This window comes from Leisingera sp. (genome assembly GCF_982940295.1).
The window spans coordinates 1-55808 of record NZ_CEYXRG010000001.1 but is presented as its reverse complement, the minus strand read 5'-3'; the positions used below and the strand labels follow the sequence as shown (position 1 = coordinate 55808).

The 55808-nt window shown below is 62.3% G+C and carries 51 protein-coding genes and 2 tRNA genes (1 of these 53 running past the window's edge); 23 read left to right on the top strand and 30 right to left on the bottom strand.

The features are described from left to right. On the bottom strand, positions 1-919 hold the 5' portion of the coding sequence (gene lpxD, locus AC4HIX_RS00265; RefSeq protein ID WP_490397406.1) for a UDP-3-O-(3-hydroxymyristoyl)glucosamine N-acyltransferase. 155 nt of this gene lie to the left of the window's left edge; 919 of the gene's 1074 nt are visible here — the first part of the coding sequence; the start codon lies at positions 917-919; its stop codon lies beyond the left edge, outside the window. A gap of 39 nt (positions 920-958) precedes the next feature. Next, complete coding sequence (locus AC4HIX_RS00260; protein ID WP_490397405.1) at positions 959-2587, bottom strand: L,D-transpeptidase family protein; 1629 nt, start codon at positions 2585-2587, stop codon at positions 959-961. A gap of 348 nt (positions 2588-2935) precedes the next feature. On the opposite strand from AC4HIX_RS00260, the gene mepK reads away from it, so the two are divergent. The 3 genes from mepK (at position 2936) to AC4HIX_RS00245 (ending at position 4184) form a co-directional block, all read left to right on the top strand. Beyond that, positions 2936-3505 (top strand): peptidoglycan L,D-endopeptidase MepK, encoded by a 570-nt coding sequence (mepK, locus tag AC4HIX_RS00255; RefSeq protein WP_475052158.1) that lies wholly within the window; start codon positions 2936-2938, stop codon positions 3503-3505. 166 nt (positions 3506-3671) lie between these two features. Next, positions 3672-3748 (top strand) — tRNA-Arg (locus AC4HIX_RS00250). Between the two features lie 103 nt (positions 3749-3851). Then, positions 3852-4184 (top strand): PilZ domain-containing protein, encoded by a 333-nt coding sequence (locus tag AC4HIX_RS00245; RefSeq protein WP_475052160.1) that lies wholly within the window; start codon positions 3852-3854, stop codon positions 4182-4184. Between the two features lie 34 nt (positions 4185-4218). Here AC4HIX_RS00245 and AC4HIX_RS00240 read toward each other — a convergent pair whose 3' ends face one another. Beyond that, the gene (locus AC4HIX_RS00240; RefSeq protein ID WP_490397404.1) at positions 4219-5088 is read right to left on the bottom strand and encodes a LysR family transcriptional regulator; all 870 of its coding nucleotides are present in this window, start codon (positions 5086-5088) and stop codon (positions 4219-4221) included. Positions 5089-5186: 98 nt separating this feature from the next. Between AC4HIX_RS00240 and tmpA the strand changes: the two genes are divergently transcribed. Then, entirely contained in the window at positions 5187-6320 is a 1134-nt protein-coding gene (tmpA, locus tag AC4HIX_RS00235) for a 2-trimethylaminoethylphosphonate dioxygenase (protein WP_490397403.1), read from the top strand. Between the two features lie 3 nt (positions 6321-6323). Further along, positions 6324-6929, top strand: a complete 606-nt coding sequence (gene tmpB, locus AC4HIX_RS00230; RefSeq protein ID WP_490397402.1) for a (R)-1-hydroxy-2-trimethylaminoethylphosphonate oxygenase — start codon at positions 6324-6326, stop codon at positions 6927-6929. A gap of 102 nt (positions 6930-7031) precedes the next feature. Here tmpB and AC4HIX_RS00225 read toward each other — a convergent pair whose 3' ends face one another. The 10 genes from AC4HIX_RS00225 to iscR form a co-directional block, all read right to left on the bottom strand. Continuing rightward, the gene (locus tag AC4HIX_RS00225) at positions 7032-8252 is read right to left on the bottom strand and encodes a cysteine desulfurase (RefSeq protein ID WP_490397401.1); all 1221 of its coding nucleotides are present in this window, start codon (positions 8250-8252) and stop codon (positions 7032-7034) included. Further along, positions 8245-8829 carry a YIP1 family protein gene (locus AC4HIX_RS00220; protein ID WP_475052172.1) on the bottom strand — a complete coding sequence of 195 codons (585 nt, stop codon included), beginning with the start codon at positions 8827-8829 and terminating at the stop codon, positions 8245-8247. Before AC4HIX_RS00220 ends, AC4HIX_RS00225 begins: the two co-directional genes overlap by 8 nt. Continuing rightward, positions 8826-9311, bottom strand: coding sequence for a YIP1 family protein (locus tag AC4HIX_RS00215; RefSeq protein ID WP_490397400.1), 486 nt, complete (start codon positions 9309-9311; stop codon positions 8826-8828). The genes AC4HIX_RS00220 and AC4HIX_RS00215 overlap by 4 nt, the downstream gene beginning before the upstream one ends. After that, positions 9311-10591: a SufB/SufD family protein gene (locus AC4HIX_RS00210; RefSeq protein WP_490397399.1), complete on the bottom strand. Its 1281-nt coding sequence runs from the start codon at positions 10589-10591 to the stop codon at positions 9311-9313. Before AC4HIX_RS00210 ends, AC4HIX_RS00215 begins: the two co-directional genes overlap by 1 nt. Then, positions 10592-11347: a Fe-S cluster assembly ATPase SufC gene (gene sufC / locus AC4HIX_RS00205; RefSeq protein ID WP_490397398.1), complete on the bottom strand. Its 756-nt coding sequence runs from the start codon at positions 11345-11347 to the stop codon at positions 10592-10594. A gap of 41 nt (positions 11348-11388) precedes the next feature. Further along, positions 11389-11991 (bottom strand): hypothetical protein, encoded by a 603-nt coding sequence (locus AC4HIX_RS00200; protein ID WP_490397397.1) that lies wholly within the window; start codon positions 11989-11991, stop codon positions 11389-11391. A 16-nt stretch (positions 11992-12007) separates the two neighbouring features. Next, positions 12008-12322, bottom strand: coding sequence for a YbjQ family protein (locus AC4HIX_RS00195; RefSeq protein WP_490397396.1), 315 nt, complete (start codon positions 12320-12322; stop codon positions 12008-12010). A gap of 38 nt (positions 12323-12360) precedes the next feature. Next, positions 12361-13884: a Fe-S cluster assembly protein SufB gene (gene sufB / locus AC4HIX_RS00190; protein WP_490397395.1), complete on the bottom strand. Its 1524-nt coding sequence runs from the start codon at positions 13882-13884 to the stop codon at positions 12361-12363. Between the two features lie 14 nt (positions 13885-13898). Then, positions 13899-14942: a cysteine desulfurase family protein gene (locus AC4HIX_RS00185; RefSeq protein WP_490397394.1), complete on the bottom strand. Its 1044-nt coding sequence runs from the start codon at positions 14940-14942 to the stop codon at positions 13899-13901. Positions 14943-15071: 129 nt separating this feature from the next. After that, positions 15072-15530 carry a Fe-S cluster assembly transcriptional regulator IscR gene (gene iscR / locus AC4HIX_RS00180; RefSeq protein WP_490397393.1) on the bottom strand — a complete coding sequence of 153 codons (459 nt, stop codon included), beginning with the start codon at positions 15528-15530 and terminating at the stop codon, positions 15072-15074. A gap of 187 nt (positions 15531-15717) precedes the next feature. Between iscR and AC4HIX_RS00175 the strand changes: the two genes are divergently transcribed. The 3 genes from AC4HIX_RS00175 to AC4HIX_RS00165 are packed head-to-tail and all read left to right on the top strand — an operon-like array spanning position 15718 to position 17779. Next, on the top strand, positions 15718-16371 hold the full coding sequence (locus tag AC4HIX_RS00175) for an alpha/beta hydrolase (RefSeq protein WP_475052187.1): 654 nt from the start codon (positions 15718-15720) through the stop codon (positions 16369-16371). Then, positions 16371-16613, top strand: a complete 243-nt coding sequence (locus AC4HIX_RS00170; protein WP_475052189.1) for a hypothetical protein — start codon at positions 16371-16373, stop codon at positions 16611-16613. Before AC4HIX_RS00175 ends, AC4HIX_RS00170 begins: the two co-directional genes overlap by 1 nt. Next, a complete protein-coding gene (locus tag AC4HIX_RS00165) occupies positions 16610-17779 on the top strand; it encodes an HD domain-containing protein (protein WP_490397392.1) in 1170 nt (389 codons plus the stop codon). Before AC4HIX_RS00170 ends, AC4HIX_RS00165 begins: the two co-directional genes overlap by 4 nt. Before the next feature lie 24 nt (positions 17780-17803). Here AC4HIX_RS00165 and AC4HIX_RS00160 read toward each other — a convergent pair whose 3' ends face one another. After that, a complete protein-coding gene (locus AC4HIX_RS00160; RefSeq protein ID WP_490397391.1) occupies positions 17804-18586 on the bottom strand; it encodes a class II glutamine amidotransferase in 783 nt (260 codons plus the stop codon). A 247-nt stretch (positions 18587-18833) separates the two neighbouring features. Here AC4HIX_RS00160 and AC4HIX_RS00155 point away from each other — a divergent pair, with 247 nt between their 5' ends. Continuing rightward, positions 18834-19169 carry a DMT family transporter gene (locus tag AC4HIX_RS00155; RefSeq protein ID WP_490397390.1) on the top strand — a complete coding sequence of 112 codons (336 nt, stop codon included), beginning with the start codon at positions 18834-18836 and terminating at the stop codon, positions 19167-19169. A 92-nt stretch (positions 19170-19261) separates the two neighbouring features. Then, positions 19262-21082, top strand: coding sequence for a translational GTPase TypA (gene typA, locus AC4HIX_RS00150; protein ID WP_490397389.1), 1821 nt, complete (start codon positions 19262-19264; stop codon positions 21080-21082). Positions 21083-21226: 144 nt separating this feature from the next. Here the strand turns inward: typA and AC4HIX_RS00145 are convergent, their stop codons facing one another. From AC4HIX_RS00145 to recA, 3 genes are all read right to left on the bottom strand, one after another. Further along, the gene (locus tag AC4HIX_RS00145; protein ID WP_174147010.1) at positions 21227-21514 is read right to left on the bottom strand and encodes a DUF1330 domain-containing protein; all 288 of its coding nucleotides are present in this window, start codon (positions 21512-21514) and stop codon (positions 21227-21229) included. 78 nt (positions 21515-21592) lie between these two features. After that, positions 21593-24244, bottom strand: a complete 2652-nt coding sequence (gene alaS / locus AC4HIX_RS00140; RefSeq protein ID WP_490397388.1) for an alanine--tRNA ligase — start codon at positions 24242-24244, stop codon at positions 21593-21595. A gap of 157 nt (positions 24245-24401) precedes the next feature. Then, on the bottom strand, positions 24402-25469 hold the full coding sequence (gene recA, locus AC4HIX_RS00135; RefSeq protein WP_490397387.1) for a recombinase RecA: 1068 nt from the start codon (positions 25467-25469) through the stop codon (positions 24402-24404). 193 nt (positions 25470-25662) lie between these two features. Between recA and AC4HIX_RS00130 the strand changes: the two genes are divergently transcribed. Continuing rightward, positions 25663-26262, top strand: coding sequence for a gamma-glutamyl kinase (locus AC4HIX_RS00130; RefSeq protein WP_490397386.1), 600 nt, complete (start codon positions 25663-25665; stop codon positions 26260-26262). 53 nt (positions 26263-26315) lie between these two features. On the opposite strand, the gene AC4HIX_RS00125 is transcribed toward AC4HIX_RS00130, so the two are convergent. The 3 genes from AC4HIX_RS00125 to guaB all read right to left on the bottom strand — a co-directional run bounded on the left by AC4HIX_RS00125 (position 26316) and on the right by guaB (position 31385). Continuing rightward, complete coding sequence (locus AC4HIX_RS00125) at positions 26316-28631, bottom strand: hybrid sensor histidine kinase/response regulator (RefSeq protein ID WP_490397385.1); 2316 nt, start codon at positions 28629-28631, stop codon at positions 26316-26318. 96 nt (positions 28632-28727) lie between these two features. Beyond that, the gene (locus tag AC4HIX_RS00120) at positions 28728-29900 is read right to left on the bottom strand and encodes an RsmB/NOP family class I SAM-dependent RNA methyltransferase (RefSeq protein WP_490397384.1); all 1173 of its coding nucleotides are present in this window, start codon (positions 29898-29900) and stop codon (positions 28728-28730) included. Positions 29901-29936: 36 nt separating this feature from the next. Next, on the bottom strand, positions 29937-31385 hold the full coding sequence (gene guaB / locus AC4HIX_RS00115) for an IMP dehydrogenase (protein ID WP_475052211.1): 1449 nt from the start codon (positions 31383-31385) through the stop codon (positions 29937-29939). A 184-nt stretch (positions 31386-31569) separates the two neighbouring features. Here guaB and AC4HIX_RS00110 point away from each other — a divergent pair, with 184 nt between their 5' ends. The 4 genes from AC4HIX_RS00110 (at position 31570) to AC4HIX_RS00095 (ending at position 35715) form a co-directional block, all read left to right on the top strand. After that, entirely contained in the window at positions 31570-32736 is a 1167-nt protein-coding gene (locus tag AC4HIX_RS00110) for a CaiB/BaiF CoA transferase family protein (RefSeq protein WP_490397383.1), read from the top strand. A gap of 144 nt (positions 32737-32880) precedes the next feature. Next, the gene (locus AC4HIX_RS00105; RefSeq protein WP_490397382.1) at positions 32881-34926 is read left to right on the top strand and encodes an ASKHA domain-containing protein; all 2046 of its coding nucleotides are present in this window, start codon (positions 32881-32883) and stop codon (positions 34924-34926) included. A 75-nt stretch (positions 34927-35001) separates the two neighbouring features. Further along, positions 35002-35075: transfer RNA gene (locus tag AC4HIX_RS00100), tRNA-Gly, on the top strand. 157 nt (positions 35076-35232) lie between these two features. Further along, the gene (locus AC4HIX_RS00095; RefSeq protein ID WP_490397381.1) at positions 35233-35715 is read left to right on the top strand and encodes a hypothetical protein; all 483 of its coding nucleotides are present in this window, start codon (positions 35233-35235) and stop codon (positions 35713-35715) included. Between the two features lie 80 nt (positions 35716-35795). On the opposite strand, the gene pgi is transcribed toward AC4HIX_RS00095, so the two are convergent. From pgi to zwf, 3 genes are read right to left on the bottom strand one after another with little or no spacing between them, the layout of a single operon-like run. Further along, entirely contained in the window at positions 35796-37400 is a 1605-nt protein-coding gene (pgi, locus tag AC4HIX_RS00090; protein WP_490397380.1) for a glucose-6-phosphate isomerase, read from the bottom strand. A gap of 18 nt (positions 37401-37418) precedes the next feature. After that, positions 37419-38090 carry a 6-phosphogluconolactonase gene (gene pgl / locus AC4HIX_RS00085; RefSeq protein ID WP_490397379.1) on the bottom strand — a complete coding sequence of 224 codons (672 nt, stop codon included), beginning with the start codon at positions 38088-38090 and terminating at the stop codon, positions 37419-37421. Beyond that, positions 38087-39562 (bottom strand): glucose-6-phosphate dehydrogenase, encoded by a 1476-nt coding sequence (gene zwf / locus AC4HIX_RS00080; protein ID WP_490397378.1) that lies wholly within the window; start codon positions 39560-39562, stop codon positions 38087-38089. Before zwf ends, pgl begins: the two co-directional genes overlap by 4 nt. A gap of 139 nt (positions 39563-39701) precedes the next feature. Here zwf and AC4HIX_RS00075 point away from each other — a divergent pair, with 139 nt between their 5' ends. Continuing rightward, complete coding sequence (locus AC4HIX_RS00075) at positions 39702-40655, top strand: radical SAM protein (protein WP_490397377.1); 954 nt, start codon at positions 39702-39704, stop codon at positions 40653-40655. Between the two features lie 7 nt (positions 40656-40662). Here the strand turns inward: AC4HIX_RS00075 and AC4HIX_RS00070 are convergent, their stop codons facing one another. Both AC4HIX_RS00070 and AC4HIX_RS00065 read right to left on the bottom strand, forming a co-directional pair. Next, on the bottom strand, positions 40663-41790 hold the full coding sequence (locus AC4HIX_RS00070) for a hypothetical protein (RefSeq protein ID WP_490397376.1): 1128 nt from the start codon (positions 41788-41790) through the stop codon (positions 40663-40665). Positions 41791-41970: 180 nt separating this feature from the next. Continuing rightward, complete coding sequence (locus AC4HIX_RS00065; protein WP_475052227.1) at positions 41971-42240, bottom strand: usg protein; 270 nt, start codon at positions 42238-42240, stop codon at positions 41971-41973. Between the two features lie 224 nt (positions 42241-42464). On the opposite strand from AC4HIX_RS00065, the gene gyrA reads away from it, so the two are divergent. Together gyrA and AC4HIX_RS00055 are read left to right on the top strand one after the other, a co-directional pair. Further along, the gene (gene gyrA, locus AC4HIX_RS00060) at positions 42465-45173 is read left to right on the top strand and encodes a DNA gyrase subunit A (protein ID WP_475053142.1); all 2709 of its coding nucleotides are present in this window, start codon (positions 42465-42467) and stop codon (positions 45171-45173) included. Between the two features lie 127 nt (positions 45174-45300). Next, the gene (locus tag AC4HIX_RS00055; RefSeq protein WP_475052229.1) at positions 45301-45651 is read left to right on the top strand and encodes a DUF6614 family protein; all 351 of its coding nucleotides are present in this window, start codon (positions 45301-45303) and stop codon (positions 45649-45651) included. A gap of 192 nt (positions 45652-45843) precedes the next feature. Here the strand turns inward: AC4HIX_RS00055 and AC4HIX_RS00050 are convergent, their stop codons facing one another. The 3 genes from AC4HIX_RS00050 to AC4HIX_RS00040 are packed head-to-tail and all read right to left on the bottom strand — an operon-like array spanning position 45844 to position 49275. Beyond that, entirely contained in the window at positions 45844-47313 is a 1470-nt protein-coding gene (locus AC4HIX_RS00050) for a carboxypeptidase M32 (protein ID WP_490397375.1), read from the bottom strand. A gap of 3 nt (positions 47314-47316) precedes the next feature. Continuing rightward, a complete protein-coding gene (gene ctaA, locus AC4HIX_RS00045; protein ID WP_490397374.1) occupies positions 47317-48462 on the bottom strand; it encodes a heme A synthase in 1146 nt (381 codons plus the stop codon). 60 nt (positions 48463-48522) lie between these two features. Then, positions 48523-49275 (bottom strand): RNA methyltransferase, encoded by a 753-nt coding sequence (locus AC4HIX_RS00040; RefSeq protein WP_490397373.1) that lies wholly within the window; start codon positions 49273-49275, stop codon positions 48523-48525. 181 nt (positions 49276-49456) lie between these two features. On the opposite strand from AC4HIX_RS00040, the gene AC4HIX_RS00035 reads away from it, so the two are divergent. Then, positions 49457-50089 (top strand): thiamine phosphate synthase, encoded by a 633-nt coding sequence (locus AC4HIX_RS00035; protein ID WP_490397372.1) that lies wholly within the window; start codon positions 49457-49459, stop codon positions 50087-50089. Between the two features lie 14 nt (positions 50090-50103). Here AC4HIX_RS00035 and AC4HIX_RS00030 read toward each other — a convergent pair whose 3' ends face one another. Beyond that, the gene (locus AC4HIX_RS00030; RefSeq protein WP_490397371.1) at positions 50104-51255 is read right to left on the bottom strand and encodes a HupE/UreJ family protein; all 1152 of its coding nucleotides are present in this window, start codon (positions 51253-51255) and stop codon (positions 50104-50106) included. Here AC4HIX_RS00030 and AC4HIX_RS00025 point away from each other — a divergent pair. The 4 genes from AC4HIX_RS00025 (at position 51206) to AC4HIX_RS00010 (ending at position 54721) form a co-directional block, all read left to right on the top strand. Then, positions 51206-52063 (top strand): DUF4198 domain-containing protein, encoded by an 858-nt coding sequence (locus AC4HIX_RS00025; protein WP_490397370.1) that lies wholly within the window; start codon positions 51206-51208, stop codon positions 52061-52063. The two genes, AC4HIX_RS00030 and AC4HIX_RS00025, sit on opposite strands and share 50 nt — an antisense overlap. A 41-nt stretch (positions 52064-52104) precedes the next feature. Next, positions 52105-53013: a PfkB family carbohydrate kinase gene (locus AC4HIX_RS00020; protein WP_475052239.1), complete on the top strand. Its 909-nt coding sequence runs from the start codon at positions 52105-52107 to the stop codon at positions 53011-53013. Continuing rightward, a complete protein-coding gene (locus tag AC4HIX_RS00015; RefSeq protein ID WP_490397369.1) occupies positions 53010-53924 on the top strand; it encodes a pseudouridine-5'-phosphate glycosidase in 915 nt (304 codons plus the stop codon). The genes AC4HIX_RS00020 and AC4HIX_RS00015 overlap by 4 nt, the downstream gene beginning before the upstream one ends. 80 nt (positions 53925-54004) lie before the next feature. After that, positions 54005-54721: a DUF502 domain-containing protein gene (locus AC4HIX_RS00010; RefSeq protein ID WP_475052243.1), complete on the top strand. Its 717-nt coding sequence runs from the start codon at positions 54005-54007 to the stop codon at positions 54719-54721. Here the strand turns inward: AC4HIX_RS00010 and AC4HIX_RS00005 are convergent. After that, positions 54718-55746 (bottom strand): patatin-like phospholipase family protein, encoded by a 1029-nt coding sequence (locus AC4HIX_RS00005; RefSeq protein ID WP_490397368.1) that lies wholly within the window; start codon positions 55744-55746, stop codon positions 54718-54720. The genes AC4HIX_RS00010 and AC4HIX_RS00005 overlap by 4 nt on opposite strands. Positions 55747-55808: the final 62 nt, after the last annotated feature.

The window sequence follows — 55808 nt, the reverse complement described above, 5'->3', positions numbered from 1 at the left end:
CGCCGCCGGCAATCACCCCGTCGCCGATGAAGATGTTGTCGACCACACCGCACTGGCCGCCCAGAACAACGTTGTTGCCGATGTCCACCGACCCGGAGATCCCTGTCTGGCCGCACAGCAGGCAGTCATTTCCGACGCGGGTGTTGTGGCCGACGTGAACAAGGTTATCGAGTTTGGTGCCATTGCCGATCACGGTGTCGCGGATGGTGCCGTTGTCGATGGTGCAGTTGGAGCCGAGCTCCACATCATCACCGATGGTGACAGCGCCCAGCGAATGAATGCGGACCCAGGATTGTGCCTTGGCCTCGCCTTGGTCGCCCAAGGTCTTGCGGGCGTTTTCGGCGCCGGAGACCTCCGGCGTCACATAGGAGAACCCGTCGCCTCCGACTCGCGCTCCCGGCTGAGCGCGGAAGCGGTCCCCAATGGTGGAGCGGGCGCCGATCGAGACCATCTCGCGCAGCTGGGCCTCCGCACCGATCACCGCATCCGCACCGATAAAGCAATGCGGGCCGATGACGGATCCCGCGCCAATCCTGGCACCGGCCGCAACAACTGTCAGCGGTCCCACAGAGACGCCCTCGCCCAGCTCGGCGCTGGGATCAACGACGGCGGAGGGGTGAATGCCTGCGGGGAACCCCTGTCCGCGGTCCAGCATGGCGGTCACGCCGGACATGGTCATCCGCGGACGCGTCGCAAAGATCGCGGCCTTGAGCCCGAAAGACTGCCAGTCCGCGCCTTCCCACAGCACTGCAGCCTGGGCGTTGCCTGCCTGCAGGCCTTCGGCGTATTTCGGCGCCATCGCCATGGCAATCTGGCCGGCTTCAGCATCCTGCGGTTCAGCCGCGCCTGCAATCTGCAGGTCCAGGTCGCCCTGGGCTTCAGCGCCCAGGGACTCGGCGATCTGGCGGATAGTGAACATGGCAGGCCCTTTCAGAATAATCCTGTATGGGCCCGGTATTTACCCTTGAACGCTGGGCAGCACCACCCCTGCCCGTTCCAGCGCGGCCCAGATCTTGGCGTCGCGGCCATAGACATCGCGGCGGAATTCCGCACGGCCTTTGCTGGACACAACCGCGGTCCGGTAGATGATATGCACCGGCACCTTCTGCTCCAACTCGACCTTGGTTTCCCGGCCGCTGTTAAGGATGCGGTGGAAGAAGGCCTTGGGGTCTTCGGTCTGGCGCGCCAGCAGCGCATAGGCAAATTCGAACGGCTGCGCGAGACGGATGCAGCCGTGCGAGAAGGCGCGCACTTCACGGGCAAACAGGCTCTTTTGCGGGGTGTCGTGCAGATAGATGTTGTACTTGTTCGGGAACATGAACTTGACCAGACCCAGCGCATTGCTGCGGCTGGGGGGCTGGCGCATGGAATAGGGGAAGTTCCGCGCTGTGTACTGCGAAAAATCAGCAGAGCTGCGGTTCACCACCCGGCCGCGGCGGTCGGTGATCTGGATATGGCCCACGGCATTGGGGTTATTTCGCAGCTTGGGCAGGTATTCCTTGGTGATGATCGAGCGAGGCACATACCAGCTCGGATTGATCACCATATGCTCCATCTCATCCGAGAATTCGGGGCTGCGCCGGTCGTGGGTGTTCTTGCCGATAACTGAGCGGGTTTCAAAAGTCACATCGCCGTTGTCGACGATTTTGGCGGTGAAATCGGTCTGATTGACCAGGATGTGGCGCTCGCCCCGGTCCGGGGTCAGCCAGCGTTCCCGCTCCATTGCGATAATCACCGATTTCAGACGGTCGCTGACCGGTTTGTTGACCTCTGCCAGGGTGCCGGCGCCTGCCACGCCATCTGTCTCCAGTCCATGATCCGCCTGAAAGCTCTGCACCGCCTGAACCATCGCGGCGTCATAGCTGCGTGCGGCGCTGCGCTGCAGATAGCCCATCGCCATCAGCCGGTTGCGCAAGGCAATGACCGCCGGTCCCTGCTCACCAGGTTCCAGCTTCTTGGCCTGCACCAAGGGGCCCCAGCCGCCGGCGGCCAGAACCTGCTCCAGACGCAACTTTTCGCGCATCAGTCCGCGGTATTGCGGGGATGCGGGCACCAGGCTGCGCATATAAGCAAAGGGCTGGGCGTCGCGGATGCCGGCAAGGAAGCTGGCGCCGTCCACAGTATGCTTCTTGCGCACCATGCCATCATCAATCCGCGACGGCACCAGAAGGCCGGTCTGCAGGTCGGTGGCATAGTCCACCAGCGCCTTGCTCAGCGCCGCCTCAACCATGCCGATGTCGCGGGAGGTGCGGGCCTCCCGCATCTGCTCCAGCAGGGCGTTGACCTCCGCAGAGCGATCCGGCAGCCCATGCGCGCGGGTGTCGTTCAGCGCGGCCAGCAGCGCGTTGCGGCGTTGGAGAGACGCTTCATCCGATCCGGTCCAGATCGCCTGATAACTGTTCTCCCGGTAAAAACTGGCGACCGCTTCGTCGGTTGAGGCCGCTTCAGCCACGGCCTGACGGAAGGCCGCCGGTATATCTGCCTGCGCCGTGCCGGCGGTGGTTCCGGCAGCCAAGCCGCTCAAGGCCAGAGCAAACAGCCCTGCCTTGAGCCCCGGCAAAAAATATCCAGCGGATGCGCGCGTCATAAATCTCCGGTCCTTGTGCCGTTTTTTCCAATTTTGGCAGTGCCTATCTGAAATTCTGGTAAATGCCAGCCTGCGTTGTCCACTCACAATCGCGAAAAGTTAACCCTGATGCACCGTTGCCGCGTCTATGAAACCCGCCTGCAACAGTCGCGGGGAAAAGTTCCATCGCCCTCCCCTTTTGCGCAAGAAATCGCCGAAAAACCGGTCATACGTTACAGTGCGGCAAAGAAATGTTGGAACAAGATTCTCACTGTGCCATACATGCCGCACGTTAACTAAGAGCGTTGACGAGCCCGTAACATCGGGCGTTTAGGCAGGACTAACAGCGTACGGGACGGCGCAGTATCAATGGCAGAAACCACGGGCACGGGGATCTCCCGGCGTTCTCTTTTGGGTGTTTTTGCTGCAACCGCAGTGACAGCAGCCCCAACCTTCTCAAGTGCAGCAGGCTTCTTGCGCGGCGGCGGTGATATCCGGCGCATCCGCATGTATTCCGGCCGCACTGGCGAGCGTGTCGACATGGTGTATTGGATTGACGGCCAGTACATCAAAGACGCGGTCAAGGAAATCAATCACTTCATGCGGGACTGGCGCACGGATGATGTGAAGGAAATCGACCTGCGCACCATCGACATCATGGCGGCGTCTCACAACCTTCTGGATGTGAATGAGCCCTACATGCTGCTGTCGGGCTACCGCAGCCCCAAGACCAACGCCATGCTGCGCAGCCGCTCGCGCGGGGTGGCCAAGAACTCGCTGCACATGCGCGGCCAGGCTGCTGACTTGCGGCTGGCATCGCGGTCGGTGTCGCAGATGGCGAAAGCCGCCGAAGCCTGCCGCGCCGGCGGTGTCGGTAAATACGCACGCTCCAACTTCGTGCACATGGATTGCGGTGTTGTCCGCACCTGGCGCGGCTAATCAGCCCCTCCATTGCAAGAATGCAAGCCTGCCCGTCCCGGGGCGGGCTTTTTTTGTCTTCGCCGATGCCATCCCTGATTACACAAGCCTATCTCAGGAAATTGGAAACAGGCAGTTTTTCCCGTTGCAGAGGTAGCAAAGCACGGGTATACCCCGGCTTAACGACGCACCTGTAGCTCAGCTGGATAGAGCGCTGCCCTCCGAAGGCAGAGGCCAGAGGTTCGAATCCTCTCAGGTGCGCCATTTCACCGCAAAAGCTCTCCAATCCTTACGACCTTTAAGGTTTCGTAAAGAGCGTGATGCTAGCAACGCTGCTGATATCTCCCGATGCGGCCAGTGAGGCAGAATGGTACATTCCAACTCTATTTTCCGGACTGCAGAACCGACAGAGCCCCGGCTTCGTCTGAACTTGCCCTGCGTTGTCAATCTGTCCGGATCCAAACAGGAAGCCACGGTTTACAACATCAGTTACAGCGGTTTTGCCATCCGCCTTCCCGAAGGCCACGAAACTTTCGCTCTGGCAGATCTGAACTCGGTCACCATCGGGGATATCGGTGAGTTTGAAGTTCGAACCCGGTGGCGCAAGGACGTGAGAATTGGCTTCAAGTTCTACAGCAAGCGCGGCGCCCGGCCAGAACTGGATGCATATTTCACCCGTATCGGCGAGTACCCGACCTGATACCACGAACACTGTCCTGGATGCTGGGCCAAAGTCAGCTTTGAAGCGCGGCAGTGAGTGCGGCCAGAATTTCTGTCTGCCGCTTGGACTTTCCCTGACTGGCAGGCCAGGTCAGCCAATAGCCGTCGATGGTGGCCAGTTCAGGCGCGCCGGCACTTTCCAATTGCCCGGTGCGCAGAAGATTGGCTGCCAGAGCCGTGGACCCCAGGACCACGCCCATTCCCAGCCGCGCCGCCCGCAATGCGTGACCCATGGAATCGACTGAAACGGCTCCCGCTTCCGGCACGGCTTCCCCCGTTACCCGGGCCCACTCAGCCCAGCCGGGGCGTTCGCCGCGCAGTTCGATTGTCGGCAGGTTCCGCCAGTTTTTCGCATGTTCCGGTGCCGCCATCGGGTGCAAAACTTCATTTGCCAGAAGAACGCCGTCGCGCCCTTGCCAGCCGCCGCGCCCGAAACGGATGTGCAAAGCCCCGTCAGCGGCCTCAAAGTCCAGCCGCTTGGGCACAGTCTCTGTAACCAGCCGCACGTCCGGATAGGATTCAGAAAACGCAGCAAGCCTCGGCAGCACAAGCATTTCCACGTGCGACGGCAAACCCGCAATCCGAAGTTCACGTACCGTTTGGCCGAACAGGTTCTCGGTTCCCTGCTCCAGCGCGCGTAGGGAGTCATGCACCAGCGGCAAATAACTTTCGCCGTCCACGGTCAGCGTTACCCCGCGAGCGGAGCGGATAAACAGCTGGCGGCCCAGCCAGGATTCGAGATTGCGGATCCGCTGGCTGACCGCGGCCTGGGTGGCTCCGAATTCTTCGGCCGCGGCGGTGAAACTGCCGTGCCGGCCCGCCGCCTCAAACACTTTGAGCCAATCAAGCGGCGGCAGCCCCTGTTTGGTGATTTTCTTTGGCATTAGAAAACCTAACTCTCGAACCCTGAATTCCGTCGTTCTCTTGATGGCTCAGCCGCGGTACCAGCGCAAGGAAGAACCAAGCCAACCGGAGAAACCCCATGCCCCGTTCCGTGACCGCTGACGCATCCGGCAGCTTTCTGACCCTGACATTCGACGACGGCAGCCAAAGCCGCTTTCACGCGATCTGGCTGCGGGACAACGCGCTGGATCCCGAGACCCGCGACCCTGGCAACGGCCAGCGGCTGATTACCATTGGCGACATTCCGGCGGATACCAAAATCAGCACTGCTCTGGTGGAAGACGGCGAACTGACCGTGACATTCTCCCCCGGGGGCAAGACCGTTACCTTCCCCGGAAACTGGTTAAAGTCCAACGCATATGACGTTGAAAAAATAACTGATTTTGGCCGGACGGCTCCGGGCGTCCAGACTTGGGACAGCGGCCAGCCGGCCCCGGCCTTTGACTGGAACGAAGTACAGTTCGAGCCGGAGATCAAGCGCAACTGGCTGGATGCCATCGCCCGCCTTGGCTTTGCCAAGCTGGTGAACGGCCCGGTGCGCGAGGGCGCACTGATTGATTGTGCCGCAATGTTCGGTTTTGTGCGTGAGACCAACTATGGCAAGTACTTCGAAGTGCGGACCGAGGTGAACCCGACCAACCTGGCCTATACCGGCCTGGGCCTGCAGGCGCATACCGATAACCCCTATCGCGATCCGGTGCCCAGTTTGCAGATCCTCTATTGTCTGGAAAACTCCGCCGAGGGCGGTGACAGCATCGTGGTGGACAGTTTCCGCGCGGCCGGGCGCCTGCGCGAAGAAGACCCGGAGGGCTTTGCCCTGCTGGCAGGCTACCCGGCCCGGTTTGAGTACAAGGGCTCTGACGGGGTCCATCTGCGCTCGCGCCGCCCGATGATCGAACTGTCGCCCGATGGCGAGATGATTGCGGTGCGGTTCAACAACCGGTCCTCGGCGCCCTTCGTCGACATTCCCTTTGAGAAGATGGAAGCGTATTACGCCGCCTACCGCCGCCTGGGCGAATTCATTGACGATCCAGAAATGGGCGTGTCGTTCAAGCTGGAGCCCGGGGAAAGCTTTATTGTCGACAACACCCGCGTGCTGCACGCGCGGCTTGGCTATTCCGGTGCAGGGTCGCGCTGGCTGCAGGGGTGCTACGCCGACAAGGACGGGCTGCTGTCCACCCTGAACGTGCTGAACGCCCAACTGGAGGGTTGAGACATGAGCAAGCCGGACGTCAGCAAGCTGAACCGCGAAAACATCGTTGAGTTCATTGGCGGAATCTTTGACCGCCGCGGGGACGAGGAATACCTGGGTGAGCCGGTCACCATGGCCGAACACATGCTGCAAGGCGCCACGATTGCCGAGCAGAACGGCCAGCCGGAAGAAATCATCGTGGGGGCTTTGCTCCACGATATCGGCCATTTCACCAGTGAGTTCGGGACGTTCTCAATGAACGACACCGAAGACCGCTTTCACGAGCAAGCTGGTGCCAAGGTGCTGGAACGGTTCTTTCCTTCGGTAATCACCGATTGCGTACGCTATCATGTGGCCGCGAAACGTTACCTCTGCGCGACCAGGCCGGAATACTTCAACCGGCTGTCAGAGGCTTCCGTGCACTCGCTGAACCTGCAAGGCGGGCCGATGAACGCTGAGGAAGTGGCGGAGTTCGAGAAGAATCCGAACCTAAAGCAGATTATCGCAGTGCGGTATCTGGATGAGGCCGGCAAGCGCGCGGATATGGAAACCCCGGACTATTGGCACTTTGCACCGATGGTGCAGCGTATGGTCGATAAACATCTAGGTTCGGGAAATTCCGCAAGATAAGCGACCCGCGGGATCTCTTGGGATCCCAAGGCTGTTACCAAGCTGGAGAATGCGAAACGGCGCCGTGACGGGCGCCGTTTTCTTTTCGGTCTTAATCTTAGATCAGGCAAACAGCTCATGCGCCAATTCCAGCGCATTGATCAGCGTGTCGACCTCATCCTTGGTGTTGTAGAGGCCAAAAGACGCGCGGCAGGTTGCGGAAACCCCCAGGTGATCCATCAGGGGACCGGCGCAATGATGGCCCGCACGCACCGCGACGCCTTTCTTGTCCAGGATGGTGGAGATGTCATGAGCATGCGCGGCGCCTTCCATGGTGAAACTGAAAATCGCTGCTTTTCCCGGCGCTTGTCCCTGCACGTTGATCCAGTTCAGACCGGTCAGCCGCTCCATCGCATAGTCACGCAGGACGCCCTCGTGCTTGGCAATGTTCTCCATGCCAAGGTTCATCATGTACTCCAGCGCCACGCCCAGACCAATGGTCTGAACAATGCCCGGCGTGCCCGCCTCGAACTTCATCGGCGGATCATTGTAGATGACCTGCTCCTTGTGGACTTCTTTGATCATGTCGCCGCCGCCGATAAACGGGCGCATTTCGGCCATGCGCTCGGGCTTGATGTAGATCGCGCCGGACGCGGAGGGGCCATAGAGCTTGTGGCCGGTGATCGCATAGAAATCGCAGCCGATGTCCTGCACGTCGACCGGCATGTGGACCGCGCCCTGCGAGCCGTCGACCAGCACCGGCACACCCTTGGCATGGGCGCCTTGGGTGATGGCTTTGACGTCCACCACAGTGCCCAGGACATTTGAGCATTGGGTGACCGCTACCAGTTTGGTCTTGGGGGTGATGGCGTCAATGACCTTCTGCGGATCGAGGCTGCCGTCGGCCTCGGTATCGACCCATTTCAGCACTACCCCCTGACGCTCCCGCAGGAAGTGCCAGGGCACGATGTTAGCGTGATGCTCCATCACGGACAGGATGATCTCGTCGCCGGCCTCAAACCGGGGCATCGCCCAGCCATAGGCAACAAGATTGATGCCCTCGGTAGTGCCGGAGTTCAGCACGATGGTGTTTTCGTCGCCCGCATTCAGGAACCGAGAAATAATGCCTCGGACAGCCTCATACTTTTCGGTCGCGAGGTTGGAAAGGAAGTGCAAGCCACGGTGAACATTGGAATATTCTTCCGCATAGGCCTTGGTCACCGCGTCAATCACCACTTGCGGTTTCTGGGCAGACGCACCGTTGTCGAGATAGGTCAGCGGCTTGCCGTTCACCTCACGTGAGAGGATCGGGAAGTCGGCACGGATTTTTTCGACGTCATACATTTTCGGGCAGTCCCAGATTGGCTGGGCCGATCAGACCCACGATGAAGAGTAGAGCAAACACCAGGATCAGGCTGGCCATCAAAACCACCCCAAGCGAGCGCCAGACGGAGCCGAACCTGTGCGCCGCGTTGACGAAATGCAAGAGGATAAAGAACACTACGATATTGGCGGCAATGTTGAGCAGCGCCGCCAGCGCCGGAAGGACCAGGAACACCGCCACAATGGCACCATTCAACGCGGCCTGCAGCAATTGCAGCCAGGTGATCAGCGCCAGCAGCGACGGCAGGTCACCCTGCCCGCCCAGCCAGCGGCCTGTGGTTGCCAGCATTGCAATGAAGCTGAGTTGCAACACCAGAACCACTGCGAAATACGCACCGGGCGCAAACCGTGGCAGCAAGACTTCCGGCGGCAGCGGGAACAGAACCTGTTGCAGGGTGTAGACGCAGGTGTTCAGCACCACGGACAGCAGAAATGCGGTCCACAGCGCTTCCCGCGGCCAATCGCGCGCCAGGATCTGCATCGCGGCATCGCGCGGAGACTTGATTGTCAGCAGGGCAAAAGCAGCCAGAGCGTTCATGACTTTGTCCAATACCCTTGGATCATGCCGGAAATCCAGAACCACAGAAAGACGGCGCACCACAGTGCCCCCACCAGGTTCAGCGCCGCACCGGCGCCGATGAAACCGGCCACGAGGCCGTTCAGCAGGATCAGCGGGCTTGAGGCCAGAAACGCCCAGAACAGCGCAAGCCGGGCCCGATAAGCATCACCCTGCCCGCCCGCGGCCCGGGCAACCCAATGCGCAACCAGTGCCAGGACGTAAAGAAGCAGCGGCGCGATAAAGACGATGCCCAGCAGCGCGCCGCCCAAAAGCATGTTGAGCTCCTGACCGGTCAGATGCGCCTCGCGGGCCAGTTTCGGCATCTGCGCCACAAAGGTCAGCACGCAGCCGGCGATCAGGAACACCAGCAGCCGGTCTTCGCGCGCGCCCATGCTGAGAAGCCGCGCAAAAACCTTGCGCGGCCCCTTGTAGGTTGCGGGGATATCCGTGGTGACGGACATCAGCGGCGCCGGGCCAGCCAGCCTTCGAGGCGGGAGACGATGTCGGCGGCAATCTCCGCATCTTCGATCTCATCCACCGCTTCGGCCAGGAAGGCCAGCGTCATCAGGTCAGTGGCCTCTGCGTGCGGCACCCCGCGGGAGCGCAGGTAGAACAGCCCTTCCTCGTCGATCGCGCCGGAGGTCGAACCGTGCGAGCAGGCCACGTCGTCAGCGTAGATCTCCAGCTCCGGCTTGGCCAGGAACTGGCTGTCGTCGTCCAGCAGCAGCGACTGGGAAATCTGATATCCGTCAGTCTTTTGCGCGCCTTCCTTCACCAGGATCTTGCCCTGGAACACACCGGTTGCACCGTTGCGCAGCACCTTTTTGAACACCTGACGGCTTTCGCAGTTCACGGCGTCATGAGTGATAAACACGGTGTCGTCGTGGTGGAAGTCGCCGTCGCCGACGCAAGCGCCTGCTATATGGGCCACCGCGTCATCGCCGGTCAGCTCGATCACTGCCTCGTTGCGGGTCAGCACGCCGTTCACGGTCAGGGTGAAAGACTTGAACACCGACTCGGTGCCCAGGCGGGCAAACAGGTGGGTGGCCGCACGGCGCTCATGGTCACGGCCCTGGGCGCGCACCAGATGCAGCTTGCCGCCGTCGGCCACGTCGATCTCCATGCACTTATTAAAGCGCGAAGCCGCCGGGCCGTTTTCCAGAATAGTCACCTCGGCGCCGGTCTCGACGCGGATCACGTGATGGAGGATCGCGTCGGAGTTTTCGTCCGAATGCACATAGGTGAAGTTGATCGGCTTAAAGACCTTGCCAGTGACCCGGATCGCCACGCCATCGCTGGCAAAAGCGGTGTTCAGCGCCGCCAGCGGACGTTCGACCGGGGTCTGCCCGCGTGCTTCAAGAACACCGTACAAGTCTTTGGCCCAATGGATATCCTTGCAGCAGATATCCTCGATCCGGTCGATGGTGACACCTTCCAGCGACAGATCGTCGGAGGCTTCCGCATCGAAAACGCCATCGACGAAAACGATGTTCAAACGCTCAAAGGCACTGAACATTGGGGCTTCATCGGCGTCGAACACCGCCGCCTTGGGCGCGCCGGCCTGGACCAGCGTGTCCGGCTTGGTGTATTTCCAGTACTCGTCGCGGCGGCTGGGCAGGCCCATGGTCTGGACCCGCGACAGCGCGGCCTCGCGGGCCGCCTTGAGGCAGCCGCTTTCCGGCAGGCTCAGCGCTGACAGCCGTGCCTCGGTTGCGCTTTGCTTGACTTCGGGCAGGGCCATTTATGCCTCCTCTGCCAGGATGCCGGCGTAGCCGTTGTTTTCGACCTCCAGCGCCAGCTCGGGGCCGCCGGTCTTGACGATGCGGCCGTTGGCCAGGATGTGCACCACGTCCGGTTTGATGTGGTCCAGCAGACGCTGGTAGTGGGTGATCACCAGGAAGCCGCGGCCTTCGTCACGCAGGGCGTTCACGCCTTCGGCCACCAGCTTCATTGCGTCCACGTCCAGACCGGAGTCGGTCTCGTCCAGGATGCACAGCTTCGGCTCCAGCATTGCCATCTGCAGGATCTCGTTGCGCTTTTTCTCACCGCCGGAGAAGCCGACGTTGACCGGACGCTTCAGCATCTCGGCGTCGATCTTCAGGGTTTTGGCCTTGGCGCGCACTTCCTTGAGGAAGTCGGAGGCCGACAGCTCTTCCTCGCCGCGGGCCTTGCGCTGTGCGTTTACCGCGGTGCGCAAGAAAGTCATGTTGCCGACGCCGGGAATTTCGACCGGGTACTGGAACGCCAGGAACATGCCCGCCGCGGCGCGCTCTTCCGGCTCCATGTCCAGGATGTCTTCGCCTTCCAGCTCGGCAGAGCCTTCCGTCACCTCATAGCCATCACGGCCTGAAAGGACATAGGACAGGGTCGATTTGCCCGAGCCGTTCGGCCCCATGATCGCATGCACCTTGCCCGCTTCGACGGTGAGGTCGACGCCGTTCAGGATCTGCTTGTCTTCGTCTTCAAGCTTGACGTGCAAGTTTTTGATTTCGAGCATTTTTGCCTCTCGCATAGTACTGTTCCGGCAGCCGTCGGCGCCTAGAAGGTTTTGGTGTAAAGCGTCAGGATCTGGGTCAGATCCCGGCGCGGAAGTTCATCGGGGAGCAGCTCGAACCGGGCCATGCGGCCGCGGATTTCAACCGGCTTCACCCATCTTTCGACCTGCTTGTACAGCGCCCGCCCCGCATAATCGTCAAACAGGACGGTGACCGGCTGTTCCGTCCGCAGCATGACGGTCAGAAAGCAGGCCGCGCGGAAGCGGCCGTCAATCAGGACCAGATCCGGTGCCTCAAAGGTTTCAAGATCCCATACGGAGTTCGGATACTGGTGAAACCGTCGCCACATGTCATTGTTCAGCGGCCGTCCCCACTTGCCGGTTTTGCCGATATTGGCATGGTGCAGATACACCTCGGACTTGGCCCCGGCCTGACGCAAGTACCGCTTCATCATGCGGTACCACATCTTGTCGGACTCAACGGAGAAGACCTTTTTCCCGCTCAGCTCGGACGCCAGCACGGTTGATCCGCCGCTGCCGTATTCCAGGATGACATTTGCCGCCTGGTAATGGCTGCACACCCATTCCGCCTCTTCCGGCGGCAGGGTGAGCGCCGGGCGCTCGATCAGCTGCTCGTCCTTGGCCATCTCCAACTCCCGGCCCTTAGCCCAGCTTAACGGCCGTGCCGCTGGCCGAGACCATCAGCATGGATTGACCGACCACCTCATAGTCGAGGTCGACGCCCACGACCGCGTTTGCGCCTTTGGCCCGGGCGCGGTCTTCCAGCTCTGCTAGCGCGGTTTCGCGCGCGTCCTGCAGCTTGCTTTCATAAGCGCCGGAGCGGCCGCCGACGATGTCAGTGATCGAAGCAAAGACATCCCGCACCACATTGGCGCCCATTATCGCCTCGCCCACCACGATGCCCTTGTATTCGGCGATCTGGTAGCCTTCGACAGTGTTTGTGGTTGTGACGATCATGCTCATGCCCCCTTGCGATGATGCCCAAGGGCCTGTCATCAGCCGACAGACCCTTCCAGCGAAATTGCAACCAGCTGCTGGGCTTCCATGGCGAACTCCATCGGCAGCGCCTGCAGCACGTCCTTGCAGAAGCCGTTCACCACCAGGGCCACAGCCTCTTCCTCGTCCATGCCGCGCTGGCGGCAGTAGAACAGCTGGTCGTCGTCCACCTTCGATGTGGTCGCCTCATGCTCCACGCGGGAGGAGTTGTTTTTGACCTCGATGTAGGGAACCGTGTGCGCCCCGCATTTGTCACCGATCAGCAAGCTGTCACACTGAGTGTAGTTGCGCGAATTCTTCGCCTTCGGGTGCATAGACACCAGACCGCGATAGGTGTTCTGCGCCTTGCCTGCAGAGATACCTTTGGAGACGATGCGCGATTTGGTGTTCTTGCCCAGGTGAACCATTTTGGTTCCTGTGTCGGCCTGCTGCATGTTGTTGGCGATCGCGATCGAGTAGAACTCGCCTTGGCTCTCGTTGCCGCGCAGGATGCAGGACGGGTATTTCCACGTCACAGCAGAGCCGGTCTCCACCTGGGTCCACATCACCTTGGCGCGGTCGCCGCGGCAGTCGGCGCGTTTGGTCACAAAGTTGTAGATACCGCCCTTGCCGTTTTCGTCGCCCGGATACCAGTTCTGGACGGTGGAGTATTTCACCTCGGCATCTTCCTCGATGATGATTTCCACCACCGCGGCGTGCAGCTGCGCGGTGTCGCGCTGCGGTGCGGTGCAGCCTTCCAGATAGGACACGTAAGAGCCCTTGTCGGCGATGATAAGGGTACGCTCGAACTGGCCGGTGTTTTCCGCGTTGATGCGGAAATAGGTCGACAGCTCCATCGGGCAGCGCACGCCCGGGGGCACGTAGACAAATGAACCGTCAGAGAAGACGGCGGAGTTCAGCGTCGCATAGAAGTTGTCCGAAACCGGAACAACGGTGCCGAGATACTTTTTCACCAGTTCCGGATGCTCGCGGATCGCCTCGGAGATCGAGCAGAAAATGACGCCCGCCTCTTTAAGCTCCTTCTGGAAAGTGGTGCCGACGGAGACGGAGTCGAATACCGCGTCCACGGCGACCTTGCGGCCTTCTTCCGGAGTCTCGCCTGCGCCTTCGACGCCTGCCAGAATCATCTGTTCTTTCAGCGGGATACCCAGCTTCTCGTAGGTCGCCAGCAGCTTGGGGTCGACCTCATCCAGCGACTTGGGCTTGGTCTCCATCGACTTGGGGCGGGCATAGTAATACTGGTCCTGGAAGTCGATTTCCGGGTAGCTGACCATCGCCCAGTTCGGCTCGTCCATCTGCTCCCAGCGCTCAAAGGCCTGCAGGCGCCATTCGGTCATCCATTCGGGCTCTTCGTTCTTTTCCGAGATCAGGCGGACGATATCGGGGTTCACGCCCTTGGGCGCGTATTCCATCTCGATATCGGTTTCCCAGCCGTATTTGTAAGCACCGCCTACCTCGCGGACAGCGTCCACGGTTTCCTGGTCAACACCTTCCTTGACTTGGGTCTGGTCCAAAGCGGCCATTATCTTCTCCTCACTCACGCCGCGCGGGCGCGATGTTTCTTTTCTTTTTGCAGCCACGCCTCGGCAAAGCGCAGCACGTCTTCTTCTTTCGTCTCCGGCCCCAGCGACACGCGCACCGCGCCTTGTGCCGTGGCCTCGTCGTATCCCATGGCGGTCAGCACCGCGCTGGCGCGCACCTTGCCGCTGGAACAAGCGCTGCCCGCGCTGATGGCAAATCCCGCAAGGTCCATCTGCATGACCTGGGTCTCGCCCTTCCAGCCAGGCGTTGCGAAACACAGGGTGTTCGGCAGCCGCTTCTGATCCTTCCCGACAAAAATAGTATGGCTTGCGCCAGACACAAGCGCCTTTTCTAGAATATTTCTAAGTTCTTCAACCCGCTCCCAGACGCCATCGGCCAGATCTTTGGCAGCAGCTTCAGCTGCGGCGCCGAAGCCAGCGATTCCAATGACATTTTCGGTGCCGGACCGGCGGCCCATCTCCTGGCCCCCGCCTTTTATCTGAGCCGACAGGTCGGTACCGCGTTTCATCACCACCGCGCCGATGCCCTTGGGGCCGCCCAATTTATGCGCTGAGATCAGCGCCATTTGAGCGCCAAGCCAGTTGAAGGCAACCGGCAACTTACCGAATGCCTGGGTCGCATCGGTCACTGCCAGGCCGTCCGGCAAGCGCTGAACAATGCCCGTTTCCGAATTGGCCAATTGCAAGGTTGAAGCGGCAGGAGCGGTAATTTCCACCGAACCGTCGGAGCTTGCATTCAGGTCCTCGACGATCCAGGCCCGCACCGCGTCATGCTCCACCGGTGCGCCATGCAGGCCGCGGCCGGCCAGCGCCAGCGACGCGCCCTCGGTTGAACCGGAGGTAAACACGATATCCGCGCCATCGGCTCCAAAAGCGGCAGCCACCTGCGCCCGCGCCTTCTCGACCAGTGCCTTGGCGGCCCGGCCCTCGGCATGGACCGACGACGGGTTGCCGCAGACGTCCATCGCTGCAATCATCGCAGCCCGCGCTTCGGGACGCAGAATGGCGGTGGCGTTATGATCGAGATAAACACGTTTCATAGATGCATCTTTTTGCGGATCGCTGCCGCGTCATACGCCGCCTTGCACCAATGCGCAAAGCCTTCCCGCACAAATTGTGTGGTGGGTCCGATAGAACCGGCCAGGGTGGCGCAGCAAGTCACCGGCACCTCAGTCATCCACCACGGCAAACAGGCTCGGCACCGCCGGGCATGGCGCCAGGTCGTTCTTGATCACATCGGACAGGCGGGTCTGATGCAGAAACACATAGACATGCGCGCTCAGCCCCTCCCACAGGCGGTTAGTCAAGGATTGCGCCCGGCTCCCGGACAGCCCCCCTGAGGCGCCTGCCCCCTTGTGCATGGCGTCCACGGTTTCGTCCACGGCGGACAGCACATCGACAACCCGGATTTCCGACGCCGGCATGGCCAGACGGTAGCCGCCGCCAGGGCCGCGAACTGATTCAACCAGCCCGGCACGGCGCAGTTTGACAAAAAGCTGCTCAAGGTACGGCAGGGATATATCCTGACGCTTGGAGATATCGCCCAAAGGCACCAGATCACCCTGCGTTTGCAGCGCGATATCGGCCAAAGCGACCATGGCATAGCGCCCCTTGGTGGAAAGCTTCATCTATGTCTCCTCGAAATCAGAGCGGCCACGCGAAAACATTGACCTCGCCCGCGTCTGTGCGTATCTCAGCTTGACGGTGTTCGGCTCTGGCCTGCGCCCTTGATTAGAACTGTTCTAAGATGCCTGACGGAACCCGTCAAGTATTCTGCCAGCAGACCCGAAAACGAGATTAGGATTTAAACCGCCCATGCCCGAGGTCATCTTTCCCGGACCCGAAGGCCGCCTCGAAGGCCGCTATCACCCGCAAAAAGAAAAAGACGCCCCGATCGCCATCGTGCTGCACCCGCATCCGCAGTTCGGCGGCACCATGAACAACAAGGTTGTCTACAACCTCCACTACGCGTTCTACAACATGGGCTTCACCGTTCTGCGGTTCAACTTCCGCGGTGTTGGCCGCAGCCAGGGCGAATACGACCAGGGCGTCGGCGAACTGTCCGATGCGGCGTCGGCTCTGGATTATCTCCAGTCGATGAACACCAACTCCAAGCATTGCTGGGTCGCGGGCTTCTCCTTCGGCGCGTGGATCGGTATGCAGCTGCTGATGCGCCGCCCCGAGATCACCGGGTTCATTTCGGTTGCCCCGCCGGCCAACATGTACGACTTTTCCTTCCTGGCGCCCTGCCCGTCCTCCGGTCTGATCATCAACGGCACTGCCGACCGCGTGGCGCCGCCTGCTGATACCGCCAACCTGGTCAGCAAGCTGCATGAGCAGAAGGGCATCACCATCACCCACACCGAGATTGAGGGCGCGGACCACTTCTTCCAGGATCCGTATATGGACACGATGATCGGAAATGTGAGCGATTACGTGAAGCGCCGCCTGACAGAGACGTCGCGCTGATGAGCACAATCGAGACGCTGGCCCAAAAACTGGCGGTCGATACGCTCAAAGTTCAGGACGCCAGCGGCGAGGACCGGCTGTATGTCGAGGTGGGCCAGGTGCTGGGCGCTGCCTCCCAATCGCTGGAAGAGGCGTTTCTGACCGAAATGCGCGTGCGTCTGGCGGAACGCAAGGCGCGCGAATTCCTCAATCAGAAAGTTTCCGCGCTGCAGGCACAGCTGGAAGCCAAGGGTGACGCGTGAGCGCCCGTCTGGACGCGCAATTCGCCTTCCTGCTGGAAGCGGACAAGCTGCGCTGCGTGGAGCGCCAGAACCTGATCCTGGATTGCAGCCGCCGCGAAAACTCGGCCGAGCACAGCTGGCATCTGGCGCTTTATGCGCTGGTGCTGGCACCCTTTGCCGGGCCTGAGGTAAACATTTTCCGCGCCATCCGAATGCTGCTCCTGCATGATCTGGTGGAGATCGACGCAGGCGATCATCCGATCACCGATGAGGTCGACTGGGACGCCGTTGCGCGGTCTGAACTGGCCGCTGCTAACCGCCTGTTTGGCCTGCTGCCCGCGGATCAGGGCGCAGAATTCCTGACACTGTGGCAGGAGTTCGAAGCCTCTGAAACGCCCGATGCGCGCTTTGCCAAGCGAGTGGACCATTGCCAGCCGGTCTTTCAGACCCTTTACGGCGCAGAGCCGTTGGACTGGCATGTCGGTGTGGTCCGGCAGAACCTGTTTGGCGGCCGCGCAGCCGCGCTGGAGCACGACTTGCCCGAAGCGTTTCACCACGCGCTGGCCCTGCTGGGAGAAGACACCGGATTTGATTGCAGCAGGCTGACGGCCCGCCTTCCTTTCCTGAATGAAGCCGACAACCTCAAGCTTGTCACCCGCGCATCCAAGCTGGGCGACGGCTCGCGGCACGAAAACTCGGCAGAGCACAGCTGGCACATCATGCTTTATGCTTGGGTGCTGGCAGAGCACAGCGCGGATGCGGCGGATGTGGACCGGGTGCTGCAGATGCTGCTGCTGCATGACCTGGTGGAAATCGACGCAGGCGATGCTCCGATCCACGGGGTGTTGGATCCTGCTGCCCTCGCTGCCCTGGCCGCTGAGGAGCAAGCTGCCGCAGACCGTTTGTTCGGCCTTCTTCCCTTGGAGCAGGGCGCGCCGATGCGCGCCATCTGGGAAGAGTTCGAGGCCGCGAGCAGCGCAGATGCAGTCTTTGCCAAGTCCATTGACCGGGTGCAGCCGGTGCTGCTGAACCTGCTGAACGGCGGTGGCAGCTGGGTTGATTACGACGTGACCCTGCCGCAGCTGGAGGCCCGCGTCGGCGAAAAGGTCAGCCGCGGCACCCCCGGCGTTTGGGACTATGTGCGCGCAACGGTCGAACCCTGGTTCCGGGAGGCCGGGCGCCTGTAACAGCAGGCGCCCCCGCACTGAACGTCAGTCCACAAACGGTTGAAACGGCTCGATTTCCGAGCCTTCCCCGGTCAGCGTCAGAAAGGCGCCCGGCTTCAACTCGCTCCAGGCTTCGCCGGTCTGCTCCAGCGGCTCCGACACCACCGCCCAGCCGTTCATACTGCTGCTCCAGCGGTAATAGACCGAGGGCGCAATGCTGTCCGAAGAATAGCGTGCCGCATAAAGCCTTTGCCCGTCCGACATTGCTACGGACAGGCGCATATGCGGAGTGGATCCCCGCGCGCGCGACAAGGCCTCCATCCGGGCAACTGCCCGCTCCAGCGCCGCTTTCGGGTCGGTATCCAGGCCTTCCTGCAAGGCGAGCAGAAACAGCACCTCGCTGTCGGTGGCCCCTTTTCGGTGCTCATACAGCTCATCAGGGATGCACATGTCAGCATGGCGGCGGAATTTCTCAAAGCCGCCGACCTGGCCGTTATGCATGAAACTCCACCGTCCCGCGGTGAACGGATGGCAGTTATTGCGGCTGGTTGCCGACCCTGTCGAGGCGCGCACGTGGGCCAGGAAAAGGCCTGATTTCACCTGCTGGACCAGCGCCCGCAGATTGCAGTCCGACCAGGCCGGATAGACATCGCGGTACAGGCCAGGCTCCGGCCGCTGGCCGTACCAGGCGAGGCCGAACCCGTCGCCGTTGGTTGCCGTCTTGCACTCCGCCGCCTTCTGGCTTTGGGCAATCAGGGAATGCGCGGGAATTGAAATGATGTCTTCGAGGAACACATCAGCCCCCGAATAGGCAGCCCAGCGGCACATATGGCAGTCCCCCGCACCAGTTTGGGAATCGGACCGGAGTTTTTCCGGCACCGGAATATTGGAACGATCTCCTAAGAAACTCCCAAATCACAGTCCAGTGTATTCGCGCACAGTCGCCTGTTCGCCGCGGCGGCAGGCGGAAAAGCGGCAGCCGGTGACGCATCGGGACTTCCTTGAACGCGGCGGATAAGGTACCGGGGAAACAGGCCCGCCGTTGCGGGGGCAAGCGCGCAGAACGGAGGCAGAGATGCCGGTACATTACTTCTACCTGATCATTGCCGTAGCCGCGGAAACAATCGGAACCACGGCATTGCAAGCCAGCCAGCAGTTTTCCCGTCTTGGGCCGTCGCTGATCGTGCTGGTTGCCTATGCCTTTTCCTTCTACATGATGGGGCTGACGCTCAAATTCATGCCAGTGGGCATCGTGTATGCTATTTGGTCCGGCCTCGGCATCCTGCTGATTGCGGTGATTGCCTTCATTGTCTTCGGCCAGAAGCTGGATCTTCCCGCAGTCATCGGCATGATCCTAATCATGTCCGGTATCGTCATCATCCACCTGTTTTCCAAGTCATCGGGCCACTGAACCGCATTTGCAGGCCATATGGCGGTTTTTCTCTGGCCTTTGAACCGGGATCGGGCTATGCGCGGCCCAACTTCCTTACAAAGGCGAACGTCATGGACTTGCGCAACATTGCGATCATTGCTCACGTTGACCACGGCAAAACCACCCTGGTCGACGAGCTGCTGAAACAATCCGGCGCCTTCCGCGAAAATCAGGCTGTGGCGGAACGCGCCATGGACAGCAACGATCTTGAGCGCGAACGCGGCATTACCATTTTTGCCAAACCGACCTCGGTCGAGTGGAACGGCACCCGCATCAACATCGTCGACACGCCCGGCCACGCTGACTTTGGCGGTGAAGTGGAGCGGATTCTGTCGATGGTGGACGGCGTGGTGCTGCTGGTGGACGCCGCCGAAGGCCCGATGCCGCAGACCAAATTCGTGACCTCCAAGGCGCTGGCCCTGGGCCTGCGTCCGATCGTGGTGCTGAACAAGGTCGACAAGCCGGACGCAGAACCCGACCGCGCGCTGGACGAATGCTTTGACCTGTTTGCCTCTCTGGACGCGACCGAAGACCAGCTGGACTTCCCGCATATGTACGCTTCCGGCCGCTCCGGCTGGGCCGATGCCGAGCTGGACGGCCCGCGCAAGGACCTGCACGCGCTGTTCAACCTGATCGTGAACCACGTGCCGGAACCCAAGCAGATCAAGCGCCAGGACGAAGATTTCCGGATGCTGGCCACCACTCTGGGCAGCGATCCGTTTGTCGGCCGCCTCCTGACCGGCCGCGTCGAATCCGGCAAGCTGAAGGTCGGCGCCACCGTGCAGGCGATCTCCCGCATCGGGCAGAAGATCGAACAGTTCCGCGTCACCCGGATTCAGGCGTTCCGCGGCCTGGCCCAACAGGACATTGAAGAGGCACAGGCAGGCGACATCGTCTCCATCGCCGGCATGTCCAAGGCCACCGTGGCCGACACCATCTGCGCCCTGGCCGTGGATGAGCCGCTGGACACCCAGCCGATCGACCCGCCGACCATCACCGTAACCTTTGGCATCAACGACAGCCCGCTGGCCGGCCGTGACGGCAAAAAGGTCCAGTCCCGCGTCATCCGCGACCGCCTGATGAAAGAGGCCGAAAGCAACGTCGCCATCAAGATCCAGGACACCCCCGGCGGCGAGGCCTTCGAAGTCTCCGGCCGCGGCGAACTGCAGATGGGCGTTCTGATCGAAAACATGCGCCGTGAAGGTTTCGAGCTGTCGATTTCCCGCCCGCAGGTGATCATGAAGGAAGTCGATGGGGTCCGAATGGAGCCGATCGAAGAAGCCACCATCGACGTCGATGACGAATACTCCGGCGCGGTGATCGAGAAGCTGACCGGCGCCCGCAAGGGTGAACTGGTCGAGATGAAGCCCGCAGGCGCCGGCAAGACCCGCATCATCGCCCATGTGCCCTCGCGCGGGCTCATTGGCTACCACGGTGAGTTCCTGACCGACACCCGCGGCACCGGCGTGCTGAACCGCGTGTTCCACGGCTGGGCACCGCACAAGGGCGCAATCCCGGGCCGCCGTGCCGGCGTCCTGATCTCGATGGAGAACGGCCAGTCGGTGGCTTACGCGCTGTGGAACCTGGAAGAGCGCGGCAAGATGATGATCGGGGCTCAGGCCGACATCTACACCGGCATGATCATCGGCGAGCATTCGCGCGACAATGACCTGGAAGTGAACCCGCTGAAGGGCAAGAAGCTGACCAACGTCCGCGCCTCCGGCACCGACGACGCGGTGCGTCTGACCACCCCGATGACGCTGTCGCTGGAAGAGGCCATCGCCTACATCAACGATGACGAGCTGGTCGAAGTGACACCGAACAACGTGCGTCTGCGCAAGCGTTACCTGGACCCGCATGAACGCAAGCGGATGGCCAAGGCCGCAAGCTGACACAGACCTGAAAAGGCGCCTTCGGGCGCCTTTTTTACGCGGCCAACTAAGTCTGCACCGCAGCAAAAAGGGGCACCCAAGGCACCCCTTCATCTTTCCCAAAATACTCAAAAAAGACGGCAGAGCCGCCGCAGGGACCAGCCTTTACTCGCTGGTCTCCACCACCATCAGCTCGCGCTCGGACGCGCCGCGCGCGTGGTCCAGCGCTTCCTGGTACTCCGGGCTGTGATAGCAATCCACCGCCGCCTCGACACTCGGGAAGCGGGCCACCACATTGCGCGGCCGCTCCTTGCCCTCCAGCTGCACAAACCGGCCGCCGCGGGCGATGAACTCACCGCCATGCTTGGCGATGGCCGGGCCAGCCAACTCGGCATATTTGCCGTAGGCATCGGCGTCGGTGACGGTCACATGTGCAATCCAAAGCGCGGGCATCGGAGCCTCCCAAGTTTATGATCTTCCCGGCAGCTTAGGCAGTTTGCCGGAAAGACCAAGAGTTTATTGACCAAATGGTCAGCCAGCCAGCACGGCCTCTGCGGCCCTGATCGCCTCCTCGGCGCCGGAGAAGTCCTTACCGCCGCCCTGGGCCATATCCGGACGGCCGCCGCCGCCCTTGCCGCCCACGGCCGGAACCGCGGCTTTCAGAACGTCCACGGCAGAGACTTCGCCGGTCAGATCGTCGGTGACACCAGCAGCCACGGCCACCTTTCCCTCATCCTCGGCGATCAGCAGGATCACGCCAGAGCCGATGTTCTGCTTGTGCTTGTCGATGAGGCCGCGCAGGTCCTTGCCGGAGACGCCTTGCAGAGCCTGGGCCAGGAACTTCTTGCCATTCACGTCCTTGGCCTCGGCACCGCCGCCGGAGCCGCCGCCCATGGCGATCTGCTGCTTGAGGTTGGAGATCTCGTTCTGCAGCGCCTTGCGCTCATCCATCATCGCCTTGAGGCGCTCCAGGACTTCTGCGGGCTGCGCCTTCAACGCACCGGCGACCTCAGCCATGCGGCCCGCTTCGCGCTCCAGATGCTCGACCGCTGCCGCGCCGGTCAGCGCCTCAATCCGGCGCACGCCGGCAGAGGACGCGCTGTCGCCCAGGATGACAAAGGTGCCGATGTCGCCGGTATGCTTTACATGCGTGCCGCCGCACAGCTCGATCGAGTACGTGTCGCCATCCTGGCCTTTACCAGTCGGAGCACGGCCCATGGAGACGACGCGCACCTCCTCGCCGTATTTCTCGCCGAAAAGGGCCTGCGCGCCCAAATCGCGCGCATCATCCGGGGTCATGATCCGGGTGGACACCGGCGTGTTCTGGCGGATGAAGTCATTCACCTCCGCGCCCACCTTGGCCAGCTCATCCGCGCTCATCGCCTTGTTGTGGCTGAAGTCGAAGCGCAGCCGGTCAGCGGCGTTCAGCGAACCCTTCTGCGCCACATGCTCCCCCAGCGCGTTGCGCAGGGCTTCGTGCAACAGGTGGGTTGCCGAGTGGTTGGCCCGGATTTTGCTCCGGCGGCCATGATCCACTTCCATCGCCGCGCCCTGACCGACGGCAACAGTGCCCTCGGTCACTTCGGCGATGTGCAGGAACAGGCCTTCTACCTTCTTGGTGTCGGTGATGCGGGCTGCGCCGCCTTCCACGGTCAGCACACCGGTGTCCCCCACCTGGCCGCCGCTTTCGCCATAGAACGGCGTCTGGTTCAGGATGACCTGCACCGTTTCGCCCTTGGCCGCGGACTGCACCTGTGCGCCGTCCTTGACGATGGCAACGATCTGGCCCTCTGCCTTCTCAGTTTCATAGCCCAGGAAATCAGTGGTGCCGGCGGCGTCCACGATGTCAAAGTAAACCTTCACATCCGCGGCTTCGCCCAAACCGATACCGCCCGCGCGGGATTTTTCTTTCTGCTCCCTCATCGCAGCGTCGAACCCATCGGTGTCGACCTCGATCTCCTTGGCGCGCAGGGCGTCCTGTGTCAGGTCGAGCGGGAAGCCGTAGGTGTCATAGAGCTTGAACGCAGTTTCACCCGGCAGCACGTCGCCCTTGCCCAGATCGGCAGAGGCTTCGTCCAGAAGTTTCAAACCGCGGTCCAGGGTCTTGAGGAAACGGGTTTCCTCCTGCTCGAAGGTCTCTTCGATCAGCGCCTGGCCCTGGCCGAGCTCTGGATAGGCCGCACCCATCTTCTGCACCAGCGACGGCACCAGCTTGTGCATCACCGGATCGGTGGCGCCGAGCAGCGAGGCATGGCGCATCGCGCGGCGCATGATCCGGCGCAGCACGTAGCCGCGGCCTTCGTTCGACGGCAGCACCCCCTCGGCAATCAGGAACGAACAGGACCGCAGGTGATCGGCGATCACCCGGTGATGCACGTTCTGATCCCCGAACGGATCAGTGTTCGTCACGTTCGCGGAGGCTTCGATCAGCGCCTTGAACAGGTCGGTTTCATAGTTGTCATGGGTGCCCTGCAGCAGCGCCGCAATCCGCTCCAGCCCCATGCCGGTGTCGATGGACTGCATCTCCAGATCAACCATGGTCCCGTCGGCGAACCGCTCGTTCTGCATGAAGACGAGGTTCCAGATCTCGATGAAGCGGTCGCCGTCTTCCTCCGGCGAGCCCGGAGGGCCGCCCCAGATGTGGTCGCCGTGATCATAGAAAATCTCGGTGCAGGGGCCGCAGGGGCCGGTGTCGCCCATCTGCCAGAAGTTGTCGGAGGTGGCGATGCGAATGATCCGCTCCTCCGGCACGCCCATTTTCTTCCAGATCTCAAAGGCTTCGTCATCGGTGTGATAGACGGTGGTGTACAGCCGGTCCTTGGGAATATCGAATTCCTTGGTGATCAGCTCCCACGCGAAGGGGATCGCCTCTTCCTTGAAGTAATCGCCAAAGGAGAAGTTGCCGAGCATCTCGAAGAACGTGTGGTGGCGCGCGGTGTAGCCGACGTTGTCGAGGTCGTTGTGCTTGCCGCCGGCGCGGACGCATTTCTGCGAGGTGGTCGCGCGTTTGTAGTCGCGGGTCTCTACCCCGGTGAAGCAGTTCTTGAACTGCACCATGCCCGAGTTTGTGAACATCAGGGTCGGATCGTTGCGCGGCACCAGCGGGCTGGAGTCGACAACCTCATGCCCCTGTTTGGCAAAGTAGTTCAGAAAGGTAGAGCGGATATCGTTGAGCGTCGGCATATGCGGGATCTCTTGCGGGCTTAAAACAAGCGTTCCGGGCAGGTTTACCCGCGCGCCGGGGCGCTGTCCACAGCGGGAAGCGGCGTGCAGCGACGAAAAAGGGCGCAGACTTCGCCGCGCCCCCTCACTCTCAGGATTTGATCAGATTATCCGGCGCTTAGGCCTCAAGGATATCGTCGGCGCCATCCATGTCCGGACGCTCGAATTCCAGCCCGTGCGCGGCGCGGATCTTGTCCTCGATGTCGTAGGCGATGGAGGGGTTTTCGCGCAGGAATGTCTTGGCGTTTTCGCGCCCCTGCCCGATCCGTTCGTCCCCGTAAGAGAACCAGGCGCCGGACTTGTTGACAACACCGGCCGCCACGCCGAGGTCCAGAAGTTCACCCATCTTGGAGATGCCTTCGCCATACATGATGTCGAATTCCACCTGCTTGAACGGCGGCGCCACCTTGTTCTTGACGACCTTGACGCGGGTGGAGTTGCCGACCACCTCGTCGCGGTCCTTGATCGCGCCGATGCGGCGGATGTCCAGGCGGACGGAGGAATAGAATTTCAGCGCGTTGCCGCCGGTGGTGGTTTCGGGGGAGCCGAACATCACGCCGATTTTCATCCGGATCTGGTTGATGAAGATCACCATGCATTTGGATCGGCTGATCGAGCCGGTCAGCTTGCGCATCGCCTGGCTCATCAGGCGGGCCTGGACGCCGACGTTGCTGTCGCCCATGTCGCCCTCAAGCTCGGATTTCGGGGTCAGCGCCGCCACCGAGTCGACGATCACCATGTTAACCGCGCCTGAACGCACCAGCGTGTCGGTGATTTCCAGCGCCTGTTCACCGGTGTCGGGCTGCGAGATCAGCAGCTCGTCCAGATCAACGCCCAGTTTGGCCGCATACTGCGGGTCCAGCGCATGTTCCGCGTCCACAAAGGCGCAGACGCCGCCCTTTTTCTGCTGTTCCGCGATGCAATGCAGGGTCAGCGTGGTCTTGCCCGAGCTTTCGGGCCCGTAAATTTCGATAATCCGCCCCATCGGCAGACCGCCAATGCCCAATGCGATGTCGAGGCCCAGAGAGCCGGTCGAGCTGGCCTCGATTTCGTTCATGGCATTGCCATCGCCGAGCTTCATGATGGAGCCCTTGCCGAACTGCCGCTCAATCTGGGCAAGCGCGCTGTCGAGCGCCTTTTGCTTGTCACCGCTTACTTTATTTTTCATGGTCAAAAGATCCGCCATAGTCCCTTGTCCCTTTCTATCTGTCACACACCGGGGCGTGCGGCAATCACTGCTTTGTTCACCTCTTGTTCCTTATGAGATCAAAAAGAGAACATTGCAACAGTAAAACTGATATACCCACTTCAACGGCAGGGTGTTAAAGAGTCCTTTATGGTTAAAGCCGAGCAATTATTTTTACCGGGCAGTTAACGGAATGATGATATTTTTCAAGGAACGGCTGGCGCTTCTGTCCGTTCCCAAGACCGGCACCACTGCCTTTCAGGCTGCGTTGCGCGACCGGGCGGATCTGGTTATCTCCGACCCGCCGGAGCTGAAACATGCACCGCTCTACCGCTACAACCGCTGGATCCGGCCAATGTATGAAAAGGTCTGCAGCGCCGAGCTGGAGATTGCAGCGGTGATGCGGGAGCCGGTGAGCTGGCTGGGCAGCTGGTACCGCTACCGCCAGCGGCCCGCGCTGGACGGCAATCCGAATTCGACCAAGGGTATCAGTTTCGAAGATTTCCTGCACGGCTACTGCAAGGGCAAACCGCCTGCCTTTGCCAATGTGGGCAGCCAGGCAAAGTTCCTCGAACCCCAGCCGAACGGCTGCAAGGTCAGCCATCTGTTCCGCTACGAAGACCAGGATGCGCTGAAAGCGTTTCTGGAACAGCGACTGGACACCGGAATACGACTGGAGCGCAAGAACGTCAGCCCTGCAGCGGAACTTTCGCTGAGCCAGGACGCCGAAGACCGGCTGCGGCGGAAACGGGCGGAGGAATTCTCGTTGTACGAAGCGATACCGCGCCGCTGAGACAAGCAAGCCGCCGGGACCGGCGGCTTATTCAGCGCAGTTCTCTTCAGACCTCAATGCAGCTGGGCGTGTACCGTCTCTGTCAGCTGCTTCAGCGAGAAGGGCTTGGGCAGGAATACCGAGTTCGGCACCTCCGGCTCCGCCTCGCCAAAGGCGCCCTCGGCGTAGCCGGACACAAAGACAACCCGGGTATCCGGCCGCTCCTTCAGCGCTTCGCGCACCCAGCTGGGACCGTCCATGCCGGGCATCACCACATCGGTGACAAAGACGTCAACGGTCAGACCGGGATCTTCCAGCGTGCGCAGTGCATCCTCGGCCGAATCCGCCTCCAGCACGGTATAGCCGCGCATCCGCAGCGCGCGGGAGGCAAAGGCCCGCACCGGCGCCTCGTCCTCCACCAGCAGCACCACACCCTCACCATGCTGATTTGCTGCGGTCTTGTCCTCCGCTTCTTTGGTCTTCTCTGCGGCCAGCGTGTCAGCCTGCTGCTTGAAGACAGGGAAGAACAGCGTGAACTGGGTGCCGTGCCCCTTGACCGAGTCGACAAAGATATAGCCGCCGGTCTGCTTGATGATGCCATAGGCCGTGGACAGACCCAGACCGGTGCCCTCGCCCGTGCGTTTGGTGGTGTAGAAAGGTTCGAACACCTTCTGCAACTTGTCAGGTGCGATCCCGACACCTTCGTCGGACACTTTAACCGTTACCCAATCTCCCGCAGGCACGGTGGCGCGGTTCCGCTCCAGCGGCTTGTCCAGCGAGAGGACCTCGGTCTCAACACGGATTTCGCCGCCTTGCGGCATCGCATCGCGCGCGTTCACAACCAGGTTCATCAGCACCTGTTCCAGCTGCCGCTTGTCGGCGCGGATCGATTTCATCACCGGGTCGTGGCTCAGGGTCAGCGTGACCTTCTCGCCCACCAGGCGGTTCAGAAGATGAGTCAGATCCGACAGCGTGTCGCGCACATCCAGGATCTCCGGCTGCAGGGTCTGTTTGCGCGAGAACGCCAGCAGCTGGCTGACCAGCGAGGCCGCGCGGTTGGCATTCTCGTGGATCTGGATAAGATCGCCATAGTCCTGATCGCCCTGATCATGGCGCAACAGCAGCAGGTCGCAGTGGCCGGATATCGCCGTCAGCAGGTTGTTGAAGTCATGCGCAACACCGCCGGCCAGCTGGCCGATTGCCTGCATTTTCTGGCTTTGCACAAACTGCGCTTCCAGCGTTTTCAGTTCCGTCGCGTCGTTCAGAACCGCGATCAGCACCGGCGTGCCTTCTTCGACCACGCGGGTGAGAGTGACCTGGACGAAGACTTCCTTGTCGGAACGCGACAGACGCAGGAATTCGGATTTGTTGGGGGCCAGCCCGTCAGCCGTATCGCGCAGCCAGTCGGACATCGGGCGGCCGAGGCCCTCCATCAGCTGGCCAAGTTTCAGGTTGGCGCAGCTTTCGACCCCCAGCAGGCGCAGCGCCATCCGGTTGGTGGTAAGGATCTCACCAGTGGGTGCAACCTTGAGGAAGGGAACCGGCAGCGCCTCCAGCCCGGCCTGCGCGGCGTCGAGCCCGCTTTCGTCCACTTGCATCAGGAACAGCTCGCTGCGGCCCTGGGTACGGTTGTTTTCGCTGACCAGAACCTGCACCGGCCCGTTTTTGGTGCTGAGCGTGTTGATCCGCCCCGGCAGAACCGGCAGCGCGGGGAACAGGCGGTCGGTGGACTTCACCCGTTCGCCGATCAGGCTGCGGGCGGCTTCGTTCATGAACAGAACCGCGCCGGTCCGGCCTACGGTGATCATCGGCACCGGCATAGTGTCCGCGCCGCGGCCATTGCTGCCGCGGTCCAGAATATCCTCCACCCGCCACAGGAAGCTGCTGCCATTCATCTGATGCACCGCCAGCCGGACATGGCCGCGCCGTGTCACGATATCCTCGCGCGCGGCACCATCGACGCGGGCACGGCTTTGCAGCCGGTACAGAACGGCGGACGGATTCGCCAGGATCGACCGCAAAGTGCCCGTCAGAGTTTCCCCGCCGCCATCCTGGAATCGCTTCACCGCCGCGCCGTTGCAGGCGTGGATGACCCCATCGCCGTCCGTGACAAAGCTGGGTGTGGCGTCTTTCTCGATGAAGCCAGTCAGAAGTTCCGCAGCCATCGCCCGTGCGTTCAGCCGCATGCGGGTCTGCACAATCATCAGAACCGCCACCGCGGTCAGCGTCAGTCCGACCATGATAAAGCCGCGGCTCATCCAATCGGGCAGCGGAAACAGCCAGGGGCCGGACATCAGCATCAGGGCCAGCAGCAAAGTGGCGGCCAGCCTGGCGTGTTCAGGCGCATAAACGCGCAGTTCCGGAACGGAAGTGTCTTGGCGACCGGACATTACGGCTCCATGGTCTTTGCTTGGTGACGCCATAACGCGGCGGTTCAGGTTAAAACCACGTTAATAAAAACAAAGGGTTTCCCAGCCGCGACCCTATCAACCGGTCTTTGCGCGCGTCAACACGGCAACATAGAACCCGTCTGTGCCCTGCTGCACCTGCCAGCTCTGCTCCGCCGTCAGGGACCACTCAGGCTGCTCCCGGATAAAGCGTTCAACTTGCAGCGTATTCTCCGCTTGAAGCATGGAGCACGTTGCATAGGCCAGCGTGCCGCCAGGGGCCGTGAGACCCGCCGCTTTGTGTAAAATTTCCGATTGGGTTTGCAGCAGGGCCTGCAAGGCCTCTGGCGTCAGCCGCCATTTACCCTCGGGCGCCCGCCGCCATGATCCGGAGCCGGAACAGGGCACGTCGCAGAGGACGAGATCAAAGGGGGCTGTGCGGTCAACATCCGTGGCGGAGAGAAGCGTCACCCGGGTGCCTGCCCGCGCGGCGCGCTCCGGCAGGTCCTTCATCCGCTTGGGATCGGCGTCATGGGCGTGCAGGCGGATCCGGGCGCGGGCCGCCATGGCAAGGCTCTTGCCGCCGCCGCCGGCGCAATAGTCGAGAACGGACATGCCATCCTGCAGCGGCAGCTGCTCAACCACCGCCTGGCTGGCCGCGTCCTGCAGCTCTACCAGACCGTCCGCGTAGGCCTTGGCATTGCGCAGCTTGCGGGCGCCTTCGGTGATCTCCAACGCAGTTGAAGCCGCGGGGTGCGGCTGGGTGGATATCCCCTCGGCAGCCAGAACGTCTTGAGCTTGCTCCATTGTGCCTCGGCTCGTGTTCACCCGCAGATGCACCGGAGCACGGCTGCGAAGGGCCTTCGCGGCAGTTTCGGCGTTCCGCCCGAGACTGGCACTGAATTCAGGCCACAGCCAATCGGGAATATCCAGCGCCTCAGCCCCTTCAGGCGGCGGTGGCAGTTGGCGTTCAGCCTCGCTCAGGGGCGCGGGGGCGTGGCCCTGCCCTGTGAAGACCTCATCCGGGTCCTGTCCGGCCTCGCGCAAGGCGCCAAGGATCAGCCCCCGCCCGCTGCGTGCACCGCCCAAGGCCGCGTGCGAGCGCAGGCAGCGTACGGCAGTGAACACATGGTCGCGCACCGCCGCACGGTCCTTGGAGCCGGCAAAGCGGCTGCGCCGGCCCCAGGAGGTCAGCGCCTTTTCCGCCGGCTCCCCCGCCAGCACCTGGTCGAGGATTTCAATGGCCGCCTGCAGGCGGGCGGCGGGGGTCATGCCCCTGCCCCAATTTCACACGCGGCCGTCATCAGTTTATCCCACCCGGTAGTTCGGCGCTTCGCGGGTGATCTGCACGTCGTGCACGTGGCTTTCCTTGAGCCCGGCGCCGGTGATGCGGACAAAGTTGCAGTTCTTGCGCATCTCATCAACGGTGGCACAGCCGGTGTAGCCCATTGCCGCACGCAGACCGCCCACCAGCTGGTGGATCACCGCGTTTGCGCCGCCTTTGTAGGGCACCTGGCCTTCAATGCCTTCCGGCACCAGCTTGTCGCTGGCCGCATCCTTCTGGAAGTAGCGGTCAGCGGAGCCGCGCGCCATCGCACCCATTGAGCCCATGCCGCGGTAGGATTTGTAGGAGCGGCCCTGGTACAGGATCACCTCGCCCGGGGACTCGTCAGTGCCCGCAATCATCGAACCGACCATCGCGCAGGATGCGCCGGCTGCGATCGCCTTGGCGAAGTCGCCGGAGAACTTGATGCCGCCATCCGCGATCACCGGAGTGTCGCCAGCGGCGCTTGCGCAATCCATGATCGCGGTCAGCTGGGGCACGCCAACGCCCGCCACCATGCGGGTGGTGCAGATCGAGCCCGGGCCGATGCCGACCTTAACCGCATCCGCGCCTGCGTCGATCAGCGCCCGGGTCGCTTCACCGGTGGCCACGTTGCCGGCAATCACCTGAACCTTGCTCGACAGCGCCTTGACCCGCTTCACGGCGTCGATCACGCCCGCGGAATGACCATGCGCCGTGTCAACCACGACGATATCAACACCCGCGTCGATCAGTGCCTCGGAGCGTTCGAAGCCGCTGTCGCCGACGGAGCTGGCGGCCGCCACACGCAGGCGGCCTAGCTCGTCCTTGCACGCGGTGGGGTTCAGAACCGCCTGTTCGGTGTCCTTTAGGGTCAAAAGGCCAGTCAGCTTGCCGTTCTTATCGGTAACCAGCAGCTTTTCGATCCGGCGCGCCTTCATCAGCGACTTGGCCTCTTCCAGATCGGCGGGCTCCTGCAGCATCGCCAGGTTGTCGGAGGTCATCATGACCGAGACCGGCGTGCTGTCATCGGAAGCAAAGCGCATATCGCGGTTTGTGACGATGCCGACGACGCGGCCGGAGCCGTCCACCACCGGGAAGCCGGTCACCCGGTAACGCTCCTGCAGCGCCTTGGCATCGGCCAGAGTCTGCTCGGCGGTCAGGGTGATGGGGTTGTAGACGATGCCGGAGACAAAGCGTTTCACCCGGCGCACTTCGCGGGCCTGCTCTTCGACGTTCAGGTTCTTGTGGATCACACCCATGCCGCCGGCCTGTGCCATCGCAATCGCCATCCGGGACTCAGTCACCGTGTCCATCGCCGAGCTGAGCAGCGGGATATTCAGCGACACCGACCGGGTAACCCGGGTGCGGGTGTCGGCGGTGTTCGGAAGCACGCTGGACGCGCCCGGCACCAAAAGAACATCATCAAAGGTGAGAGCCTCACGAATCTGCATTTGTCATCCCCATGCATAACCCCGTTTGGCGGTGACCCTATGGCACAGAACCGGCCGGGGGAAAAGAGGCAGAGGGCAAGAATTCCTGCGGTGCAGAAAACCCGGCATTTCCTGACTTGCATCAAGGACCTGTTTCACAGGAACGTTAGCACTGTGCTGCATCGAACCGCGAACAGGACTGCTCATGCCCGGACCACTGGAAAACATCACCATCCTTGACCTCACCCATGTGCTGGCCGGTCCCTATTGCTCCATGATCCTGTCCGACCTGGGCGCCAGGGTCATCAAGGTGGAGCGCCCCGGCGGCGGCGACGACACCCGCGCCTTCCCGCCGTTCAAGGACGGCGAAAGCGCCTATTTCGCCACCATCAACCACGGCAAGGAAAGCATCGCGCTGGATCTGAAGGCACCAAGGGACCGCGCCATTTTCGACCGGCTGCTGGCGCAAGCCGATGTGCTGCTGGAAAACTTCCGCCCTGGGGTGATGCAGCGGCTGGGCTACGGCTGGGACGCGCTGCACGCGAAGTATCCGCGGCTGATCTACGGTGCTGTCTCCGGCTTCGGCCACAGCGGGCCGGATGCCCTGAAACCGGCCTATGACATGGTGGTCCAGGCCCGCGGCGGGGTGATGTCGATCACCGGAGAAAAGAACCGCGAGCCGGTGCGGGTCGGCGCCTCGATCGGCGACATCGTGGCGGGCATGTTCCTGGGCCACGGCATCCTGGCGGCACTTCTGGACGTGCAGAAAACCGGCGAAGGCAAATTCGTTGATGTCGCCATGCTCGACAGCCAGCTGGCGCTGCTGGAGCACGCCATCGCCATCACCTCGGTGACCGGCGAAGCGCCGCAGCCCTCCGGCGCGCGCCACCCGTCGATCACCCCGTTTGAAACCTTTCACGCATCGGACGGGCTGTTTGTGATCGCCGCGGGCAACGACGCGCTGTTCGCCCGCCTCTGCGACGTTCTGGAGCTGCCGTTGGCCTCTGACCCGCGCTTTGCCACCAATCCCGCCCGCTGCGACAACGCCCGGCTTTTGAAGCGGCTGATTGAGGCCGTGACCCTTGACGGGACAAAGGCGCATTGGATTTCGCTGCTGACGGAGGCCGGTATTCCCACCGGACCGATCCAGACCGTCGATCAAGTGCTCAAGGATCCGCAGATCCTCGCCCGCAATATGGTCGTGGATGTGCTGGGAGATGATGGCCGCCCTGAATATTTGTCAGCTGGCAATCCGATCAAGATGACCGGCCTGCCGGACCCCGCAACCCGCCCCCCTGCCCCTCAGCTCGACGGCAGCCGGGCGCAGATTCTGGCGTGGCTGGAGGAGGTTGAAGGGCAGCAGCCCACCTGACGGCAAGACGCTCGAAATCCGCATTCCAAAGTCATCAATTTACAAAAATGCCGCCGGCAGACGGGAAAATGCCGCCCATTGCCTTTCGCTTGCCGCAAAAGCCCATATGCTCCGCCTAAATTGCGGAATGAGAAGGCCACAGGCATGACTGACGAACCCCTCGTTGTGTTTACCCCCTCCGGCAAGCGCGGGCGTTTCCCCGCGGGCACGCCGATCCTCACCGCCGCCCGGCAGCTGGGGGTCGATCTCGACTCGGTCTGCGGCGGCCGCGGGATCTGTTCCAAGTGCCAGATCACGCCCTCCTACGGAGAATTCCCCAAGCACGGCGTAACTGTTCAGGAAGGCGCGCTCAGCGAGTGGAACAAGGTCGAGCAGCGCTACAAGGACAAGCGCGGCCTGATCGACGGCCGCCGCCTGGGCTGCCAGGCCACCGTGCAGGGCGACGTCGTGATCGACGTTCCGCCGGAAAGCCAGGTCCACCGCCAGGTGGTCCGCAAGCGCGCCGAAGCCCGCGACATCACCATGAACCCATCTACCCGGCTCTATTATGTCGAGGTGGAAGAGCCCGACATGCATAAGCCTACCGGCGATATGGAGCGCCTGATTGAGGCGCTGGACAGCCAGTGGGGCCTGAAAGGTGTCAAAACCGACCTGCATATCCTGAGCGTTCTGCAGCCAGCCCTGCGCAAGGGCAACTGGAAGGTAACCGTCGCCGTGCATCTGGGCGATGCCAACCATCCGCCCAAGATCATGCACATCTGGCCCGGCTTCTACGAAGGCTCAGTCTACGGGCTGGCGGTTGATCTAGGCTCCACCACCATCGCTGCGCATCTTTGCGATCTGAAAACCGGTGAAGTGGTCGCCTCCTCCGGCATCATGAACCCGCAGATCCGCTTTGGCGAAGACCTGATGAGCCGCGTCTCCTATTCGATGATGAACAAGGGCGGCGACCAGGAAATGACCCGCGCGGTGCGCGAAGGCATGAACGCGCTGTTCACCCAGATCGCGGCTGAAGCGGAGATCGACAAAGCGCTGATCGTGGATGCGGTCTTTGTCTGCAACCCGGTGATGCACCACCTTTTCCTGGGCATCGACCCATTCGAGCTGGGCCAGGCACCGTTTGCGCTGGCAACCTCCAATTCGCTGGCACTGCGCGCGGTTGAGCTGGATTTGAACATCCACCCGGCTGCCCGCGTCTATCTGCTGCCCTGTATTGCCGGCCATGTCGGCGCCGATGCCGCCGCGGTGGCGCTGTCGGAAGCCCCGGACAAATCCGAGGATCTGGTTCTGGTCGTCGACGTGGGCACCAATGCCGAGATCCTGCTTGGCAATAAGGAAAAGGTCCTCGCCTGCTCCTCCCCCACCGGCCCCGCGTTCGAGGGCGCGCAAATCTCCAGCGGCCAGCGTGCCGCCCCCGGCGCCATCGAACGGGTCGAGATCAACCCCAAGACCAAGGAGCCCCGTTTCCGCGTCATCGGCTCCGAGATCTGGTCCGACGAGCCGGGATTTGCCGAATCCATTGCCACCACCGGCATCACCGGCATCTGCGGTTCCGGCATTATCGAGGCCATCGCCGAAATGCGCCTGGCCGGGGTGCTGGACGCTTCCGGCCTGATCGGCTCGGCTGAGCAGACCGGGTCGGCCCGTTGCATCCAGGACGGCCGAACCAACGCCTATATGCTGTGGGACGGCTCTGCCGAGGGCGGCCCGACCATCACCGTCACCAACCCGGACATCCGCGCCATTCAAATGGCCAAGGCGGCGCTGTATTCCGGCGCGCGTTTGCTGATGGATAAGTTCGGTGTCGACAAGGTGGACCGCGTGGTGCTCGCCGGTGCCTTCGGCGCGCATATCTCGGCCAAACACGCGATGGTGCTGGGGATGATCCCTGATTGCCAGCTGGACAAGGTCACCTCGGCTGGCAACGCCGCAGGCACCGGCGCCCGCATCGCGCTGCTGAACACCGAAGCGCGCGGCGAGATCGAGGAAACCGTTCGCAACATCGAAAAGATCGAAACCGCCGTGGAGCCCCGCTTCCAGGAGCACTTCGTGAACGCCTCGGCGATCCCGAACTCGGCCGAACCCTTTCCGATCCTGGAAACCGTGGTAACCCTGCCGCAGGTGAACTTCAACACCGGCGGCGGCGACAGCGAAGGGTCCGGAGGCCGCCGGCGCCGCCGCCGCGGCTGAAGACCAGAAGGCAGAAAATACCGCTGCAGCGCCCTTGACCTCCTTGGCGCTGCAGCATAATCCTGCTGTTCACAGGCGGGTATGATGTAATGGTAGCCTGTCAGCTTCCCAAGCTGAACGCGCGGGTTCGATTCCCGCTACCCGCTCCAGTTTCCGACGACACTTCAAAATGTTACCGCCATGCAGCCGGGCACGCCCGGTGCGTATCCGCCGGCAGCAAGCCTGCCGCGCGGCACAGGCCGAAGTGTGCTAAACTCGGACCATCTGCCTGCAAGGTGCGGGCGGCTTGGTTGAGAGGGTATCAGTATGACACGTCATTGTTTGACCGCAGCACTGCTTTGCGCGTTCAGCGCAGGAGCCGCACTGGCCGGCACGACCTGGGACCAAACGGGCAAAGGAACCGGAATCTCCACCAGTTCCGTAAACCAGATTGCCGAAGGCCACATGGTGATGCAGATCAGCAGTTCCTATGAAAATGTTGAAATGGATGAGGCTGAGCATCCGATGAATGGCGCCGCGGGCCCCTGTTTCGGGGCGGTTGAGGTCGCCTCTGGCCAGGTTGAGGGCGGCGGCATCTGCGCCTTTACCGACAGTGCCGGCGAAAAGGTCGTGCTGCACTGGGACGCCGAAGGCATGGACGACTCCGGCGCGCTGACCGGTAGCTGGACCCTGGGCGGAGGCAGCGGCCCGTGGGCTGATGCGCAGGGCGGCGGCACGTTTTCGTCCCTGACCGACCCCGAGACCGGCAAATTCGTGAACACCATCACCAGCAGCGTGACCATGCCCTAAGGCGGCGCGCGGTCCGGACCTGGCTGAGACCCTCGGGCAGAGCTCCGGCCCGGCGCCCCAGTGGCGGTCCGTCCGCTGAACTATTGCGCCTCTTGAACGAACGTGAGGAGCGCCCGGGTTGATCCGTCCGTCCCGTCAGCAGACCCCTCGCCACGCAATAGCGGAAGCAGGGAATTGGCCAGCTCCTTGCCCAGTTCAACACCCCATTGGTCAAAGGAGTTGATGCCGAGGATCACGCCTTCGACAAACACCCGGTGCTCATAAAGCGCGATGATCTGGCCCAGCACATGAGGCGTCAGCTGCGGGTAGACCAGCGTCGTGGAGGGCCGGTTGCCCGGGAACACCCGGTGGCGCGCCTGCCGGTCCAGTTCTGCGCCCTCATAGCCGGCGGCCTTCATCAGCGCGCAGGCCTCTTCCAGGCTGCGCCCGCGCATCAGCGCCTCGGACTGCGCCAGACAATTCACCACCAGCAACTGGTGGTGCTGGTCGAGCTCCGGCTCATGCCCCTTGGCTGCGACAAGAAACTCAGCAGGCACAACCGTGGTTCCCTGATGCAGCAGCTGGTAAAAAGCGTGCTGGCCGTTGGTTCCGGGCTCCCCCCAGACAACCGGGCCGGAGTTGTAGGGCAACGGCGTGCCGTCCATGGCCACGGATTTTCCGTTGGATTCCATCTCCAGTTGCTGCAGGTACGCCGGCAGGCGCCGCAGGCGCTGATCATAGGGCAGCACGGCGCGGGTCGGATAGCCGCAAACCTGATTGTGCCAGATCCCGGTCAGCGCCAGCATCACCGGCATGTTTTGCTCCCAGGGGGCCGCGCGGAAGTGATCGTCCATCGACTTGCCGCCTGCCAGGAAAGCCCGGAAATGCTCCGGCCCGACGGCCAGCATCAGGCTCAGCCCGATCGGCCCCCAGACCGAGTAGCGGCCGCCGACCCAATCCTCGAAACCGAACACATGCTCAGGCGGGATGCCAAAAGCTGCTGTTTCCTCCTCGGACGTCGACAGCGCGAGAAACTGGCGCGCCGGAGTGCCGCCGCCGGCCTCTACCCAGCGCCGGGCCGTGGCGGCATTGGTCATGGTTTCGACGGTGGTAAATGTCTTGGAGGCAACGATCACCAAAGTTGTTTTTGGATCAAGCCGCTGCAGGATGTCATTGATGTGCGCGCCGTCCACGTTGGACACGAAATGGCAGCGCGGGCCGTCATGGTACGGCGCCAGCGCCAGCGTCGCCATCACCGGCCCCAGATCGGAGCCGCCAATGCCGATATTAACCACATCGGTGAAGGTGCCGCCCGGCCCGGCCAGAGCACCCGAGCGCACCCGGCGCGCCAGATCCTCCATCCGCTCCAGTGTTTGCCGCAAAGGCGCCCGCACGTCCTCTCCATCGACCAGCAATTCCGGCCCGTCCGGGTCGCGCAAAGCAGTATGCAGCACCGCGCGCTGTTCCGTTTCGTTGATCTGCCCGCCGTCGAACATGGCCGCACGCCGCCCGGCCACGTCCCGATCCTCGCAAAGGGCAGTCAGGCCTTCCCGCACCTCCGCAGTGATCCGGGTTTTGGAATAATCGAACAACAGCGTTTCGAACCGCACGCTGAAACTGCTGGCGCGCTGCGGGTCCTCCTCAAAAAGTTCAGTTATATCTCCGCCGCATTTCTCTGCATGCAGCGTCTTCAAACCTTCAAACATACTTAGTTTTCCTGAAAATCAAGGTGCCCAATGGACGGAGGCCTCGGACAATACGGCCTGGACCGGCGCATCTTCCGGCGGCAAGGACATCGCTTGTTCGAGCGCCCGCCGTTTGGCATCGCCGAATATCACCAAATGTTTTGCAATCGCACCGTCCAGCACCCGTGCGGTCAGACTAACCCGGGGCTCCGGCTGGCTGTCCGGACGCATGACCGTGAGCGCAGGCGCATCCGGCTCCAAAGCCGCTTCAATACCCGCAGTGCCGGGGAACAGAGACGCAGTGTGCATGTCCTCGCCCATGCCCAGCAGCAGAACCGACAGCGGCAGCTCCGGCACCACCCGGCTCTCGAGTTCCGCCAGAACATCCTCAGGCTCGCGTTCCGGCACATGGAACGGCAGGAATTGCGCCGCAGACGCCCGGTTTTGCAGGAGCCGCGCCCGGATCATCGCAGCGTTGGACCGCGCGCTGTCCACGGGCACCCAGCGTTCGTCTGTCGCCATCACATGCACCCGGTCCCATTCGATGTCCGCAGCGCACAGATCGTCAAAGATGAGGCCCGGCGTGGACCCGCCAGCGACCGCAAAGGATACTGTATCGTGATGCAGAAGATGGGTTTTCAGATCCCCGGCGATTTCGTTCGCAACTTCAATCGCCAGCATGTCCTGGTCAGGGTACTCGTTGAATTTCATGGGTTTATCCCCCTCCATTCACGCCCATCGCGGCGCATCAGCAAATCGGCATCCCCGGGACCGGTACTGCCGCTTTCATAAGGTTTAGGCACATCGCCCCGGGACTTCCAGCCCGCAATCACCGGATCTGTCCAGGCCCAGGCCGCCTCCACTTCGTCCCCCCTCATAAACAACGTCTGGTTGCCGCGCACAACATCCATAATCAGCCGCTCGTAGGCATCCGGCGGATCGCCGCCCTCCGGCCCCAGCGCCTCGGCAAAGCTCATGTCCAAGGGCACGTCGATAAGCCGCATGCCGCCCTGCCCCGGCTCCTTGATGGTCACGCTGAGCGTGATCCCCTCATTCGGCTGCAAGCGGATCTTCAGGTGATTGGCATGGCGGCCCGCCTCGGCCCCGAAGATCGAATGCGGCGCGTCCTTGAACATCACGTTGATGACCGAAGAGCGGTTCACCAGCCGCTTGCCGGTGCGAAGGTAGAACGGCGTGCCCGCCCACCGCCAGTTGCTGATATGCGCCTTCAGCGCCACATAGCTCTCAGTCGTGCTGCGCGGGTTGCCGACCAGACCGCGGTAGGACGGATGCGGCGCCTCCGGGTCCAGCCGCGCCTGATACTGGCCGCGCACGATGTGATGCGGCTCCACCGGGTCCAGCGCGCGTATCACCTTCAGCTTCTCGTCGCGCACCGCGTCCGGATCGAATTTCGCGGGCGGCTCCATCGCGATCAGGCACAGAAGCTGCATCAGGTGGTTCTGCATCATGTCGCGCATGGCACCAGCGCGCTCATAGTATTCCTCGCGCCCCTCGACGCCAACGGTTTCGGCCACGGTGATCTGGATGTGATCGACATACTGGCTGTTCCAAAGCGGCTCGAACAGCATGTTGCCAAAGCGGACCGCCATCAGGTTCTGCACCGTTTCCTTGCCCAGGTAATGGTCAATCCGGTAGATCTGGCTTTCGTCAAAATGACTGGCGAGCGTCCGGTTCAACTCCCTTGCAGAGGCCAGATCGCGGCCAAAGGGTTTTTCCACCACGATCCGGGTCTGCGGCGTGGCAAGACCGTATCGGTGCAGGCGCTCCGCCAGCGGTCCGAACAGCGCCGGGCCGACAGAGAAATAGAACATGCTGATCCGCTGATCCGCTGCCCCTTCCAGCTCTTGCCCAAGCTGCTGCCAGCCCGACTCGCCCAAGGCATCCAGCGAAACGTAGCTGACCCGCTCCAGGAACGCCTCAAGCGCGCCTCCGCCACAAGCCTTGGGGCCTGCGTGCTCGCGGATCGATTCCGCAACAACAGTACGGTAGTCCGCGCTGCTCATGGCCGTGCGCGCGGCGCCGATGATCCGCTCACCGCCCGGCAGCTGGCCGGCGCAATGGCGGCGGAACAGCGCGGGCAGGATCTTGCGCTGCGCCAGATCGCCCGTGCCGCCGAAAATAACCAGGTCAAACGGGTCGACCGGTATCACACGCGAAACCATTATTGTTCTTCCTGTCTAAGCCGGTGCAAGCGCGGCACACCGCCGCTCACATCCCTGTCATGTGCCTGCCCGGCTGCTTTCATTTCCTGCCTAGTATAAGGTAGCTTCCGGCGAAAGAAACGCCTCAGAGGACATCTGCATGAAAGACCTGCAAAAACCCGTCGCGAACCTAGGCAAGTTTCAAGACGCTTACGTGACGGCAGACGGTCAGGAACGCGCCTCTGTTCCGCTCAGCGACCCGCAGACCCTTTGGTTCAACACCGGTACTCTGTGCAATATCGAATGCAGCAACTGCTATATCCTGAGCTCCCCTACCAACGATGCGCTGGTCTATCTGACCGAGGCTGAGGTGCAGAGCTATCTGGATCAGATCGCAGCACGCGGCTGGCCAATCCGCGAAATCGGCTTCACTGGCGGCGAGCCTTTCATGAACCCCGGGATGATCGCAATGACCCGCGCCGCGCTGGAGCGAGGGTTCGAGGTTCTGATCCTCACCAACGCCATGCGCCCGATGATGCGCAAACCGGTGAAGGCCGGGCTTCTGGACTTGCGCGAACGGTTTGGAGACAAGCTGACCCTGCGGATATCCGTCGATCACCACAGTGCGGCGCTGCACGACGAGGAGCGCGGCGCAGGCAGCTTTGCCAGGACCATCGAAGGCATGGAATGGCTGCGCGACAATGGTTTCCGGATGGCCGTGGCCGGCCGCACGGTCTGGGGGGAGAGCGAATCCGAAGCCCGCACCGGTTATGCCGCGCTGTTTGCCTCGCATGGCTTTGCAATCGACGCGCAGGATCCAGGCCAGACAGTGCTGTTTCCGGAAATGGATGAACGTGTGGAAGTTCCCGAAATCACAACCGCGTGCTGGGGCATTCTCAACAAAAGCCCGCAAGATGTCATGTGCGCGTCATCACGGATGGTGGTCAAACGCAAAGGCGCAGAGACACCCGCCGTTCTCGCCTGCACCCTGCTGCCCTACGCGCCGGAGTTCGAACTGGGGGCAACCTTGGCCGAGGCCGAACAGGCAGTGCAGTTGAACCACCCCCACTGCGCCAAGTTCTGCGTCCTTGGGGGGGCCAGCTGCTCCGCCTGACTGGCCGTTAGTACTCCCAGTCTCCGGTGGTGAAATTGGCGGCGCTCAACGTCACGTCGGTGGTGAATTCCACCAGCACGTTATCGCCATAGTACAGCTTGTTCTGGGCGTTGCTCATGTACAGGCGGTCTTCGCTGGCGTCCTCCCACTCCGACCTGTCGAAGGTCACGTCAGTGTTGCGGGAGATCGTTCCGGCGGCTTCGTCAGCGTCAAAAACAAACACATCATTCTGGGCTGAGAAGTCATCCAGAACCGCGACCGTGGAATAAGCGTCCAGCTCGATGAACAGCTCATCCTTGCCCGACCCGGTAGAGATCGTGTCGGCAGCGTTTTTAAAGCTGCCGGTCAGAATATAGATATCGTCGTTGCCCCCGCCCGCTTTCAGACGTTCTGAGTGCATCCCTTCCAGAACGATCGTGTCGGCGCCGGAACCGGTTCGGATATTCGCGGTCAAACCGTCAGGATAAGCAATGGTGGTTCCATTAATCACCACAGTATCCTTACCCTTGCCAGTGGAGACACTGAGGCCTGCGGTTACATTCCAGAACCCGTTGAATTCGAAGTAGTCACTGCCTGCGCCAGTGTTCACGCGCAGGTCGCTGACATCGTGCTCAGTTGAATACTCGACATGATCATTGCCGGCCAGGGTCTTGATCTTGACGGTTGCATCCCCCGCAGCCGCCCACTGCCGGATGTCCAGAGTGTCGTCCTGGCGGCCGGACCGGATAACGAAATCTCCATCGCCCGTGCTGGTCCCCAGGTCTATGCCGTAATCCCAATGCTCAACGGACCGGACGCTTGTCTCGATGTTGGAGAGGTCCAGAGTAAACCCGCCGGTGATCTGCGTGTCGATCTCCGAGGACACGGTGTCGTAGCCGGCGCCGCCGTTGAAGCTGAGCTGACTGTAGTCGCTCAGCGTGCTGCCGTTCATGAAATCGAAATTGAGCGTACCGAGCGTGTCGGCTCCGCCCCCGCCGAAGAACCGGTCTGACAAGTCGGGGTACAGCACGCCGTTCACGTCGTGATGGTAAATCGAAAACGTGTCGTCGCCGTCCCGGCCGTACAAGCTCTCGCGAATTGTTTGGGTGGCTTCCAGGTCGTTGTCGAACCTGGTTCCCAGAATGTATTTACGCATTAATTCCTGCCGTGCTTTCCGATTATTGACTGCCCGCAATTGTCTGGTGCCGCCCGAATCCGCCGCACTGCACCAGAGAACTTAACACGCATAGGAGTAAGGCCGCCGTTTGGTTCCCGCAATATCAAAGGAACTTCCCTGCGCCCCAAAGCCGCCAGCCTCCTTCAGGACAGGACCGGCCTAGTGGATCGGGAACTCGCCAACGACATTGCGCCATTGTCCCGGCCCGATCATCTTGCGGTGGGTAAAGCGCACCGAGTGCAAGGGCCCCTCGATCTCCCGGTGCCAGAATTCGATGAACTCAAACAGCCGCGGGTGATCCGGCGCAAGATCGTATTCCTGCCAGACAAACGTATTCAGAACATGGATGTAATCGGGCATCCGGTAGGTGAATTCCGCCGTGGTCAGCCCGTATCCTTTCAGCATCAGCTCGGTTTCGCTGGTCTCCATCTCTAGCCTCCAATTCTTACCCCCTCCTGTTGATGCTAGGGTGCAATTGGTTAATTTCCTCAAAAACAGTGCGTTACCACCGCGTGAACGGCTGGAATCCGGCAATTCCGGGCTGTGTGCTTGCGCCCCATATACGGTCTCTGATAGGGTGCGAACACAATATATAGAGCCAGAAGAAAGAGCGGGCAGCCAACGTGAGCGATACGCCGGAAACTCCTGAAAACATGGACGAAAACCTGCCGGAACGCCCGGCCTATGACGGGCCGACCGTTTCCATCGAAGCCGAGATGCGCAACTCGTATCTCGACTATGCGATGTCGGTCATCGTCAGCCGTGCAATTCCCGACCTGCGGGACGGCCTGAAACCGGTGCACCGCCGCATTCTCTATGCGATGCACGAATCCGGCAACACCCACGACAAGGCCTACCGCAAGTCGGCGCGCCCTGTCGGCGACGTGATGGGTAAATACCACCCGCACGGCGACAGCGCGATCTATGACGCGCTGGTGCGGATGGCGCAGGACTTCTCGATGTCGCTGCCGCTTCTGGACGGCCAGGGCAACTTCGGCTCGATGGACGGCGACAACCCGGCGGCCATGCGTTACACCGAGGTCCGCATGGACAAGCCCGCCGCGGCAATCCTGGCGGATATCGAAAAAGAAACCGTCGATTTCCAGGACAACTACGATGGCAAGGACCGCGAGCCGACCGTGCTCCCGGCCCGCTTCCCGAACATGCTGGTCAACGGCGCCGGCGGCATCGCGGTCGGCATGGCCACCAACATTCCGCCGCACAACCTGGGCGAAGTGGTCGACGCAACGCTTGCGCTGATCGACGACCCGGATCTGACCAGCGAGCAGCTGATCGAGTATATCCCCGGCCCCGACTTCCCGACCGGCGGTGTGATGCTGGGCCGCTCCGGTGCCCGCAAGGCCTATCTTGAGGGCCGCGGCAGCGTGATCATCCGCTCGAAAACCCGCGTCGAGGAGATCCGCAAGGACCGCTACGCCATTGTCGTGGACGAGATCCCCTATCAGGTGAACAAGGCCGCGATGATCGAGAAGATTGCCGAGCAGGTCCGCGAAAAGCGGATCGAGGGCGTGGCGCATGTGCAGGACGAATCCGACCGCAATGGCGTGCGTGTGGTGGTCGAGCTGAAGCGGGACGCAACGCCCGAGGTGGTGCTGAACCAGCTGTTCCGCTTCACCCCGATGCAGACCTCCTTCGGCTGCAACATGCTGGCGCTGAACGGCGGCCGGCCGGAGCAGCTGACGCTGCGCAAGTTCCTGACTTCCTTCATTGATTTCCGGGAGGACGTTGTCGCCCGCCGCACCGCGCACCTGTTGCGCAAAGCGCGTGAGCGCAGCCACATCCTGTGCGGTTTGGCTGTTGCGGTCTCCAACGTTGATGAAATCGTGGCAACGATCCGCTCTTCGGCAGATGCGGCTGAAGCGCGTGAAAAGCTGATGACCCGGCGCTGGCCGGCCGCCGACATCGCGGACTACATCCGCCTGATCGACGACCCGACCCACAAGATGAACGACGACGGGACCTATAACCTGTCCGAAACCCAGGCCCGCGCCATCCTGGAACTGCGCCTGCAGCGCCTGACCCAGATCGGCGTGAAAGAGGTTACCGACGAGCTGGAAGAACTGGCGGCCAAGATCAAGGAATACCTTGAGATTCTGTCCTCGCGGGAGCGCATCATGGGCATCATCGGCGATGAGCTGCGCGAAGTGCGCGACAACTTCGCCGTGCCGCGCCGCACCGAGATCGTCGACTGGTCCGGCGACATGGAGGACGAGGACCTGATCGAGCGCGAGGACATGGTGGTGACCGTGACCTCCGGCGGCTACATCAAGCGCACCCCGCTGGCCGATTTCCGCGCCCAGAAGCGCGGCGGCAAAGGCGTGTCGGGCATGCAGACCAAGGAAGAGGATGTGATCACCACCCTCTTTGTGGCAAACACCCATACCCAGCTGTTGTTCTTCACCACAGACGGCATGGTCTACAAGCTCAAGACCTGGCGCCTGCCGCAAGGCGGCCGCACCTCCAAGGGCAAAGCGATTGTGAACATCCTGCCGATCCCCACAGGCGTGTCCATCGCCGCCATCATGCCGGTCGATGTGCCGGATGAGGAATGGGAAAACCTGCAGGTGGTCTTTGCGACCTCCGGCGGCGACGTGCGCCGCAACCGGCTGTCGGATTTCACAAACGTCCGCCGCAACGGCAAGATCGCGATGAAGCTGCCGGAAGACGGCTCCGTCAAACTGGTGAACGTGCGCATCTGCTCGGAAGACGACGATGTGATGCTGTTCACCAATTCCGGCCGCGCCATCCGCTTCCGCTCCACCGACGTGCGGGTGTTCAACTCGCGCGAATCCACCGGTGTCCGCGGCATCAAGCTGACCGGCGAGGACAGCGTTGTCTCGATGTCCGTCATCCGCCACTCCAAGTACACACCGGAGCAGCGAACGGCCTACCTCAAGATGCGCCGGGCAATGGCCGGCCTGACCGACGACGCTGACGCTTCGGATGAGGATGCACCCGAGGATCCGAACTTCTCCACCGAGCTCTATGCAGAGATGTCGGCAGCGGAGAACCTGATCCTGACGATTACCGCGGGCGGCTCGGGCAAGCTGTCGTCCTCGCACGATTACCCGGTGCGCGGCCGCGGCGGCATGGGTGTCACCGCGATGGACAAGGCGATGCGCGGCGGTGAGATCGTGGCTTCCTTCCCGGTTGAGATGGACGACCAGATCATGCTGGCCACCTCCAAGGGTCAGTCGATCCGGGTGCCCGTCGATGGCATCTCCTTCCGCTCGCGCTCGGCCGGCGGCGTGCGGGTGTTCAACACCGGCAAGGGTGAGGAAGTGGTATCCGTCGCCTGGATCGCCGAAAACGGAGAGGAAGAGGACGGCGGCGAAGAATAAGCCCATCCCATTGGAAACGCTGAACGCCGTCCCGTTGCCGGGGCGGCGTTCGCTTTGTTAACGGCCCCCTAACGGGTTTCGGGCATTCTTGCGGTCAAGTTCCGTTTTCTCAGCAAGGGGATGCCCCATGAACTTGTATCACTGCTCCATCGACCTGCATCACGAAGCCAAGGCCCTGAGCTTTGCCAGCGCGGTTGAGCAATGGATAAGCTATCTGCAGGAACGCGGTGTGGTGCTGGGCTGGCGTCTGCTGCGGCGCAAGCTGAATTTGGCCAGCGACAATTGCCGGGACTTTCTTCTCGAAATCGAATTTCGTGACATGACCCAGCTCGACCAAGCCTTCCGCGTTCTGGGTGAACATGACGAGGAAGTGGAAAAGCTGTATTCAAATGTCACCGCCCTGATCGCCAGGGCGGAAATCGGCCTCTACCGGCCCTTCCCCGATCCGGAGCGGGCCGAACGGATGGCGTTGATCTGAGAACGGCCTCAGATCAGGGTTGGTGCCAGCACGAAGCTGGCAAAGATCAAGTAGGCTACGGCTGTATGCATCATTTTACTCTCTTCCACACGTCCCCACGTGCGCTAGAGAATACCGGATGAATACGGCATTTCCGGGGCAGCTGAATTCCCGCCGCCCCGTCACCTCAATCCCGCCGTGCGCGGAAGAGACTCACAGATCGTAAAGCAGACCGAATTTCTCTTCCAGATAGACCAAAAGCGGCTCTTGTCCGGGCTCCATGCCAGCCGCATGGATAATGGTCTCACGCGGGCTGCGCAAACCGCCATGCTGCTGCAGGTTTTGCTTCAGCCAGGCCGTAGCGCCTGAGGTATCACCCTCAGCCAGCTGTGCATCGAGACCGGGCAGATCCCGCCGCAGCGCCTGGTACAGGCAGCCGGCATAGACATTGCCCAGGCTGTAGGTCGGGAAATAACCGAACAGCCCGACCGACCAATGCACATCCTGCAGGCAGCCGTTGGACGGCTTGTCCACCGCATACCCGAAATCCGCCTCGAACCGGTCGTTCCAGGCCGCTTCCAGATCCGTCACCGCCAGATCGCCGCTCATAAGCGCGCGCTCCAGGCCAAACCTCAGCATGATATGGAGGTTGTATTGCAGCTCATCCGCTTCTGTCCGGATATAGCCTTTATGCACTGCGTTGACGGCGGCATAAAAGGCGTCCGCATCGGCAATCCCGAAATCGCCAAAGGCGGCTTTCATCTCCTCGAACAGCCAGCCGGTAAAGGCGCGGCTGCGGCCGATCTGGTTTTCATAGATCCGGCTTTGGCTTTCATGCACCCCCATCGACACACCGCTGCCCAGCGGGGTCAGCAGGTAATCACGGTTGATGTTCTGCTCATAGGCGCCGTGGCCGACCTCGTGGATGGTCGAGTAGAAGCAGTTGAACGGATCTGTCTCGCTGGTCCGGGTGGTGATCCGAACATCCAGGCCGGAGCCGGAGCTGAACGGATGCACCGCCTTGTCGACCCGTCCGTGCCCCATGTCATAGCCGAACACCTTGGCAATCTTTCGGGTGAGCTTCATCTGCGCGGCTTCGTCGAAGGTGCCTTGCAGGCCCCTTGGCGCGGGCTTGTCCAGAACCTTGGCGCGCAGCTCCACCAGCCGCGGGCGCATGGCGTCAAAGATCTCCGCGATCCCGGCGCCGGTCATGCCGTGCTCGTAATCCTCGACCATGGCGTCATAGACGTCGCCGCCCGCTGCCAGCGCCTGGCCCTCCTCGCGCTTCAGGGCGACAACTTCCTCCAGTACCGGCAAAAAGGCCGCGACATCCTCATCCGCCCGCGCCGCGGCCCATTTGCCCTGCGCCTCCGACGTGACCTGGGCGATCTTCTTGGCCAGATCGGCGGGCACCTTGACGGTGCGTTCATAGCTGCGGCGGATCTCGCGCAGCTGGGCGGCACCGGCCTCATCCGGCGCTTCGGCCTGCTCCAGCCACTCCGCCACCCGCGGGTCGGACCGGCGGGCATGCAGCACCGCTTCGATCGCGGCCATTTCCTCGCCCCGCTGCGGCGCCGCTCCGCGCGGCATCATGGTTTCCTGATCCCAGCCCAGACGGCCCGCGATCTGCCCCAGCGCCTGGGTTTCGCGCTGGAAGGCCATCAGTTCGTCAAATGCGCTCATGCGTCAGTGATCCTTGATTGAGGTTGCAATGGGATAGGCAGACAGGAACCGGGCGCGCAGGATCAGCACCCAGACGCCGATTGCCACCAGCTGATGGGTGATCGCGGCGTGCAGCGGCGCGGCATAAACCACGGTAATGATCCCCAGCAGCACCTGCACCGACAGCGCCGCAAAAACAGCGTTGAAGGCAAAACGGGTGCGCGCATGGGCAGAGCCGCGCCCGCGCAGCCAGGCCACCACGGCAAAGGCAAACAACAGATAGCCCGCCACCCGGTGGATGAACTGAACCAGCCCGGGGTTTTCAAAGAAGTTCTTCCAGACCGGCTCAATCATGAAGGGGTTCGGCGGGATCACCTGCCCGCCCATCAGCGGCCAGTCGGTATAGGACCGGCCCGCGTCGATGCCCGCAACCAGCGCGCCAAGCAGGATCTGCAGGAAGGCGAAATGCATCAGGCCGGTGGAGAGGCTGAACAGCTTTGCCTCCTTGGCGCGGCGCGCCTGCATCAGCTCGCGCTCCTCGCGGCCGAGCATCAGCACGTACCAGGCGATGAAGCCGAGGATTACGAACGCGAGCCCCAGATGCACCGCCAGCCGGTAGGAGGCAACGGCGGTCATCCCCTCGCCCTGGGTGACGCCAGAGGCAACCATCCACCAGCCGATAGCACCCTGCACGCCGCCAAGGATACCGGGCAGCAACAGCCGGCCAGTCCAGCCCGCCGGGATCTTGCGCGCGGCCAGGAAGCCGAGGAAGCCAACAGCCCAAACCACGCCAATGAACCGGCCCAGCTGGCGGTGGCCCCATTCCCACCAATAGATCTCTTTGAAATCAGACAGTTCCATCCATTGGTTCTGGATGCGCCACTGATCGATTTCCTTGTATTTGTCGAACTCCGACTGCCATTCCGCCTCGGACATCGGCGGGATGGCCCCGGTCACGGGGCGCCATTCGGTGATCGACAGACCGCTGTCAGTCAGGCGCGTCAGCCCGCCCACCACGATCATCGCAACCACCAGGCCAAACAGAACCATCAGCCAGGCGCGGATCGCCTTGCGGGCGCCGCCACGGCCGCGGTCGATCAGCCCCGGCTGCGCCGCGGGCGCGTCTTTCTTCTCGCCCTCGACCTCTTCGAAAATGCTGCGCTTGCTCATGCTTGCCTCTTTGTCTGTGCTGCCAAGCTAGGGGCGGTTTCGGAATTGGTCCAGAGCGGCTTATTCGCCGCCCCGCTCTTTCCAGCGGACCATCTGCCGCATGATCCCGTGCAGCATCTGCACGTCGGAGCGGGTCATCCGCATCCGGGACCACAGGTTGCGCAGGTTGGTCTTCATGCCCTCGGCCTTTTCCGGCGGATAGAAGAAGCCCGCGTCGTCCAGCCGCTCCTCGTAGTGCTCCACCAGCTTCTCGACCTCAACGCCGGTCGCCCAGTCGCCCTTGCGGCCCAGATCGGTGGTCTCATGCACCACATCGCCAGACTGGCGCATCCATTCATAGCCAGTGAGCAGCACGCATTGGCCCAGGTTCAGCGAGGCGTAAAGCGGGTTCACCGGCACAGAGATAATGGCGTTGGCCTTGGCGATATCCTCGTTCTCCAGACCGGCACGCTCAGGGCCGAACATCACCGCGACCTTCTCGCCCGCTGCGATCTTGTCTGCCGCAATCTGCATGGCGCGTTCCGGGCTGTAGATCGGCTTGGTCAGGCCGCGCTGGCGGGCGGTGGTGGCGAACACATAGGTGCAGTCGCCCAGCGCCTCCGGCACGTCCGCACACAGCTGCGCCTCGTCCAGCAGGCGGCCCGCGCCGGAGGACATTGCCACCGCCTTGGGGTTCGGCCAGCCGTCGCGCGGCGCCACGATGCGCATCCGGTCGAGCCCGAAATTCCACATCGCCCGCGCGGCGGCACCGATATTCTCGCCCATCTGCGGGCGGACAAGGACAAAGGCGGGCTGAGGGGTGTCGGTCGGCATGGCTGCAGGCATCCGTCTGTTGCGCGTTAAATCGGTAGTGCTGTAATCCCCGTGCGCGCCGGGGGCAAGGTCCGGCACCCGCGCAGGCCGTTTTTCCTGGCCCGTACCAGAGCGCAAATCCTTGCGTCCCGCAGCAAATACGGTAAACACCGTCCAATCGCCTGAACAATGGAGCACCATCATGGGAAGCCCTGCTAACGCACCGGAGCAGCCGCAGATCTACCTGATCTCCCCGCCGAGTTTCGAGCTGGGCAAATTCCCCGGTCTGCTGGCGCGGGTCCTGGATGAGGTCGACGTGGCCTGCGTGCGCCTGGATCTGGCCAGCCGCGATCAGGACACGCTGAGCCGCGCGGGCGACGCGCTGCGCGAAGTCACCATGGAGCGCGATGTGGCTCTGGTGATCTCGGACCATCAGATCCTGGCGGAACGGCTGGGCCTGGACGGCGTGCATCTGACGGACGCCTCCAAGTCCGTGCGCACGGCGCGCAAGGCACTGGGGCCGGATGCAATCGTCGGCTGCTTCTGCGGCGCGTCGCAGCACGACGGCATGGTGGCCGGCGAGGCGGGCGCGGATTACGTGAGCTTTGGCCCCGTAGGAACCTCCGGCCTGGGCGACGGAGCGCGGGCAGAGGCCGATCTGTTCGAATGGTGGTCGAAGATGATTGAAGTTCCGGTCGTTGCCGAAGGCGGGCTGACCGAGGAACTGGTGCGCGGTATCGCACCCAATACAGATTTCTTTGGCATCGGTGATGAGATCTGGCACGCGGAGGACCCGCTTGCAGCGCTCAAAGTTCTAATGCGGGCCATGGGCTGACCTTTAGGCAGCCGCTACAGAAACACCCGCTCCACGAACCAGTAACCGCCAATCATCGCGATGGTGACTGAGGCCGGGATCGCCACCCGGCCGCGGTATTTCGGGTGCCGCCCGAACCACAGGCGCACGCCCAGGTAGGCTGCGGCGATTACTGCCAGCTGGCCCAGCTCCACCCCCACGTTGAAGCCGATCAGCGCAGGCAGAAACTGGTTTTGCGGCAGTCCGAATGCCCCCAGCACGGAGGCAAAGCCCAACCCGTGCAAAAGCCCGAAGCCGAAGATCACGAATGTGCGCCAGCTGTGCAGCTTGCGGGCAAAGATGTTCTCGACCGCGACAAAGACAATTGACAGGGCAATCAGCGGCTCGACGATAGCGGCGCTGACGGAAACCATGCCCAGCGCGCCCAGCGCCAGGGTGATAGTATGGGCGACGGTGAACACGCTCACTTGCAGCAGCAGCGGTTTCACCCGCGGGCTGAGGAAGAACAGGCCCAGCACAAACAGGATATGATCCAGCCCCTTGGGCAGGATGTGAGTAAAGCCGACGGGGATATATTCCATGAAAGCCTCGACCGGCGTCTTGGCCGCACCTCCGCTCAGCGGGATCGGCGGCGAGGTCTCTCCCCCCTGCAGATATCCGGTATAGGGCTCCGCTACCCCGTTCTGCCGCAGCACCACTCCGCCCGAACCCGCGGGCCAGGCAATGCGCAGGCTGCGGGCCCCGGATGGGACCTCACCATGAAACACAAGAAAAGAAGCGCGCGGCAGGCTGGCGTCACCGACCTCCGGAATGGTGATCCGGGACAGGCTGAGGCCGATCCGGTCTGGCGCTTGAACGGAAAAGGTCTCAAGCCATTCCTCGGCAAAGAGCTGCACCATTGGTTCCAGCTCCTCCGCGCCCAGCGCGCGTAACTCGTCATAATCGGCGGCCTGTGCCGTCTGGTTGGTATCCTCAAGCCCGTCCAGATTTATCCCGGCAACAAATGCCTCGACGTTCAGCCTAAGCTCCAAGGAAATCCGGCCGTCCTCCACCCGGAAATCGGCTATCGCCGGAGTGACCTCATGGGCGCGGACACTTGCGGCGGCTATTGCAACCCAGCAGAACAGCAGCGCAAATATGATCCGCGGCCTCTTTAAGCCGCGACCGACAGCCAAGGACATTTCCATGCAATACCGCCTGTTCTGCTCAATTATCTGTGCCGGACTAGCCTATGGGGCCGCACCGGTATTATCCCACGAGTTTTGGATTGAGCCGGAGAAATATCAAGTGGAATCCGGCGAACCTTTGGTGGCGCGGCTGCTCAACGGTCAGGAGTTCAAGGGCGCTGAGCAACCCTATCTTGATCACCGGATCGCCCGGTTCGAGGTGATGCAGGGCACAGACACCCATCCCTACCATGGCCGGATGGGGGATATGCCGGCCTTTACACAGGACATGCCGCAAGACGGCCTCGCCGTGCTCATCCATCAGACGCAGCCGCAAACCCTGACATATGACACCTGGGAAGAGTTTCAGGCCTTCATCGACCACAAAGCGTTTGGCGATATCCGCACGCAGCATCTGGAGCGCGGGCTGGCGGAGGCGGGCTTCAGCGAGCAATACACCCGCTACGCAAAATCTCTGGTAGCGGTCCGGACAGGCAGAGGATCAGATGCGGCCACCGGGCTGGAGACAGAAATCGTTGCCCTGGCCAATCCCTATACCGATGATCTGTCCAACGGGCTGCCTGTCCGGGTGCTCTATCAGGGAGAGCCGCGGCCGCAAGCCCAGGTCGAGGTATTTGCCAAGGCCCCGGATGGCAGCGTTTCCATCAGCACCCAGCGGACCGATGCGCAGGGCGAAACCGCTGTCGCTGTGATGCCGGGGCATCAATACCTGCTGGACGCTGTTGTCCTTCGCCCGGCGCCCGGCGGGAAAGATTACGTATGGGAAAGCCTTTGGGCCGCCCTGACCTTTGCGGTGCCGCCCCGGTGAAGCCGCTTGCAGAGGCCTGCCAAAGGCGGCAATAGGTCAATATGACACAAGCCTCTGCCACACAGCCCCCCGCCATTCTGTGCATCGGGTCGGTCCTTTGGGACATCATCGGCCGCTGCACCACGGAAATGCAGCGCGGCTCGGATATGCCCGGCCGCATTACCCGCCTGCCCGGCGGGGTTGCCATGAACATTGCCATGACGCTGTCGCGGTTCGGCGTCCAGCCCGCGCTGCTGACCGCCGTGGGCCGCGACCCCGAAGGCGACGAGCTGATCCATGCCTGCGGCCATTTCGGGCTGATCACCGACCACATCTACCGCTCCGAGGACCTGCCCACCGACCGCTACATGGCGGTGGAGGGCGCCAACGGGCTGATCGCCGCCATTGCCGACGCCCATTCGCTGGAAGCCGCCGGAGACAAGATCCTGCGGCCGCTGTCCGACGGTTCACTGGGCACAGAGGCCGCGCCTTATGAGGGCCAGGTGGCGCTGGACGGAAACCTGACGCTGTCGCTGCTCGATGACATTGTCGCGAGCCCTGCCTTTGCCAAGGCCGACCTGCGCGTCGCGCCTGCCTCACCGGGCAAAGCGGAACGGCTGCGCCCGTTCCTGACCCGCACCCGCGGCACGCTCTATGTGAACCTTGAAGAGTCAGGCATCCTGTGCCAGGCGGAGTTCACCGACAGCGAAACCGCAGCCAAGGCGATGCTGGACCGCGGCGCCGCGCGGGTTCTGGTCACCGATGGCGGCTCCTCTGCCACCGTGGCCGACGCCGAGGGCACCATCACCCTGCACCCGCCCCGCGTGACAGTCGCCCGGGTCACCGGCGCCGGCGATACCTTCATGGCCGCCCATATCGTTGCCGAGGCACGGGGCGAAGACCGCAAAACCGCATTGGCGTCAGCCCTAAAGGCTGCGGCAACCTACGTTTCAGGAGAACCCCCGCTGTGATCGACATTCAGTATTCGTCCGAGGTCCAGGCTGCCAAGTCCGAAGGCCGTGCCATTGTTGCGCTGGAAAGCACCATCATCACCCACGGCATGCCCTATCCGCAGAACGTCGAGGTCGCGGCGCAGGTGGAGCAGGACATCCGCGATGCCGGCGCCGTCCCCGCCACCATGGCGGTGATCGCGGGCGTGCTGCACGTGGGTCTGGAGCCCGATCAGCTGCAAGCGCTGGGCCAGGCGAAAGGCGTCGCCAAGATTTCCCGCGCCGACATGCCCGCGTGCATCGCCACCGGCGGCACAGGTGCGACCACTGTGGCAGCCACCATGATCGCGGCGCGGCTGGCTGGCATCTCCGTCTTTGCCACGGGTGGCATCGGCGGCGTTCACAAAGGCGCTGAAACCACTTTCGACATTTCCGCCGACCTGATGGAGCTGGCACAGACCCCGGTTACCGTTGTGGCCGCAGGCGCCAAGGCGATCCTCGACCTGCCCAAAACCCTGGAAGTGCTGGAAACCCAGGGCGTTCCGGTCATTGCCTACGGGCAGGACAGCTTCCCAGCCTTCTGGTCGGCCCAATCGGAGCTGAAGGCGCCGCTGCGCATGGATGACCCGGCGCAGATCGCCCGCGCCCACGCGACCCGGCAGGCGATGGGCCTGCCCGGCGGCCAGCTGGTTGCCAACCCGATCCCGGCCGACGCCCAGATTTCGGCAGAAGACCTGGCCCCCGTCATCGCGCAGGCCCAGTCCGAGGCCGACGCCCAGGGCATCGCCGGCAAGGACGTGACACCTTTCCTGCTCAGCCGCATCTTCGAACTGACAGAGGGCCGTTCGCTGACCGCGAATATCGCGCTGGTGCGAAACAATGCCCGGCTGGCGGCACAGATTGCACAGGAACTCAACAATATCGCACAGTGAGTTGATTTTTGGGGCGGAAACCATTGCTCCGCCCCAAAACAGTGCCTAGGTTCCACCCGGAATTCCTGGAAAACTTATCTATGACCACGCCATTCGACGAAGAACCTCACCGCCGCAAGGGCCTGTTCGCAAGCCTGCGCGCCTCCTTCTTTACCGGCATCGTCGTGATCGCGCCGGTGGGGCTCACCATTTGGCTGTTGTGGTCGGTGATGGGCTGGATCGACAGCGTGGTGCTGCCGCTGGTTCCGCACACGTTCCGGCCAGAGCAATACATCGGCATCAACCTGCGCGGCGTCGGGCTGATCATCTTCCTGCTGTTCACAATTGTCGTCGGCTGGATCGCCAAGGGCATCCTGGGCCGCTCGCTGATCAGCTTTGCCGAAAGCCTGGTGGACCGGATGCCGGTGGTGCGCACCGTCTATTCCGGCATCAAGCAGATCTCCGAGACCGTCTTTGCCCAATCGGAGCGCAGTTTTGAAAAGGCGTGCCTGGTGCAATACCCGCGTAAGGGCATCTGGGCGATCGGCTTCATCTCGACCACCGCAAAGGGTGAGATCGCCAAGCGGGCGGAAACCAGCGGCGGGCTGGTGAGCGTCTTCCTCCCGACCACGCCGAACCCCACTTCGGGCTTCCTGCTGTTTGTGCCCGAAGAAGACGTGATCGAGCTGGACATGTCGGTGGAGGATTCCGCCAAGCTGGTGATCTCGGCGGGCCTGGTTTATCCGAACCCCAAGGATCCGTCGAAACCGGTGGAGAACGGCAAAAAGACCAAGGCTCTCGAAAAAGAAAACGCCTAGCCGAACATCGCGGGCAAATCGGCTGAAGACCGAACCCCGAGATTTTCCCGGTGCTGAGTCAGGAAACCCTCTGCCGCCTCCCGGCCTGCCTTTTTGAGCCTTGCCAGGATCTGCGGCACCGGGATCAGCTTGGTAGTGACCGACAGCTTCGTCATCAGGGCGTCGTCCGCAATCATGTGCACGCGCACTTGCTTCATCCGCCCCGGCTGAAGCGTGCCATCCGCCAGCAGCCGCTGCACAAAGTGGACCGCCCTCAGTTCCCGCAGAAGCGATGAGTTGAAGCTGATCTCATTCACCCGGTTGCGGATCTGCTGCGGCGTCTTGGGGATTTCCTCACGCTCCAGCGGGTTGATGTTCACGATCACCACATCCCCCGGCAGCGGTTCCTTGAACAGCGGAAACAAGGCCGGATTGCCGGTATAGCCGCCGTCCCAATAGGCCTCCATGCGGCCGGTGTCCGGGTCTTCGATCTCCACGGCCTGGAACATGTCCGGCAGGCAGGCGGAGGCAAGAATTGCATCCGTGCTGATTTCCTGCCCTTCGAAGATACGGATCTTGCCTGTCCGAACGCAGGTCGCGCAAACGAACAGCTCCGGACCGGCGCCTGCGCATACGTCCTCGAACCGGAATTTCTCCACCACCTCTCGCAGCGGGTTTTCGTAAAACGGGCCATAGTGATAAGGGGAGATCACCTGGCTCACCGCCTCCATCGGCGTGAAAGGCATAACGGCTTCCAAGGCCCCGGCCCAGGCCACCGCATCGAACCGCGTCAGCCAATGGGTGAACCTCATATCTCCCACGGCCCCCATGCGCTGCCACAGACCGTCCAGCGCCGCCTTGGCGCCCTGCCGCCCGCCCTGCACCATGCCGGACTTGAAGGCAGCCCCATTAAGCGCACCGGCCGATGTGCCGGTAATTCCGGCCACCTCTATTCCTTCATCCTCCAGCAGACGGTCCAGCACCCCCCAGGTGAACGCCCCATGCGCGCCGCCGCCCTGCAGGGCCAGATTGATCTTAACAGTCATACCCTGATCCGCCTCTTCATCTGGCTGAAAATATCCCGGGGGTGAATTGGCCGCCAGGCCAA

Excerpts from the sequence above, each read along its gene's own strand:
- AC4HIX_RS00260 (WP_490397405.1), bottom strand. The coding sequence starts at position 2,587 with ATGACGCGCGCATCCGCTGGATATTTTTTGCCGGGGCTCAAGGCAGGG.
- mepK (WP_475052158.1), top strand. The coding sequence starts at position 2,936 with ATGGCAGAAACCACGGGCACGGGGATCTCCCGGCGTTCTCTTTTGGGT.
- AC4HIX_RS00245 (WP_475052160.1), top strand. The coding sequence starts at position 3,852 with ATGGTACATTCCAACTCTATTTTCCGGACTGCAGAACCGACAGAGCCC.
- AC4HIX_RS00240 (WP_490397404.1), bottom strand. The coding sequence starts at position 5,088 with ATGCCAAAGAAAATCACCAAACAGGGGCTGCCGCCGCTTGATTGGCTC.
- tmpA (WP_490397403.1), top strand. The coding sequence starts at position 5,187 with ATGCCCCGTTCCGTGACCGCTGACGCATCCGGCAGCTTTCTGACCCTG.
- tmpB (WP_490397402.1), top strand. The coding sequence starts at position 6,324 with ATGAGCAAGCCGGACGTCAGCAAGCTGAACCGCGAAAACATCGTTGAG.
- AC4HIX_RS00225 (WP_490397401.1), bottom strand. The coding sequence starts at position 8,252 with ATGTATGACGTCGAAAAAATCCGTGCCGACTTCCCGATCCTCTCACGT.
- AC4HIX_RS00220 (WP_475052172.1), bottom strand. The coding sequence starts at position 8,829 with ATGAACGCTCTGGCTGCTTTTGCCCTGCTGACAATCAAGTCTCCGCGC.
- AC4HIX_RS00215 (WP_490397400.1), bottom strand. The coding sequence starts at position 9,311 with ATGTCCGTCACCACGGATATCCCCGCAACCTACAAGGGGCCGCGCAAG.
- AC4HIX_RS00210 (WP_490397399.1), bottom strand. The coding sequence starts at position 10,591 with ATGGCCCTGCCCGAAGTCAAGCAAAGCGCAACCGAGGCACGGCTGTCA.
- sufC (WP_490397398.1), bottom strand. The coding sequence starts at position 11,347 with ATGCTCGAAATCAAAAACTTGCACGTCAAGCTTGAAGACGAAGACAAG.
- AC4HIX_RS00200 (WP_490397397.1), bottom strand. The coding sequence starts at position 11,991 with ATGGCCAAGGACGAGCAGCTGATCGAGCGCCCGGCGCTCACCCTGCCG.
- AC4HIX_RS00195 (WP_490397396.1), bottom strand. The coding sequence starts at position 12,322 with ATGATCGTCACAACCACAAACACTGTCGAAGGCTACCAGATCGCCGAA.
- sufB (WP_490397395.1), bottom strand. The coding sequence starts at position 13,884 with ATGGCCGCTTTGGACCAGACCCAAGTCAAGGAAGGTGTTGACCAGGAA.
- AC4HIX_RS00185 (WP_490397394.1), bottom strand. The coding sequence starts at position 14,942 with ATGAAACGTGTTTATCTCGATCATAACGCCACCGCCATTCTGCGTCCC.
- iscR (WP_490397393.1), bottom strand. The coding sequence starts at position 15,530 with ATGAAGCTTTCCACCAAGGGGCGCTATGCCATGGTCGCTTTGGCCGAT.
- AC4HIX_RS00175 (WP_475052187.1), top strand. The coding sequence starts at position 15,718 with ATGCCCGAGGTCATCTTTCCCGGACCCGAAGGCCGCCTCGAAGGCCGC.
- AC4HIX_RS00170 (WP_475052189.1), top strand. The coding sequence starts at position 16,371 with ATGAGCACAATCGAGACGCTGGCCCAAAAACTGGCGGTCGATACGCTC.
- AC4HIX_RS00160 (WP_490397391.1), bottom strand. The coding sequence starts at position 18,586 with ATGTGCCGCTGGGCTGCCTATTCGGGGGCTGATGTGTTCCTCGAAGAC.
- AC4HIX_RS00155 (WP_490397390.1), top strand. The coding sequence starts at position 18,834 with ATGCCGGTACATTACTTCTACCTGATCATTGCCGTAGCCGCGGAAACA.
- typA (WP_490397389.1), top strand. The coding sequence starts at position 19,262 with ATGGACTTGCGCAACATTGCGATCATTGCTCACGTTGACCACGGCAAA.
- AC4HIX_RS00145 (WP_174147010.1), bottom strand. The coding sequence starts at position 21,514 with ATGCCCGCGCTTTGGATTGCACATGTGACCGTCACCGACGCCGATGCC.
- alaS (WP_490397388.1), bottom strand. The coding sequence starts at position 24,244 with ATGCCGACGCTCAACGATATCCGCTCTACCTTTCTGAACTACTTTGCC.
- recA (WP_490397387.1), bottom strand. The coding sequence starts at position 25,469 with ATGGCGGATCTTTTGACCATGAAAAATAAAGTAAGCGGTGACAAGCAA.
- AC4HIX_RS00130 (WP_490397386.1), top strand. The coding sequence starts at position 25,663 with ATGATGATATTTTTCAAGGAACGGCTGGCGCTTCTGTCCGTTCCCAAG.
- AC4HIX_RS00125 (WP_490397385.1), bottom strand. The coding sequence starts at position 28,631 with ATGTCCGGTCGCCAAGACACTTCCGTTCCGGAACTGCGCGTTTATGCG.
- AC4HIX_RS00120 (WP_490397384.1), bottom strand. The coding sequence starts at position 29,900 with ATGACCCCCGCCGCCCGCCTGCAGGCGGCCATTGAAATCCTCGACCAG.
- guaB (WP_475052211.1), bottom strand. The coding sequence starts at position 31,385 with ATGCAGATTCGTGAGGCTCTCACCTTTGATGATGTTCTTTTGGTGCCG.
- AC4HIX_RS00110 (WP_490397383.1), top strand. The coding sequence starts at position 31,570 with ATGCCCGGACCACTGGAAAACATCACCATCCTTGACCTCACCCATGTG.
- AC4HIX_RS00105 (WP_490397382.1), top strand. The coding sequence starts at position 32,881 with ATGACTGACGAACCCCTCGTTGTGTTTACCCCCTCCGGCAAGCGCGGG.
- AC4HIX_RS00095 (WP_490397381.1), top strand. The coding sequence starts at position 35,233 with ATGACACGTCATTGTTTGACCGCAGCACTGCTTTGCGCGTTCAGCGCA.
- pgi (WP_490397380.1), bottom strand. The coding sequence starts at position 37,400 with ATGTTTGAAGGTTTGAAGACGCTGCATGCAGAGAAATGCGGCGGAGAT.
- pgl (WP_490397379.1), bottom strand. The coding sequence starts at position 38,090 with ATGAAATTCAACGAGTACCCTGACCAGGACATGCTGGCGATTGAAGTT.
- zwf (WP_490397378.1), bottom strand. The coding sequence starts at position 39,562 with ATGGTTTCGCGTGTGATACCGGTCGACCCGTTTGACCTGGTTATTTTC.
- AC4HIX_RS00075 (WP_490397377.1), top strand. The coding sequence starts at position 39,702 with ATGAAAGACCTGCAAAAACCCGTCGCGAACCTAGGCAAGTTTCAAGAC.
- AC4HIX_RS00070 (WP_490397376.1), bottom strand. The coding sequence starts at position 41,790 with ATGCGTAAATACATTCTGGGAACCAGGTTCGACAACGACCTGGAAGCC.
- AC4HIX_RS00065 (WP_475052227.1), bottom strand. The coding sequence starts at position 42,240 with ATGGAGACCAGCGAAACCGAGCTGATGCTGAAAGGATACGGGCTGACC.
- gyrA (WP_475053142.1), top strand. The coding sequence starts at position 42,465 with ATGGACGAAAACCTGCCGGAACGCCCGGCCTATGACGGGCCGACCGTT.
- AC4HIX_RS00055 (WP_475052229.1), top strand. The coding sequence starts at position 45,301 with ATGAACTTGTATCACTGCTCCATCGACCTGCATCACGAAGCCAAGGCC.
- AC4HIX_RS00050 (WP_490397375.1), bottom strand. The coding sequence starts at position 47,313 with ATGAGCGCATTTGACGAACTGATGGCCTTCCAGCGCGAAACCCAGGCG.
- ctaA (WP_490397374.1), bottom strand. The coding sequence starts at position 48,462 with ATGAGCAAGCGCAGCATTTTCGAAGAGGTCGAGGGCGAGAAGAAAGAC.
- AC4HIX_RS00040 (WP_490397373.1), bottom strand. The coding sequence starts at position 49,275 with ATGCCGACCGACACCCCTCAGCCCGCCTTTGTCCTTGTCCGCCCGCAG.
- AC4HIX_RS00035 (WP_490397372.1), top strand. The coding sequence starts at position 49,457 with ATGGGAAGCCCTGCTAACGCACCGGAGCAGCCGCAGATCTACCTGATC.
- AC4HIX_RS00025 (WP_490397370.1), top strand. The coding sequence starts at position 51,206 with ATGATCCGCGGCCTCTTTAAGCCGCGACCGACAGCCAAGGACATTTCC.
- AC4HIX_RS00030 (WP_490397371.1), bottom strand. The coding sequence starts at position 51,255 with ATGGAAATGTCCTTGGCTGTCGGTCGCGGCTTAAAGAGGCCGCGGATC.
- AC4HIX_RS00020 (WP_475052239.1), top strand. The coding sequence starts at position 52,105 with ATGACACAAGCCTCTGCCACACAGCCCCCCGCCATTCTGTGCATCGGG.
- AC4HIX_RS00010 (WP_475052243.1), top strand. The coding sequence starts at position 54,005 with ATGACCACGCCATTCGACGAAGAACCTCACCGCCGCAAGGGCCTGTTC.
- AC4HIX_RS00005 (WP_490397368.1), bottom strand. The coding sequence starts at position 55,746 with ATGACTGTTAAGATCAATCTGGCCCTGCAGGGCGGCGGCGCGCATGGG.